Here is a 57,671-nt window from a genome sequence, read left to right as displayed (position 1 = left end):
ACCGCACGCGCGTCTATCGCTACGCGGGTGGTGAAGTCAGCGTAGTCGACGACACGATCGCCAATCCCAATGGCATTGCGTTGTCCCCGGCCGGAGACATGCTGTACGTCGCGGGCGGCGGAGATAACGGCGTGCTGCGCGCCTATCCTTTGACCAACGGTGTACCTGGAAAAGGTACGGATCTGACGAAAACATCAATCCCAGATGGCCTGGCCGTGGATTGCCTCGGTAATCTCTACCTCACCGAACACAACCAGCGCCGCGTGCGGGTGCTGTCGCCTGCCGGTGCCGAACTGGCAAGCATCAAAGTGGACGCCAACATCACCAACGCCGCTTTTGGCGGGCCGGCCATGAAGACCCTCTATCTCACCGGCGCCGGTGCGTTGTGGTCGGTGGAGTTGAACGTGGCGGGTTTGCCGTACTGATGTCCATGATGCGCCTAGACGGGTAGCGCGCGCTGTGCGCACGACCGGAAAGGCGGCCCGTTGCCTGTAGGCTGCATACGTCGGCTCCCGTTCCGCCATAAAAAACCCCGCCGAAGCGGGGTTTTTTTTGTTCGGATCGATGACCCGATCAGAACTTGAACTGCGCCGAGATACCGAACAGATCGGCGCCGCCGTCGTAAGTACCGACCAGGCGCGAGCCGCTGGACGACATCAGATCGATTTCCGGATCGTCAACCAGGTCCAGCTTGACGTAGCTGGCGTTGATTTCCATCTTCTCGCTCACGTGCCAGGTCGCGCCGATCGAGTACCAGTTGCGGTCCTGATCGGGCATGCGCGGCGTGCGGTGAGCGCGTGCAACCGGCGATTCGTCACGCGCGATACCCGCACGCAGGGTGAACTTGTCGTTGAGCTTGAACTCGCCACCCAGCGAATAGAACCAGCTGTCGTGCCAGTTGTAGTCTTCAGCCGCGTCGGCTTGCAACGGGTTATCGAACTCGATGCGGATTTCCTTCAGCGAATCCCAGCCGGTGTGAACGCCTTCGGCCATGATGGCCAGACGGTCCGTGGCCTGGTAAGTGGCGCTGAAAGTGTGCGTGGCGGGCAAGGTGAGGTTGGCGCCGCCGCCGTCGTTGGCGAGATAGACGTTCGGACCCAACACCGCGCGCACCGAACCCGGCACTTCGAAAGTGGCGTCGCCACGCAGTTCGTGGTCGACTTCCGAGCGGTAGGCGTAACCCAACGACAGCTTGTCGATCGGGCGCAGGTTCAAACCGGCGATCCAGCCGAAGCTGTTGTCGGTACCGGAAATGCTGGCCATGCCGTCGTTCTTCTGCGGACCGAACGGTGCAGCGACCGGATTCGGAGTGACGCAAAGCGCGACCGCTACGCGGCAGATGCCGGAACCGAAATCAACGGCGTTGGTCAGGGTGACATCGGCATGCTCATAGATCACGCCCAGGCCCACCGAGAAGCGGTCGGTGATTTCCAGCGAACCCGCCAACGTCAGGTCGATGATCTTCACGTCGGAGTTCACCGCGTGGTAGCGGCCGACCCAATCGCGGTCGTACTCGGTCTTCAAGCCGAACGGCGCGCTGATCATCGCGCCCAAGGTCAGGTATTCGAAGCCATCGCTCAACGGCAGGATGAAGGAAGCCGCTGGTACGGCGGCCAGGTCACCCGCTTCGCCACCGTTGCCGCCGGTCATCGGGCGCTGCAGCGGGGTGCCCGCCGCGGCGGTGCCGCTGCCATTGAACTTGAAGGACAGGTCGATGGCCGTGACGTCGGCCTGCACTGTCTTTTCGGTGAAGGTGGACATGACGGCCGGGTTGTTGGCGACAACCGAGGCATCGCCCATGGCCGATGCGGCGCCAGCCATGGCGCGGCCCTGGGCCTTGACGCTATTTTCCTTCAGCTGGAAAGCGGCGGCGTGGACTTGGCCGCAGGCCAGTGCGCCGGCAATGCCGAGCGCCAATGCCGAAATCTTGGTGAAGCTTTTTGCAAATTCCATGAACAGTTTCTCCGGAGACGGGGGACAAATCGCCTGCGTCGCGCTATGGCCGCAGGTGTTGTGTCCACCCGTTAGCCCGCCGGAAACCCCTCCCGACATACGACGCCGTATGCAGTATACCTACTAACCAAACGCTAACAATCGCGCTTCATCACGCAGCCCCTATTCATGAATATGAATACGAGAATGGGCATATGCGGGATTGACCCGGTACATTGCGTTGATATGTTCGTTTCCCTTCCGTCACGCAAGAAGCCGGCCGTTCGCTGGGCAACACCTGCTCTGTTTGCCACGCTGTGGATCGCTTTTCTCTGGGCAACCACTCGCTCGCACCAAACCCATGGCAGCTTGGTCACCCAATGGGGCGCTTTGTCCGGCGGCATGGCCTCTCCTGAAGCCTGGCTGGCGGCGCTTCGGGATGGCACCGCGCTACGGCTATTCACTGCCCTGTTTCTGCATGCCGACTGGGCGCATCTGTTGGGGAATCTGGTGTTCCTGCTGATCTTCGGCCTGCCCGCCGAACGCACCATGGGTCCATGGCGATTCCTGGTGCTTTTCCTGTTGGGTGGTGCGGTGGCGAATCTGGCCGCGGTGTTGACTATTGGCGCTCCCGACCGGGTGATCATCGGCGCCAGCGGCGCGGTGTCGGCGGTGATCGGCGCGTACTTGGCATTGTTTCCCACTGCCAAGCTGGGCGTGGTGTTGCCGCTTGGCCTGTTCCTGGAATTCGTGAAGGCACCCGCGTCGCTGTTGATCGGCATCTGGGCGCTGCTGCAGGTGCTGTTCGCCTATATCGGGCCGGCGTTCGGCGCGGTCGCCTGGTCGGCGCATATCGCTGGCTTTCTGTTCGGCGTGATATTCGCGCTGTTCGTTCGCGCCGCTATTGCGCGGCGCTTGCGCAAGCGGCAGGGGTATTGAGGGGAAGTCGCCCGCAATGCGGGCTGCGAAGAGAGAAGTCGACCGCTACGCGGCCTGTAAGTGGAAGACGTTTCTTTACCCTTTACAGGCGGGCATTGCCGCCGACTTATCAGCCCGCACAGCGGGCGACTTCCCACCCCCTATAATTCGCCCCATGAAAACCAAGCTCTACAAAATCACCTTCCTCAATCACAGCAAAGTCTATGAGCTGTATGCGCGGCAGGTCGCCGCCAGCGGCTTATGGGGATTTACCGAAGTCAGCGAACTGGTGTTCGACCTGCATGACGGGCTGGTGGTAGATCCTACGGAAGAGCGCCTGCGCGATGAGTTCGGCAGCACCAAGGTGTTGCACCTGCCGATGCAAAGCATCATTCGGATAGAAGAAGTCGAACGAAAAGGCCAGTCGGTGATTCGGGACGTCGCGACCGGGGAAAAAGTGGTCACGCCGTTTCCGCTGCCGGCCAAGCCCCGCTAGCGGATTCCTCTCGCACTGCTCTTGTAGGAGCGGCGTCTCGCCGCTCCTGCCAGTCGGTCTCTAACGGACAGCTCTCGACGCGGTTCCGTCGCCCGCCAAGCCTCGCCAGTGGATTCCTTTTGTCGGAAAGGCCCAAGGTTTCACGACAGCTGAACGGCACCGCGCGTAATCCACCAGCGAGGGGATCCGCTGCTGGAATACCGAGGAATCCGCCATGAAGTCGCTACTCGCTCATGCAACCTGGGCTTTGGTGCTGTGTTGTGTCCCCATATTGTCGCAAGCCCAGAACTTCGCTATTCCATTGAGAAGCTTCGAAGAAGTTCCTTCGATCTCGTCAGGTGCGAGCGGCATGTTCCTCGCGCGCATTGCCGACGGCACCATTGTCTATCGACTTAGCTATGACGGCTTGCAGGGTGAGGTCCGGCAGGCCCATATCCATGTCGGGCAGAAAGGCGTCAATGGCGGGGTCAGCGTATTCCTGTGCCAGACGGCAGCGAATCCCGATCCCACTGGCTTGGCACCCACATGCCCGCCATCTGGTGAAGTCACTGGCCTGTTGCTGCCGGCGAACATCGTTGGTCCCAGTGGGCAAGGCATCACGCCGGGCGAATTTGCCGAACTCGTTGCCGCAATCCGCAACGGCGTTGCCTACGTCAATGTGCATTCGTCGCTGTTTCCTGGCGGCGAGATCCGTGGCCAACTCGATCGCGGCATGCATTTCGGGCATTGAGTCTGCTTTCCGCTGAGCGAATGGCCTCGGCTGGCATGGCACCGGCGCAAAGCTGGTTATGCGGTTTTCCGTTGCCGGCGAAGCCTCGCTAATGATTCCCCATCGCACCGCTTTCGTGGGAGCGGCGTCCCGCCGCGAGCTCTTTCTGCCCGATCGCGACAAAAGCGAAGAGCTCGCGGCGGGACGCCGCTCCTACAAAGGGCCGCTCCTACCAAGGCATATCTCGTAGTCGCTCAGCGCGCCTGCTTGATCGGTGGGGCGCCTACGGTGACCTTCTTCTTCAATTCGGCCAACGCCGCTTCGATGGGTTTGTCTCCGTCCAGCACATCGCCTGCGGCATAACCTTCCGCCCCTTCATCGTCGCCGCGCAAGTGTCCCGGTAGAACCGCCTCGCTGTAATCAATGATCGTGGCAGGTTGATCGACGCCATCCGGATGCAGCACCACATCGGGGACGATGCCGCTGGCCTGGATCGACTTGCCGCTAGGGGTGTAATAGCGTGCCGTGGTCAGCTTGACCGAATCGCCGTTGTCCAGCGGCAGCACGGTCTGCACCGAACCTTTGCCGAAAGTACGGCTACCGACGACGCGTGCGCGCTGGTTGTCGCGCAGCGCGCCTGCCAGTACTTCGGCGGCACTGGCTGAGCCGGCATCCACCAATACCACCAGCGGCGCACCATTCAGGCGATCGCCCGGCGTCGCGTCGAACTTGGAATCACTGATCGAAATCCGGCCTCGCGTGCTGACAATGTTGCCCTTATCCAAGAGATCGTCGGCCACTTGTACTGCCGCCAGCAGCAAGCCGCCGGGATTGCTGCGCAAATCCAGAACCAAACCGCGCAACTTGCCATTGGCCTGAAGCTTATCCAGCTGCGCCTGGAAAGAAGCGGCGGTGTCGGTCTGGAAAGCACTGATGCGCACGTAGCCGTAACCCGGCTCCAGCATGCGGCTGCGCACGCTGGCCACGCGGATCGTTTCGCGGGTCAGGCTGACGTCGAACGGCTTGGGTTTGCCTTCGCGCAAAATGGAAAGCTTGATCTTGGAACCCGGCTCGCCGCGCAAAGGCGCCATGCCATCCTTGCTGCTGATCGGCTTGCCGTCGATGGCGATGATGACATCGCCCGCCTTGATTCCCGCCTTCGCGGCAGGCGTGTCGTCGATCGGCGATACCACCAGCAACGTATTGTCCGGCTGCTGCAGCAACTCAACGCCGATTCCGTCGTAGGCACCGTTGGACTGCTCATCGAAGGCGTCGGCATCTTCCTTGTCGAAGTAGGTGCTGTGCGGATCCAGGTCCAGCAGCAAACCGCGAATAGCCGAGTGCATCAGCTTCTTGTCTTCCACCGGCTCGACGTAGGCTTCCTTGACCGCATTGAATACCGCCACGTAGCGACGGATTTCCTCCAGCGGCACTTTGGTAGGCGCAGTCTCCGCCGCGTCGGGGTCATCGCTGGAAGCGACCGCCGGCTCTTCCTCAGCCTGTTGCGGCTGTGGCTGCGATTGCTGCGCGAACGCGGGTGCGCCGGTCAGGGCGATGAGCAAAGCCAAAATCAAACGCGAACGCATGCGATCACTCCGTGGGGAAATAGCCACTACATCGACTCCGCGGTAGACACGAAGTTTCGCTGGATTATGCGCGAAGGCAGCCAGCGCGGTTGTTCACCGCGGGTTATCCCGGCAAGCCCGTTCAGCGGCGTTGCAGCCATGAACCCGGGTCGACGGGTTGGCCATTGCGGCGCAACTCGAAATACAGCGCGGGACGCCCCTGCCCGCCGGAGCTGCCGACCTTGGACACCGGATCACCTCGCTTGACCCGGTCGCCGGTGTCGCGCAGCAAACTGTCGTTGTGCGCATACAAGCTCATGTACCCGTTGCCGTGATCGACGATCAGGATCAAACCGTAGCCTGTCATCCATTCCGAAAACACCACTGTGCCGTCGGCGACCGCGTTGACCGTGCTGCCGGCTGGCGCTCCGATCAGCACACCGGAACTGGTACGTCCGTCGGGCATCTTGCCACCGTAGCGCGCCAGCAGATCGCCGGCTACCGGCCAGCCCAGGCCACCGACCTTGAGTGGTGGCGCGGATGCTACCGCCGGTGGCGCGGAACTCCGGCCAGTGCGGGACGACGTAGATGAACCCACAGGCGCCTTCTCGCGCGCTTTCGCGGCGGCGGCACGTTTGGCCTCGGCGCGGCGTTCGGCTTCGGCGCGCTTGGCGGCGGCGCGCAGATTGGCCAGCAGGCTTTCCAGCGAACGCGCATCCTGTCCCAATGCTTTTTCGCGCTGACTACGGTCCTGATAACGCTGTTCCAGATCGGCGACCAGGCCCGCACGTTGCTTGCGGTCTTTTTCCAGTTTCGCCACTTGTGACCGCAATTGCCGGTGCGACTCATCCAGCTCGGCACGTCGCGCGGCGATATCGCGTTCCACCGCGTCCAGCGCTTCCAACTCGCCCGCCAAGGTGGATATCCGGGATGCACGGTCGCGTTGCACGTAGCGGTGATAAGCCAGTGCGCGATTCGCCTCGGCCACTCGATCTTGCGATAGCAGCACCTTCAGCGGCGCATCGCTGCCCAGCTGATAGGAAGCGCGCACCAACGCCGTCAGCTGTTGACGTTCTCCACCCAGGCGCTGCCGCATGTCGTCGCGCTTCTGTTGCAGTTGGGCCAAAGCGGCCTCTTCGCGACGCAACGCCATTTCGGTTTCGTTGAGTACCCGCGCGGATTTGCCTACCTGCTCATCCGCTTCGCGCAGCTTGCGCGACGCTTCCCCGCGTTCGCCTTCCAGCTTGCGGCGTTCCCGCGAAATGGATTTCAGTTCGCCGCGCACCCGCTCCAGTTTCTTCTCGGCTTCGCGCTGGTTCTGCGCGGATACTCCAGCCGGCGCCGAGAAAAAACCCAGCGCCAGCACCAGCATCAGCGTATTTGCACCGAGCGGAAATCCGCGCATCAGGCCTCGGCGAACAGGCTGCGACCGGTCATTTCCGCCGGTTGTGGCAGGCCCAGCAGATCGAGCAGGGTTGGTGCCACATCGCGCAATGCGCCACCTTCGCGCATCGCGGCCTGCCGTTGACCCACATAGACCAGCGGCACCGGGCCGACGGTATGCGCGGTATGCGGCTGTCCCGTGACCGGGTCCCGCATCATTTCCAGATTGCCGTGATCGGCGGTGATGACCAGCGCGCCATCGGCGGCACGCACCGCCGCATCGATCAGGCCCAGCGCCACGTCCACCGCCTGCGCGGCCAGGATGCCGGCCTGCAGGTCACCGCTATGGCCCACCATGTCGGGGTTGGCGATATTGCAGACGATCACGTCGAAACGTCCCGAACCGATGGCTTCGACCAGCTTGGCGGTCAGTTCGGGGCAACTCATTTCCGGCTGCAGATCATAGGTGGCCACCTTGGGGCTGGGCACCAGGATGCGCTCTTCGCCGGGGAAAGGATCTTCGCGCCCGCCGCTGAAGAAGAAAGTGACGTGCGCGTATTTTTCGGTTTCGGCGATGCGCAGCTGGGTCAGGCCGCGCTCGGCCAGCAATTCACCCAGCGTATGGCTCAGGTCATCGGGCCCGAAGGCGACCGAGGCCGGCAGCTTGGCGTCGTACTCGGTCAGGCAGACATAGCGGGAAAGCTGCGGCCGGCGGGCCTGGAAACCATCGAACGCCGGCGACACGAATGCCCCGGTGATCTGGCGCGCGCGGTCGGCACGGAAATTCATGAACACCACCGTGTCCCCATCGCGCATCGGCTGTGCGCCGGCGATCACGGTGGGCATCACGAACTCATCGTTCTCACCGCGCTCATAGGCGGCACGCAATGCGGACAAAGCGTCCGGCGCGGTGTACTCGCTGCTGGCTTCGACGATGGCATCCCAGGCCTTGCGCAGGCGGTCCCAGCGCTTGTCGCGATCCATCGCGTAGTAGCGGCCGTCGACGGTGGCGATATGCGCGTTGCCGGACGCTTCGCACAGCGCCTGCAGCGCGCGCAGGCTGGGCTCGGCCGATTTCGGCGGCATGTCGCGGCCATCCAGGAACGCATGTACCGCGACCCGCGGGACGCCACGGCGCTTGGCCAGTTCCAGCATCGCGAAAATGTGGTTTTCGTGGCTATGCACACCGCCCGGGGAGAGCAGGCCAAACAGATGCAGCGTGCGGCCTTCGCCCTTGGCGGCATCGCAAGCGGCCACCAGTTCGGCATTGTCGAAGAAGCTGCCGTCCTCGATGGCGGCATCGATCCGGGTCAGATCCTGATAGACGATCCGGCCGGCGCCCAGATTCATGTGCCCTACTTCCGAATTGCCCATCTGACCGTCCGGCAGGCCCACATGGCGGCCTTCGGTATGGATCAGCGTGTGCGGGCAAGTCGCCCACAGGCGCCGCCAATGCGGCAGCTCGGCTTGAGCCAGCGCATTGTCCTCCGGGTCGTCACGATGGCCCCAGCCATCCAGGATCAACAATACGACGGGCTTGGGACGCGCAGCGGACGGATCAGGCAGGGACACGGCAGATGGGGGCACGGCAGGCTTCCAGTGACTTCAGGCAGGTGACGATTGTAGCCAAGCATGGTGCTATGGCGGCGCAATGGCGGGCATTCGGCGTCCATGACTTGTGGCGACGAGTGAACCCGCGCGAATCCGCATTAAACCTTGCATCCGTTCTATGCATCCAATCCATTACCAGTTTCATCATCCAACACTCCACCACCCAGAGGACGACGACCCATGACACGCTACCGCACCGCCCTGCTGTTGAGCCTGGCGCTGGCCACGGGCCCCGCACTGGCGCAAGAAGGAATTTCCAAGGTCAACGGCAGCGTCACCGCCGAGGCCGGCCAGACCTACGGCGATCTCGAGACCGTCAACGGCAGCATCCGCGTGAACACCGGCGCCACGGCCGAAGAGGTCAGCACCGTGAACGGCGCGATTGAAGTAGACGATAAAGCGCGCCTTCAGTCGTTGGGAACGGTCAACGGCGGCATCAGGCTGGGCTCTGGCGTACAGGTCCAGGGCGGCATCGAAACCGTCAACGGCAGCGTGTTCGTCGACCGCGGCGGCGTCATCGGCAAAGGCGTGTCCACCGTCAACGGCGGCATCGGCCTGGTGGCCACGCAGCTCAGTGGCGATATCGAAACCGTTAACGGCGATATCACCGTCGGCGTCAATTCGCACGTCAAGGGCGGCATCAAGGTCGAAAAGAACAAGTCCATGTTCCCGGTCAAGCTGGGCCGCGACCCGCGCATCATCATCGGCCCGAAGGCCGTGGTCGAAGGCCCGCTGGTATTCGAACGGCCGGTGACGCTGTACGTGCATCGCACGGCAAAGACGGGCCCGATCACCGGCGCTACCGCCAAGATCTACGATACCGATACTGCTCCGACGGAGTAGTGGTGGCGTAGTGGTGGCGTAGTGGCGAAGAGCGAAGTCGCGCCGTTGGCGCTGTAAAGGGCAAACAAAAAACCGGCAAGTTAATTGCGATCTGACGGAAAGAGCTCGCGGCGGGACGCCGCTCCTACTTTGCAGGCGGTGCAGCCGCCGGCTTTTCCCTTCACAGCCTGCGATGCAGGCGACTTCGCCAGCAGCAAACCCGGCTAGAATCGGGATTCCCTTGATTGAGGAATCCCGATGTCCCGCAAGCTTCTATGGGCGTTCGCCGCCGCCGCCGCGTTGACCGCGTGCAAGCGCGAAGCCACCGAAACCCCGGCCGCCGCGCCAGAACCCGCCGCACCCGCGGCCGCCGAACACGCGTTCGCCGCAGAAATCAACGAAGCCGATTTTGCCGAGCGGGTGAAGACCCTGGCGTCGGATGAATTCGAAGGCCGCGCGCCGGGTTCCGTCGGCGAGGAAAAAACGGTCGCCTACCTGGAAGCGCAGATGAAGCTCATCGGTCTGCAGCCCGGCAACAACGGCAGCTATTTCCAGGACGTGCCGATGGTGGAAACCACCGCCGATTCGAACACCGTACTGAAGCTGGACGTCGCCGGCCAACCGCGCGAGCTGAAGTTCGGCACCGACTTCGTCATCGGTACCCGCACCGGCCAGCCGGAAGTGAAGGTGGAGAACAGCGACATGATCTTCGTCGGCTACGGCGTGGATGCGCCGGAGCAGAAGTGGAACGACTACGCTGGCCAGGACTGGAAAGGCAAGACGGTGGTGATGTTCGTCAACGACCCTGGCTTCCACAGTGGCGACGAAAAATTGTTCGACGGCAAGCGCATGACCTATTACGGCCGCTGGACCTATAAGTACGAAGAGGCTGCGCGCAAGGGCGCCGCCGCGGCGCTGATCGTCCACGACACCTCCGGTGCCAGTTACGGTTGGGACGTGGTGAAGAATTCCTGGTCAGGCGCGCAATACGACTTGCCCGCCAAGGACGATCCCGATCCACGCGTGCCGCTGCAAGGCTGGCTGAGTGCCGAGGCCGCCAAGCAGCTGTTCGCCGATGCCGGCATGGATCTGGATGCCGCCTACAAAGCCGCCAACCAGCGCGGCTTCAAGCCGGTGCCGCTGAAGAGCAAATTGTCGGTGGATCTGAAGAGCACCATCACCGAGAAGGCTTCGCGCAACGTCGTGGGCGTATTGCCCGGCAGCACTCGCCCGGATGAAGCGGTGGTCTACATGGCCCACTGGGATCACTTGGGCAAGCACGAAGGCGAGCAAGGCGACAACATCTACAACGGTGCCATCGACAACGCCACCGGCGTGGCGGGCATCCTGGAGATCGCCGAATCTTTCGCTCAGCAGGAACCCAAGCCAGAGCGTTCAGTGGTCTTCATCGCGGTGACGCTGGAAGAATCCGGCCTGCTGGGTTCCAAGTACTACGTCGCCCATCCGACCTTCCCGCTGGAAAAGATCGCCGGCGTGATCAACATCGACGCCATGTCGGTCGCCGGCAAAGCCAAGGATATGACCGTCACCGGTTACGGCAGCTCGGAGCTCGAAGACATACTGAAGCCCATCGCTGCGGCCCAGGGCCGAACCCTGCACGGTGAATCCTCGGTGCAGAGCGGCTTCTATTTCCGTTCGGATCATTTCAATTTCGCCAAGGCCGGCGTGCCCGCGCTGTATGCCGACGGTGGCGAAGACCTGGTGGATGGCGGCACGGAAGGCGGCAAGAAAGCCGCGGACGATTACGCCAAGCACTATCACGGGCCCAGCGATCAGTACTACCCGGAAACCTGGAAACTGGATGGCACCATGCTGGACCTGCAAGCGCTTTACGGCGTGGGCAAGGAACTGGCCGGCAGCGACAAATGGCCGAACTGGTACCAGGGCAATCCGTTCAAAGCGGCACGCGATACGATGATGCAGGCCAAGCCGGCGGCGGCCAAATAAGCCGCCCGAGATAAAAAAACGGCGCCGCAAGGCGCCGTTTTCATTTTGCTCGCCATGTAGGAGCGGCGTCCCGCCGCGAGCTCTTCCTGTCAGACCGCATAGAAGCAGAGAGCTCGCGGCGGGACGCCGCTCCTACATGGCTGGGCGCCTGCCATGCCCCAATCCCATCCTTTCGGCTAGGCTACGCCGCAACTTCCACGGAAATAACCCATGTCCATCGCCTACTGGTGCATCCTAATCGCCGCGCTTCTGCCCTACATCTGGGTCACCATCGCCAAGCAATCCGGCGAACGCTACAACAACCGCGACCCTCGCGGCTGGCAAGCCAAGCAGACCGATCCTCGCTCGCACCGCGCTCATGCCGCGCACCTCAATGGCTTCGAATCCTTCCCGGCATTTGTCGCCGGCGTGCTGATGGCACAGCTGGCGGACGTACCCGGCGGCACCATCAATGCACTTGCCGTCGTCTTTGTCGTGGCCCGTGTATTCCATGGCATTTTCTATATCGGCAACCAGCAAGCGTTGCGCAGCCTGGTCTGGTTCGTCGGTTTCCTAAGTGCGCTGGCACTGATAGTGATGGCGGCGTTGAAAGTCGCTTGAACCCGTTCGTGTAGGAGCGACGTAAGTCGCGATGAAGCGTTACCGGTAAGGCTTCATCGCGACTTACGTCGCTCCTACACGTTGAGTGTCGGCAAAGGATTTACCGAAGGACTCATCCCAGCCAAATAGTTCGAACGTCTTCCTAAGCTCCGCATCCAACGGCGCGGTCACGTCGATGCGATCACCCGTGACCGGATGCGGAAACGCCAACCGCACTGCATGCAGCAGCATCCGGTGTATACCCAGCATTCGGAAATGGCGGTTGTGCCGTCCATCGCCATGGCTGGTGTCGCCAATCATGTGATGCGAGACATGCTTCAGATGGCGGCGGATCTGCCGGAAACGTCCGGTGTCCGGTCGGCAGCGCAACAGCGCATAGCGCGAAGTCTCAAAACCCACCGAAGGCAGTTCCAGCTCGCCTGTCGCCAACCGCTGGAAGCGCGTCAGCGCCGGCTTCTTTTCAGGTTTGCCGGGCCCGCCATCCAGAGGATGATCGACAACGAAGCTCTCTTCTGGCCAACCGCGGCATACGGCCAGGTAGTCCTTTTCCACTTCACCCGACATCAACACGCGGCCGAGGGCGCTGGCCGCTTCGCGGTCGAACGCCAGCAGCAGGCAACCACTGGTGGCGCGGTCCAGACGATGGATCAGGAAGATCGGCTTCCCGAACTGCTCGCGCAATCGGTCGGCAGCGAAGTCCGTCTCGCCACGCGCAAGCTTGCTGTCATGAACCATCAGCCCCGCGGGCTTGTCGACGACCGCGATCCGATCATCCACATACCGCACATCAATACCCGTGGCCGCCGTTTCACTCATGCAGAAATCCTTTCTAGAAATTTGAGACACTCCATGTGCTGGCGTCGATCGATGCCAGCACCGCAATTTTGGAGATGCCATGAGAACTTGTTCACGATCTTGCTGCGCTCGACAGGTGGCCCGCGTGCGGTGCTCGCAATGCTCACGTATCGCACATACGCTGCGCTTGTGCTTGCATCCCCTTGGGCGGCTCCGCTCCGCCACGAGCCGCCTGCCTTCGCTAGCGACAGACCGTGAACGGGTTCCAAGGTCGTTACTCATCATTTTCGCACTAAGTCTGTCACTCGCGCTCGGACTCGGTTTCACACCCGCTTCATCGGCGCGGACCGCGACACCGAAGGGCGTCACCACTGGCCCCAGCATAGAAGGCATCAGCGAGTACAGCTTGCCCAACGGGCTCAAGGTGCTGCTGTTTCCCGATGACACCAAACCCACCGTTACCGTCAACCTGGTGTACGCGGTTGGGTCCGTGCATGAAAACTATGGCGAAACCGGAATGGCGCACCTGTTGGAGCACCTGGTGTTCAAAGGCACGCCGACGCAGAGCGACATCAGCGGCGAGATGAAGAAACGCGGCATCGATTTCAACGCCACCACCTCGCTGGACCGTACCAACTACTTCTCTTCTTTTCCTGCCAACGACGACACGTTGGCTTGGGTCTTGGGCATGGAAGCCGATCGCATGGTCAATTCCAACATCGCCAAGAAGGACCTGGACAGCGAAATGACCGTGGTGCGCAATGAGCTGGAGAGTGGCGAGAACAACCCGGGCGGCGTGTTGTTCCAGCGCATCCGTTCCACCGCATTCCTTTGGCACAACTACGGCAATTCCACCATTGGTGCGCGGTCGGACGTGGAAGGCGTGCCGATCGACCGACTGCAGGCGTTCTACCGCCAGTGGTACCAGCCGGACAACGCCACCTTGATCATCGCAGGCCGCATCGATCCGGCACGTACGTTGGCGATGATCAACACGAGCTTCGGCAAGCTCAGGAAACCCACGCGTGCGCTGCCGCGCTTCTACACTGCCGAACCCGCGCAGGATGGCGAACGCGAGGTTACCGTGCGCCGCGTCGGCGATCTGCGCCTGGTAGCGGCCGCGTACCACATCCCCGCGTTGGCGCACCCGGACAGTGCGCCTTTGAGCGTGCTTGCAGACATCCTTGGCCATACGCCCGGCGGCCGCTTGCACAAGGCATTGGTGGAAACCAAGATCGCGGCAGGCGCCGGCGCAGGCAGCGAGTCCATGCGCGACCCAGGCCTGCTCAGCGTGATCGCGGTCATGCCCAAGGACGGTGATGCGAAGAAAGCGGAAGCGACACTGCTTGAACAAGTGGAGAAGCTGCAGCAACACGCCATCACTCCGCAGGAAGTCGAAGAAGCCAAGCAGCGCATCGCCAATGCGTACGATCTCTACTTCACCGACGTCAACGCGGTGGGCATGGGATTGTCGGAGTACCTGGCCGCCGGTGACTGGCGATTGTTGTTCATCAGCCGCGATGCCGTCGAAAAGGTCACCGCCGAGGACGTCAATCGCGTCGCCGCCACCTATCTCAAATCCAGCAACCGCACACTGGGACGGTTCATCCCGACCGATGCGCCTGATCGAGTGGTCGTTCCGGCAGCATTGGATCCCGCTGCGGTGGTGGCGGGCTACACCGGCCGCGCCGCAGTGTCGGCGGGCGAGAACTTCGACCCTTCACCCCAGAATATTCAGGCCAGGACACAGAGCTTCGTCTTGGGGAACGGATTGAAGGTATCGCTGCTGCCCAAGAAAACCCGCGGCGGCACGGTGGTGGTGAGCGCAGAATTTCGCTTCGGTGACGAAAAAGCTTTGACCGGCCGCGACAAGGCGGCTTCCATGGTGGGCGCCATGCTGATGCGTGGCAGCAGAAACCTGTCGCGCCAACAGATCGATCAGCGCTTCGAAGCGTTGAAGACCCAGGCCAACGTCAGTGGCGGCCTGCAAAGTGCTGGAATTTCTCTGAACAGCCGTAAAGAGCATCTGAGCGAAGCGTTATCGCTGGCGGCCGACGTACTGCGCCATCCCGCTTTTCCAGAAAGCGAATTCGAACAGTTGCGCCTGCAAGCCATTACCGGACTGGAAGCCTCACGCCAGGAGCCCGGCAGCGTCGCCGGCCGCGCACTGGCGCAATATTTCGATCCCTGGCCCGCGGGCCATCCCTTGCATGTACCGAGCCTGGAAGAATCGCTGGCCGAAGTGAAGGGATTGAAGTTGGACGACCTGCGCGCATTCCATCGCGACTTCTACGGCACCGGGGACGGCGAAATCGCCATCGTCGGCGACTTCGATCCGGTGGCCGTCAAGCAACAATTGGAAAGCCTGTTCGCCGGCTGGCAATCGCCGCATGCCTATGCACCGATCGATACGCGCTTTACCGCCGTAGCCGCCAAGCGCGAACGCTTCGCCACACCGGACAAGCCAAACGCGGTGTTACTGGCACGACACAACGTGCCGCTGAGGGTGATCGATGCCGACTATCCGGCCCTGGCCGTGGCCAACCGAATCTTCGGTGGCGGTGCGCTCAAATCGCGGCTGGGAGACCGTATTCGCCAGAAGGAAGGCCTGAGCTACGGCATTGCCAGCGGGGTCCGTGCCGACGACAGCCGCGGGGGCGAGGACAACGCCGGCCACTTCACCATCCAGGCCATCGCCGCGCCACAGAATATGGACAAGGTGGAGGCCGCTGCTAGAGAAGAATTGACCAAATTGATAACCGACGGCATCACCGCGGACGAGTTGCGCGATGCGGTCTCCGGCATCCTGACCGAACGCCAACAAGGCCGTGCGGAAGACAGCAGCGTGGCCGATATGCTGGCCGATCAGCTGTACTACGGGCGCACCATGCAGTTCACCGCGGAGTTGGATGCCAAGTACAAGGCGCTCACGCTGGAACAAGTGAATGCCGCCATCCGGAAACACCTGAAGCCCGATCAATTGAGCGTATTCGTGGCCGGAGACTTCGCCAATGCCGAGAGCGGGGCCAGCAAGCCAGCTGCCGCACAATCCGCTGGCAAATAGGCCGCGGCGCTTCTCGTAGGTCCGGCTTGTTTGAAAGTTCCGCTCTACGAGAAACGAATCACCGGCGCTCATCCGTAGAGCCGAGCTTGCTCGGCTGCTCTTCGATCGGCCTGCATAACGTCCAAAGCAGCGGAGCAAGCTCCGCTCTACGAGAAACGAATCGCCGGCACTCATCCGTAGAGCCGAGCTTGCTCGGCTGCTCTTCGATCGGCGTGCATAACGTCCAACAGCAGCGGAGCAAGCTCCGCTCTACGAGAAGCGGATCACCGGCACTCATCCGTAGAGCCGAGCTTGCTCGGCTGTTCTTCGATTGGCGTGCGTAACGTCCAAAAGCAGCGGAGCAAGCTCCGCTCTACGAGAGCGAATCACCGGCGCTCATCCGTAGAGCCGAGCTTGCTCGGCTGCTCTTCGATCGGCGCGCATAACGGCTAGAAGCAGCGGAGCAAGCTCCGCTCTACGAGAGCGGATCACCGGCGCTCATCCGTAGAGCCGAGCTTGCTCGGCTGCTCTTCGATTGGCGCGCATAACGTCCAAAAAGCAGCGGAGCAAGCTCCGCTCTACGAGAAGCGGATCAACGGCACTCATCCGTAGAGCCGAGCTTGCTCGGCTGCTCTTCGACCGGCGTGCATAACCTCCAAAGCAGCGGAGCAAGCTCCGCTCTACGAGAGCGGATCACCGGCACTTATCCGTAGAGCCGAGCTTGCTCGGCTGCTCTTCGATTCGTGTGCATAACGTCCAGAAGCAGCGGAGCCCCCCCAAGAGGATGTAACAAGCTCCGCTCTACGTGATCATTTCCGCGTCAACGCGTGAAGTATTCGCAGGTCTTCCTCATCCAGAACGTCGCTTTCCATTCCACGGAAACGGCGGTGGAAGGCACGGACCGTGGCAGTACGGTCATCCACCGGGTAGCCCACTAGACGCAGCGCTAGCCAGGGGTCGAAACCGGGCGGCGCCGGCGGCGCATCCTCTGCAGGCCAAAGTCCGAATCCCGCTTCCGCCAAGCGCCTCCACGGGAACAACGGTCCCGGATCTTTCTTGCGTGTAGGCGCGAAATCGGAGTGCGCCACGATCTGCGTGCGTGGGATTCTCAATCGCGTGCACAGGTCGTCCAGCAGCATCAGCAAACTATCGATCTGTTCGACCGGGAATGCGGCCGTGCCATCGTTGTCCAGTTCGATGCCGATCGATACCGAGTTGATGTCGGAGATGGTGCCCCAGTATCCCGCACCCGCATGCCAGGCTCGCTGGTCATCGGCCACCAACTGATAGCGATGCCCATCGCGGCCGATCAGATAATGCGCACTGACCGGGCCGCCACTATTGCGCGAGCGCAAGGTGTCCAGGCTGCGCTGCACGGACTCTTGTTCGGTGGCGTGGATGACGATCAGGATCGGACGGCGCGGCTCATGGTTGCCAGAGGGAACCCAGGTGGCCAGCGGGTTGCGTTCGGGCGCGTGGACACAGGCGGTGAGCAGTGTCAGCAGCAAGATGCATAAGAGCTTCTGGGAACCTGCCCGCATGGTGATTCATCCATATGATTTCTGTAGGAGCACCGTCTCGGCGCGAGCTCTTTGCCTTTATCGCGAAAGAGCTCGCGGCGGGGACGCCGCTCCTACAAACGCAACCCTATGTAGAAACGATCTCCCGCCGCGAGCTCTTTCCCTCATATCTCGATAGAAGCGAAGAGCTCGCGCCGAGACGGCGCTCCTACCGGTTTCTAGCAAACAACCCCGCTACCTTCGTGGCCACGCCGCCAGTAGCGCCCAAAGGCCGCCAATACCGGCGATCCATGCCGCGGCGGGCACGGAAAACACCCGTGGTCCACCGGCTTCCATGCCGTACAGCACCACTGCCACGATCAACAAGCCGACACCCAGGATGGCGGCAACCACGCGGCGTTGCATGCCTTTCATTATCTGCGCCAGCTCGGCCAGATCCTTCGAGCGCATTGCCAACTCGTGCTTGCCTTGCACTTGCTGGGTCAGCCAGGCGTGTACCAGGCGCGGCATATCCGGCGCATGGGTCATGATTTCCGGCAGTCGCTTTCGCAGTTCTTGAGCCGCCCGTTGCGGGCTGTAGCGCTCCACCAGGATGCGTTCCAGCACAGGCCTGGCCACCGCCCAGATGTCCAGTTGCGGGTCCAGTTGGCGCCCAACGCCTTCGATATTGAGCAGCGTCTTTTGCAGCAGGATCAACTGGGGCTGCAAGGTCAGCTCATATTTCTGCGCGGTACGGAAAAGCTTCAGCAGCACTTCCGCCAGCGATATCTCCGACAGAGGCCGGGTGAAATAAGGTTCGCAAACGGAACGCGCGGCAGCTTCCAGTTCATCAATGCGTACGTAAGCCGGCATCCAGCCTGCTTCCACGTGTAGCTCGGCAATGCGCCGATAGTCCTTGTTGAAGATGGCCATGAAGTTCTCGGCCAGGTAGTACTGATCTTCCGACGACAACTGACCGGTGATACCGAAGTCCAGCGCGATGAAGCGCGGATTGGATTTGCGCGCCGGGTCGCTGTCCACCCAGATATTGCCGGCGTGCGCATCGGCGTGAAAGAAATTGTCGCGGAACACCTGGGTGTAGAACACGCGCACACCCTTGGCGGCCAGTGCCGTGCGATCGATGCCGGCGGCGTCCAGCGCAGCGATGTCGTCAGATGGAATGCCGTGCACCCGCTCGATGGTCAATGCGCGTTCGGCGCTATGCGACCAGATGATCTCCGGCACATACAGATCGGGCGAATCCTTCCAGAAGCGCCGCATGACGCTGGCGTTGGCACCTTCGCGCTGCAGATCGAGCTCCGCCGCCAAGGTCGATTCGATCTCGGCCACGATTTCGCGCGGGCGTATCTTGTCCGCGCTGGGGTGCGCACGATCGACCAGTACCGCCACCGATTTGAGCAGCGAGATATCCGCCGCGATCTGCTTTTCGATATCCGGGCGCAGCACCTTGACCACGACCTCGCGTCCGCCCGGCAGGATCGCGCCATGCACTTGCGCGATGGAGGCCGAGGCCAGAGGCGTGGTATCGAACGCTTCGAACGCCTCGCTGACCGGGCGTGCCAGCGCCTGCTCGACGATACAGCGCGCGGTTTCACCGTCGAAGGGTTTGACCCGGTCCTGCAGCAGCGAAAGTTCCATCGCTACGTCCGGAGGAATCAGATCGCGGCGGGTCGAAAGGATCTGGCCGAACTTGACGAAGATCGGTCCCAGGTCCTGCAACGCCAGGCGCAACCGCGCGCCACGGGGCTGCGCGGCGATTTCAGCCGACGCGCGCGGCACGAATGGCCGCCCGAGTTTCAGCCAACGCTCGGCCGGCGTGTCATCCAACAGGTCATCCAGGCGGTATCTCAACAGGACCAGGCCAATCCGGCCGGCACGCAGTACCGCCTTCATGCGGCACCCTTCAACGCGGCGAGGCGCTGGATGCGCGCCGCGAGACGCTCGACGTCATCGCGTACCGCATCGACATCATCGTGGAAAGCATCGAGTTCGGCGGAAGCCACCACATCGCGCGATTCCTCGGTGACATATTCGGCGGCGCTTTCGGCCAGATTGTCGGCAGCCGTCTTTGCCTGCCGCAGCGCGCTCCGCACCGCATTGGCTATCTGTACGCCAAGAATGTCGCCAAACACCGCCGCGAATGGCTGCTGCCAATCGGGATCGAAGCGTTCGGCCAGTGTCTGTAACCGGCGTGCCAGTTCCGCATCACCGGATACCCTCACGCGTCCGATCGGCGCGCCATGTTCCTTGCGGAGGAACGGCAACTGCGCGAACAGCCCGCCCAGTGTGCTGCGTACCGCCAAGTCAGGCTCCTCGGCCGCGCTGACGGGGCCGACCCGCAGCTGCGCCGATTCGACGCTGATCTCCATCGCCAAAGCGGGCGCTTCCAGCGCCAATGCGATGCGCTTGCCCTCCAGCGGTCGCAAGGCCGCTTGGGTATCAGGATCCAGCGACAGCGCGCGGTTCAATGCCGCCTGCAGCGCACGGCCGGCCAGCGGTTTGAGGGCATCGAAAGGGGAAGGGCTCATAAGCCCCGCATTCTACAAGGCAACGGGCATCATCTTGGGCGGGCCGGGCCTCGTTATATCCTGGTGCGGCAACGTCGGGCGTCTAGCAGAGTTAAGTCTGCGTCGTCTCTGCAAGACGCCGGTGACGTTGCCGCTATAGGACTTCTACCTTGCCGGACTACGGGACACTTCGCCCGCGCAGCAGGGAGATAATGGCCAGGACCACGAATACGACGAACAGGATCCAGGCGATATTGCTGGCTGCCCCAGCAATGCCGCTGAAGCCCAGTACGGCCGCGATCAGGGCGATGACGAAAAAGATGACGGCGTAACGCAGCATGGGAACTCCCGGAAGAGGTCGTGCCGGATCGGCGCGAACTCATGGTGGGGAATCCCCGGTCACGACCGGGTGACGAGCTTGTTTGCTTGAAGTGATTCCTTCAACTTGGTGAGCCCGGCGTTAAACGACACACGCGGAACGTAGCCAAAGTCTCGGCGCGCGGGCGCCATGTCATACCAGTGCGAGGTGCTGAGTTGTTCGGCCAGGAACCGGGTCATGGGCGGTTCGCCTTTCAACGGCAACACCGTCCATAGCGCTTCGCACACCACGCCGATGCGGTAAGCGGCCTTGAAGGACAGCGATTTTTCCGCCCGCGGCGCACTCGCCGCATCAAGCAAGGCATTGAGCAGCTCACGCATCGGCAACGGCTCGCCGTTGGAAATGAAGTACGCCTTGCCTGCGCATGCCGCCCCCGGTGCAAGGTGATCGAAAGCATCGAAATGTGCTTGCGCGGCGTTGTCGATATAAGTGGTGTCGACCAGATTGTTGCCATCACCGACGATACGCAAACGCCCGGCTTCCGCGCGTTGGACCAGACGCGGCAATATCTGGTGATCGCCGGGACCCCAGATCAGCCGCGGCCGCAAAGCGATCGTCGCCAGGTTGGCATCGTTGGCCGCCAGCACGGCTTTTTCCGCGATGGCCTTGGTGGTGGCGTACGGCGCCTTGAAATCATCGCCGTAAGGAACGGTGTCGGCGGTGCCGCCTTCCACCGGATGAGTGGCGCGATGGGTGACGCTGGGCGTGGAGGTATAGACCAATTTGCCGATGCCGTGCTGACGGCAGGCAGCCAGAACATTCTCGGTGCCCACCACGTTGGCCTGGTGGTAACTCTTGTAACTACCCCAGGCACCGGCCTTGGCCGCGTTATGGAAAATGGCATCGACACCTTGCGCCGCATGCATGACCGCATGCGCGTCGGCGAGATCGCCCTGCACTTGTCCAATACCCCACTCGCTCAGCAGCGGATAATGGCCACGATTGAAGCTGATGACGTGGTGACCGCGCTCGACCAATCCGCGGCAGAGTGCCTGGCCCAGGAAACCGCCACCACCGGTGACCAGTATTTTCATGTTTTGTTGCCTTTGCTGTTGTCCCCCTCCCTTGCGCGTAGCGCAGGGGAGGGTTGGGGTGGGGTGCTGTTGCTTTTGCCGTAGCTTTTGCTTTTGCCGTCGCTGCTGATCGATGTCAACGCCCGCAGAATGTCTTCAAGCACAGCCTCTGTCTGTACTAGCGCCTCGTTGTTCCAGTAACGCAGTACGCGATAACCCTTCGCTTGCAACATGCCGGTCCGGCGCTCGTCGTACGCGATCTGGGCACAGTGCTGTCCACCGTCGAGCTCGACGATCAACTTCGCCTCTGGGCAAAGAAAGTCCGCAATATAACCGGCAACCGGAACTTGTCGCCGGAACTTGAAGCCTGCCAATTGCTTCAGACGCAGGCGCTGCCATAAATGGCTCTCGGCTTCTGTCGCGCCATTACGCAGCTCACGGGCGTTACGACGTAGCTCATCCATCGCGTGTGATCTCCTATTCGATTTCCAATCGTTTGCCGTGGAGCAAAGGCAAGTGCAGGAGCAAAATCAAGAGCACCCCTTCCCGGCCCTCCCCTGCGCTGTGCGCAAGGGAGGAGAAGAGCAGAGCGCTATGCACCTATTTTCTCTTTCGCCCATACCGCCAATTTCTCGCGGCCGATCTTCGCATTGTGGCGAATGTCCACAGGGAAACCGGGATGACGAAGAAAAGTATCGATACCCGCGGTATGCGGATGGCGCGCCGCATGCGCGCGCAGTTCTGCTTCGATACTGGCTTGCGCACCGGGAGCGCCGGCTTCAAGTTCGTAGCACAGCACGGGCCGCTGCCGACCCGATTCGCCTACACCCACCAACGCGGTACGGCGAACGCCTGGCACAGTGTTGAATACCGGTTCCACCTGCTCGGTATATAGCGGGCCATCCACGGTTTCCACGCGCTGCGTCTTGCGTCCGCAAAACCACAAACGACCTTCGCCATCGAAATAGCCCACGTCGCCCATGCGGTGGACGATGCGTTCGCTGCCATCGGCAAGGCGTTCGCGGATCTTTGCGGCGCGGGTAGCGGCTTCACGGTTGAAATAGCTGTCAGTGGCGGTCGGCCCCGCGACGGTAACCTCGCCGACTTCGCCTTGCGGCAACACAGCATCGCCGGACCAATCAGGAATCGCCGCATCGACGATACGAATGATGCGGACCTGGTTGGGCGGCACCGGCCGGCCCACGCAGGTGCCGGCGCCCTGCTCGGTCGCTTGGCGCGTGCTCTGCAACTCGCGTCCTTCGATCACCGCCACCGGCAGGCATTCGGTGGCGCCGTACGGGGTCCAGAACTGCGCTGTTTCCGGCAACAGCTTGCGCATTTTCGCCACCACTTCGGGCGGCACCGGAGCCCCGGCGGAAGTCACGCGTTGCACGCCGGGCAGCGGCTCGCCGTGGTCGGCCAGTACCCGCATCAAGGCCGGCGAACCGAACAGCTGGGTGACGCCGAACTGGCGGATCGCGGCATGCAGCTTGCGCGGGTCGGCGCTGGCGGGCCGCGTGGGATCCATGTCGGGAATGACCGATGTCAGCCCGAGCGCGGGATCGAACAGGGCGAACGGTGGAAACGTTGGCAGGTCCACGCCGCCCGGCTGCATGCCGAACGCTTCGCGCAGCAGTTCGATCTGCGCGACGAAATGCCGATGGCGGTACACCACGCCCTTCGGCACGCCGGTCGAGCCACTGGTAAAGAGAATGCCGGCGACTTCATCCGGATGCGTGTCGGCCAACTGCGCACGGGCGCCTGCGCCTGCGCCTTCGATCTGCGCCAACGTGGTGCCACCCCAGCCAAACCGGCGGCCTACCGTCACCACGCGCTTGGCGCTGCGCGCCCACCCCAGCAGCAAACGCGCGACGTGAGCCAGCGGAATGCCGATGAAGGCTTCCGGTTGCGCTTCGTCCAGGCACTGCTTCAGCGCGCGCTTGTCGATGCCCGGGTCCACCAATACCGGCACTGCGCCTATCTTGAACAACGCGAACATCACCAGGAAGAACTCCGGCGTGGGCCGCACCATCACCACCGTGCGAACACCGCGGGCGATGCCGTATTGGCTCAATCCAGCGGCGATCGCATCGCTGCGCGCGTCCAGGTCGGCATAGGTCAGCGCGGAGTCGTATCGACCGCTGCCGTTGGGACAATGGATGGCGACTTGCGTCGGGCGTTCGAGGGCGAGCCGCGGCAGGCTGGCGGCAATATTGCAGGGTTCGTTCATCCCGCCATTGTCGCCGCTAGACCCCGCTTGCGTCAGCCAATGAAGTCGGCAGAATGGCGCGCCCGCCCGTTTCTCTCGCGCACCGCCCGAGCTCCATGCATCCCTGCCTATCCTGCGGCGCTTGCTGCGCGCACTTCCGCGTCACTTTGCACTGGTCCGAAACCAGTGCCGAACTAGGCTTCGGTACGCCACCCGAACTTACCGAGCCATTCGGTCCGCACCAGCAAGTGATGCGAGGAACCTGGCAGCGCCAGCCGCGCTGCGTTGGTCTGCAGGGGATCGTTGGCGAAGAAGCGCACTGCGGCATTTATTCGCGGCGGCCGTCCGCCTGCCGGGAACTGTTTGCCGCGTGGGAAAACGGAAAACCAAGCGCCCAATGCGACCGTGCGAGGCAGGCTTATGGGTTGATGCCCTTGCAGCCGGAGGATTGGCTGCATTCTTCTCCGTAGGAGCGGCGTCCCGCCGCGAGCTCTTTCCGCCAGATCGCGATAGAAGCGAAGAGCTCGCGCCGAGACGGCACTCCTACAAAGCAAGACAGCGCTCCACCCTGTCCTTATCTTGGATGCATGTCCAAGAATCGAGGACGTCGTGTCAGCACGCGATGCATTGCTCGAAGTCACTGCGGAATTCAGCCCGCATCCCCTGGAGAAGGCTCAGATTTCTCCAACGCGGTATAGGCCAAACGCTCGGCAGACGGCCGGGGACTCATCCGCGATTGCTGGAGAAGAACCGTTCATGCATGGGATATCCCGTTTTCAACGCACTTTCCTGCGTCTAGCTGCATTCGCAAGTCTGGGGTTTGTCGCCGCTGCTCCCGCCATCTCCGCGCCACGCATTATCGGGGGCACCGACGTACCTGATGGTCGCTACCCTTTCCTCGTGGATATCGAACTTCGTCCGACGGCCAGCGACGACTGGCGCCACAACTGCGGCGGCTCACTGATCGCTCCAGACTTGGTCGTGACGGCGGCGCACTGCCTGCCCGGTTCTCACGGCACGCCAGCGGATGCGCAAATCCGCTTGGTATTCGGACGGACCGACCGTAGCCACCCTCCGGAACAGGTGGCAGAAGGCGACGGCCTGCTGGCCATTGTTTTTCACCCCGAAGCCGGAACGGGTGTTCCCAATCGGGATGCAGGTTTGATCGTGCTTCGCGACCCCATCAACAATATCCAGCCGGCGCGGATCGCCAACCATTCCAGCTTTTATCGCCCGGGCCTTACCGCGACCGTGGCGGGTTGGGGCTACACCGAAGATGGCGTGCTGCCGCAGCGTATGCGTGAGGTGGACGTCGCTTTGCTCCAGCCCGAGGCATGCCGCTCACTAACGTCTTTTTCGCGACCGACATCGGTTGTACCCCCGCTGTGCGCCGGCTTCGGTGGCTCGGGCGGCCCAGGTGTGTCGGGCGGCGATAGCGGCAGCCCGCTATTCCTTCAGATACCTCGTACGAACGACGTGATTCAGTTGGGCTTGGTGAGCGGAGTCAGTCCCGTCCTGCCAGACGGCTATACCAATCTATTGGATCCGCAGATGTGGAAAGGCCTGCTCGATGCGGCAGCACTAGGCAAGCCCACCGATTGACGCCGTTGCAGCCGGAGGATTGGCTGCATTCTTCTCCGTAGGAGCGGCGGGACGCCGCTCCTACGGCCGAGGACGGCGCTCCTACAGCGGATGCGTATCCAGGAAGCGGCGGATCGCCGGGATCAGCACCTCTTGCTTGTCTTCCAGCACGTAATGGCCGGCGTCTTCGAAGGCATGCACTTCGGCGTCGGGCAGCGCCGCGCGGAAGCCGGCCAGGAAGTGATGGTCGAACACGAAATCCTTCAAACCCCAACCGATGAAAGCCGGGCGATCGGTGAACTCCGGCAACCGGCGTCCGGCTTCTTCCACCAGCGACCAAGCTTTGTCGCCCGGCGCGAGCGGAATGTCCTGCATGAAACGCAGGGTGCTGATGCGGTTGTCCCAGGTGTTATAGGGCGACACGTAGGCACTACGTATGTCGGCCGGCATCTTGGTTTCGACACCCAGATACGATGCGCCGGAAGAAAACGCATTGAAGGCGCGAATGATGAAGGCACCGAATTTTGAATCGCGCCCCAAGGAAAGTTGCCAAGGCATCGGCTTCGCCGACGGCAACGGAAAGGCGGCGGTGTTGAGGATCACCAACCGCTTCACCTGTTCGGCATGCGACAACGCCCAGCCGAAGCCGATCATGCCGCCCCAATCGTGCACCGCCAGCGTCACTGGCCCGGTGATTCCCAGATGATCCAGCAGCGTTCGTACGTCGTCGACGCGTGATTGCAACGTGTAGTCGTAGCGGCTGTCGTCCGGCTTGTCCGACAGGCCCATGCCGATGTGGTCAGGCACGATGCAGCGATATTGTTTGTGGGAAGCAGGTTTGTGGGAAGCAGGCTTACCGGAAGCGGGATCGCTCAATCCCGACACCAGATTGCGCCAGTAATAACTCCATGACGGATTGCCGTGCAGCATCACCACGATCTCGCCATCGTGCGGGCCTTCGTCGAGATAGCTCATCGAAAGACCGGGACGGACCTGGAATTTTTTTGGCGTGAAGGGATAGCCGGGAAGATTCATTGCACGCTACCGCGGTAAAGAAAAGGGCCGGCGAACCGGCCCTAGAAGTACTTGTGTCCGAGTTTTACCAGACCACTTCCGCCATCGAGCAATTCAGGCCCGAGCCGATGCCCAGCAGGGCGATGCGGTCGCCTTTCTTCAGGCGGCCCAGTTCCTTGAGCTTGCTCAGCACGATCGGCACGCTGGCCGGACCGATGTTGCCGTGCTCGCCAAAGATGGTCAGCACTTTCTTGGGGTCGATGCCGAAGGCCTTGATGAAAGCGGCCGTGTGCACCTGGCTGACCTGGTGGATGACGAACTGGTCCAGTTCGTCCACTGCCCAGCCCAGCGCCAGCTTGGCAGCGACGAAGGTCTTCTGCGCCAGCTTCAGGCCTTCAATCAGCAGCATGCGGGTGTCGGTGACCATGCGGTCCAGGTTACCGCGGCACAGCGAATTCCACTGGGTGGCCGCCTTGGTCACGCCGCCCTTGTAACGCGGGGCGTCCGGTGTCAGTTCGGTGCGCGACATCACCATGGCGGCGGCGCCACAGCCCAGCGTCAGCGTGGCCAGTTCGTTGCGGAACTGTTCCTCGGTGACGTCCGGGGCGGTCATGCGCTCCATGGTCTTCTTGTAGGCGAGGTTGGCGGTTTCGCCATCCACCACCAGGGCATAGTCGATTTCGCCCCGCTCCAGCATGCGGGCGGCGATGTCCATGCCGTTGATGAAAGCCAGGCAGGCGTTGGCGACGTCGAAGTTCTGGCAGTTCTCGCCCAGGCCCAGGTTGCCGGACACGATGCTTGCCGTGGACGGTTCCAGGTAATCGCGACTCACCGAGGTGTTGACCAGCAGGCCGATCTTTTCCGCCGGTACGCCGGCGTCCGCCAGCGCCTTGCGGGCGGCCAGCGTGGCCACGTCCGAGGCCAGCTGATCGTCATCCCACAAGCGACGGGCATGGATGCCCGCGATATCGCCCAGCACATCGGTCTTTATACCGAGGCGCAGCAGGGTGGGCTTGAGCTGTTCGTTGATATCGTGCGACGTCAGCGTATGCGGCGCATCCACGTGCGCCAGTCCCGCGATGGAGACATTCTGGAAGAGCATCGAAGTTAGCGCCAAGGCTTAGGCGGAGGGGTCGACAAGGTTACCGGCTTCCACTCTTCACCGCATCTTTAGATTTGGCGTGGAATCGGCCTTGCACAGCGATAAACGTGACGCACATCACATTTAATGTCAACGCCCGCCGCAACTGTAAGCCGCAAAACGTTGCTCGCCGTCGGCCGGGTCGCCCAGCGGCTGGATGGTGTCGGCCTGGATGCCCGGCGCCTCATTGCGGGCCAGCGTCTCCAGTTCGTCGCGGACGCGCAGCTGATTGCGCTCGTAGAAAGCGACGCTGTCCTTGACCGATACCGCCACTTCGCCGCGCTTTTCGCAGCCGGCCGGTGCCGCACCCGCCGCGACCACCCGGACCTGCTTGGCGCCAGGCGCCAGCTGCACCCAGGTACAGCCGGACAGGGACAGGACGAGCGCTATGGAGATCGATATGGCAAAACGCATCGGGGCGACCTGAGAGTGATTAGTTGAGGGGGATTCTGCCGCAGTCGTAATGAATCGCGGGCGATGGCCACAAAACTCCCCGCGGGTCGCGGGGGATTGGGGCCGCTCAGTTCTTCGGCTTCGCCACCGCTTTACCGTCGGCATCCAGCACGCTGACCTCGCCCAGGCCCAGCGCGCGGACCGGTTGCTCGATCTTGCTCAGGTCGCCCACCACGACCCAGGTCAACGCACCCGGCTGCAGGGTCTTGGCCGCCGCGGTCACGTCGGCTGGCTGGATGGCTTCGTTGCGCGCCTTGTACTGCAGGATGTAGTCGTCGGGCCGGCCGTAGCGCTGATTGCTGGCGATCTGGCCCAGCACCGCCGTGGCGGTTTCGTACGCCCCTGGCAACTCCAGCGTGTTACTGGCGCGGACCTTGGCAATTTCCGCGGGTGTGGCGGGTGCCTCTCCCTTGGCGAAGCGGGCGATTTCCGCCTGCAGTTCCTTGGCCGAGTCGGCTGTCCGGTCGCTCTGCACCGCGGCGGAGGCAAACCAGGGACGTTGGCCCAACGTATTGGTCGCGTTGCTGTAGGAACCGTAGGCCCAATGCTTGTCTTCGCGCAGATTCATGTTGAGGCGCGAGGTGAACTGTCCGCCCAGCACGCCGTTGGCGAAATCGAAATCTATCGTGCCGGCATCCCGTGTCGACGGCACCAACTGTCCGACATAGATGTTGGACTGAGTAGCGCCCGGCTGATTGATCAGGAAGACCCGCGGCTTGGCCGGCAACGCCACCGGATCCACTTCCGGGACGGCGGGTGCATTGCTCGCCGTGCGCCAATCGCCCAAGCGTGCTTCCAACAGCGGCACGATCTGGTCCAGAGACGTATCGCCCACGATCACGATCCGCGCCTTCTCCGGTTGCAACCAGGTCTGGTGGAAGCTCTTCAGGTCGTCGCGGGTCAACGATGCGATGGATGCTTCGGTGCCGCTGCCGGTGAACGGAATGGCGTAGGGGTGGCCTTGTCCGTAAAGCAGCGGCGGCAGGATGCGCATCGCCGCGGTTTGCGGACGGGCCTTTTCCTGCTTGATGCCGGCGATCCACGTGTCGCGCACGCGCTCGATCTCGCTGGCGTCGAAGGTGGGGCGGCGTAGCACGTCGGCGTACAGATCCAGCGATTCGGTCAATTTGTCCGTCAACGCCGACAAGCTGACGGAGGCGTAATCCAGACCGGCGCCGACATTGATTTCGGCCCCCAGCGCCTCTTTGCGCGCGGCCAGCTCCAGCGCGCTGTAGTCGCCGGCGCCTTCGTCCATCATCTGCATGGCGAAGCTGGCACGGCCCAGTTTGCTTCCCAGGTCGGTGGTGTAACCGCCGGGGAATTCCATGCTCATCTGCACTACCGGCGTTTCATGACGCTCGGCCAGCAGCACCTGCATGCCGTTGGAAAGCGTTGCGCGCTGCACCGCCGGGAACTTCAGATCCGGGAAGCGCTCGGTCTTGGGCACACCCTGGCTGCGGTCCACATCGGTCTTGACCGTCTTGAACTTGGGATCCGGCGCGGGAATCGCGGCCGGCGCTGTTGCGGGCGCCGCCACCACGCGTTCGGGCAATGACGATGCCGGTGTTTCACTGGGCTGCACCACCAGCGTGTGCGAACCAGCGCCCAGCCAACGTTGCGCCGCGGTGCGAATGCTCGCCGGCGTGGCGGCATTCAATTCCTTCAATTCATCCTGATAGCAGTCCGGCTTACCTTGATAGACGGCGCAGGACGCCAGCACATCGGATTTGCCGCCGAAGCCGCCGATGCGCTCGACGCCGCGCACGAAGCTGGCGCGCCACAGGGTACGTGCCTGCTCGACTTCCTCCGCGGTGGGTCCCTCGCGGGTCAGGCGCTGGACTTCCTCATCCAGGATCTTCTCCACCTTGGCCGGATCCACGCCTTCCTTCACCGTCGCGGTGACAAAGAACGTGCCGCTGATTTCACTGCTCCACGCATAGGCGCTGACTTGGTCGGCCAGTTTGTCCTGGTGTACCAAGCGGGCGTCCAGCCGCGAGGATGAGCTGCCGCCGAGCACCTGCGCATACAGGTCCAGCAAGGTCGCATCCGTCGTACCCATTTCGGCCACCGGCCAGGCGCGATAGATGCGCACCTGCGGCACGCGATCCGGCACGATTTCGCGCGTTTCCTGGGTGCGCTTGGGAATACTGGTCTTCATGTCCGCCAAGGTGGCACTGGCGGAAATGTCGCCGAAGTAACGCGTCACCTTCTCCTTCGCGGTCTTCAGATCGATGTCGCCCGCCAGCACCAGCACGGCGTTGTTGGGGCCGTACCAGCTGCGGAACCAGGTCTTCACATCGTCCAGCGTGGCGGCATCCAGGTCGGCCATCGAACCGATGGTCTGCCAGCTGTACGGATGTCCGACCGGATACAGCGCCTCGAAGATCTTGGCGGTGATGCGGCGGCCGTAGGGCTGGTTTTCGCCCTGGCGCTTTTCGTTCTGCACCACGCCGCGTTGCTCATCCAGTGATTTCTGATCGATCGCACCCAGCAAGTGGCCCATGCGGTCCGATTCCATCCATAGCGCCATGTCCAGCGCGGTAGTCGGCACGTTCTGGAAATAGTTGGTGCGGTCTTGGTTGGTGGTGCCGTTCTGATCGGTGACGCCCACCAGTTCGAAGGGCTCGAAGAACTCGCGCTTATGGTTTTCCGAACCCTGGAACATCAAGTGTTCGAACAGATGCGCGAAGCCGGTACGGCCAGGTTGCTCGTTCTTGCTGCCGACGTGATACCAGAGATTCACTGCCACGATCGGCGCTTTGCGGTCGGTATGCACGATGACCCGCAGACCGTTGGGCAACGTGAACTCCTGGAAGGGGATGTCGATTTCCGCGCCCGCCGCGGGTTCGGCCTGCGCCACCTGCGGCAGATAGAACAGACCGCCAAGTGCGGTGGACAAGGCCATGGCGAGCAAGGCCACGCGCGGCCGGCGGAATACAGTCATCAGACACCTCTTCTGCTATGTATTGGACAAGCGACCGCCGATGCTAACCGCCGCATGCCGTCATTACACTAGGCCACAAGGCATGGCGTCTCCAAAGTTCTCTCATATAAGTTCTCTTGCCTATATAAGGAACGGCATATGGATCGTCGGCACTGTCTGGTTACCGGGGCGAATCGCGGCCTGGGCCTGGAGTTCGTCCGCCAGCTGTTGGGGCGGCGTCACCATGTGGTCGCCACCTGCCGCCATCCGGGCAAGGCCACTGCCTTGAATACCTTGGCCGGCGAATATCCCGGACGCTTGCACGTATTGCCGCTGGACGTGGCCGAACCCCGGAGCCACGCGGAGCTGGCGCGCGAACTGGCGCTGGTCGCCGATGGCGAAAAACTCGACCTGCTGGTCAACAATGCCGGTGTGCTGCGCGGCGGCGAACGCTTCGGTCAGGTCCAGCCTGCGGATCTGGAAGCGAGTTTCCGCACCAATGCCATGGGGCCTTTCCTGCTGGTGCAGACGCTGGCCTCGCAGATCGCGGACGGCGGCACCGTGGCCAATATTTCCTCCGAAGTAGGTTCGATTGCGTTACGGCAGGAATTCCGCACACCCAGCTACGCCATCGGTAAAGCTGCTCAGAACATGGCGACTTCGCTATTGGCCCAGGCGCTGGCATCGCGCCGCATCAAGGTGGTCGCCCTGCATCCGGGCTGGGTGCAAACGGACATGGGTGGCGAACACGCCGCGTTGACTGCGCAGGAATCGGTCGCCGGACTGTTGCAGGTAATCGATCGCTTGGATGAAGACAATTCCGGCGAATTCCTGGATTGGCAGGGTCAGACGCTGCCCTGGTGACAGAGCTAATGAGCCGAACCGTGGGGCTCGACTCATCCCCGTAGAGCGGAGCTGCGCCTCGCGATAGCACCGGGTCCATTGCAGTAAGGCCGTCGCAACGGCAGGCGATAGGCGAATAGCCAGCTTTACAAAGCTCTTGTAGAGCGGAGCTTGCTCCGCTGCTCTCGCTTTTCCGCTATCGCCTTTCATGAGGCGTGGACCGAAGAGCAGCGGAGCAAGCTCCGCTCTACGACGAGCGCCCTAGCGGCTATTCGCTATCGCCTGCCGTTGCGACAGCCTTATTGCTACCGAATCGGTGCTATCGCGAGGCGCAGCTCCGCTCTACGACCACCGTGCGGGGCACGTTGCAACCGTTTCCGCCTAAACAGCATCCAAACCCTTGTATGAGGTTTTTGACCGGATATCGGCGCTTGCGGCGTGTCTGAGTCACAAATCCCCCACCCCGCCGTCTTAGTTCCCACAAGGGCGGCAAGAAGAACGGCAACTCGCCGGACAGTCCGAACGGACAGCGGACACTCCAGATGAAATATATTTCTCTTAAAAATTAACTACTTACAGTTGGCACGACTTCTGCGTTACTCCTAGCGAAAGAAAGAAGTCCTGTCGCAACACTGAACGACAACTGAATACAAGAACTAGAAACACAAGTTCTGCTTGATCTGTCTGATTAGGTGTACTACCTTACTACCACACCACCGCTCCACAACATCAAAACATTACTACAGAGGCCCGACATGAACACCAAGACCCTGCTCCCCCTGACCGCCGCCGCCGTGTTCGCCCTGTGCGCCGGCTCGATGGTTATCTCCGCCACTCACGCCGACAACAACCACTACGCTGCCGAAGCTTCCGCCGCTACCCACATCGTCACCCTGCCCGCCGTGTCGGTGAAGCCGGACCCGGCTGACCTGGCCTACTTCCAGACCTACAAGAACGTCAAAGTGGTTGATCTGGCCGCTGTGAACGTCCGCCCCACCACCGAAGACATGGCTCACTACCTGGCCAACCAAGCGGTGCGTATCGTCGATATGCCGGTTGTGACCGTACGTCCTTCGGCGGAAGACATGCAGGAATTCGCTGCACAGGCCGGTGCATTGGCTGGTCGGTTCGCAGCACGCTGAGCGCTTGAGCAACACCTTCATCGCTTCATGCCTTAAAGCGTCACGATTCAACAGCGCTCAGCATCAACGCAACCGCTTCAATGCAAGCCACATCACGTAACCTGCAGTAGATCTTCCCGCCGGATGTCGTCACGGGCGCAAAGCGCCACGTAGAATCCGCGCGATGACACCCGAATTCGATATCGACGTACTGCTGTACCAGCCGGAGATTCCCCCGAACACCGGCAACGCGATCCGCCTTTGCGCTAACACCGGCGCGCGGCTGCACCTCATCGAACCGCTCGGTTTCGATCTGGAAGATAAGCAGCTACGACGCGCCGGTCTGGACTACCACGAATATGCGCGACTGCAGGTGCACGCCTCGCTTGAGGCGGCACTTGCCAGCGTGAAGCCACAGCGCCTGTTCGCCCTTAGTACCCGCGGTACCCAACGCTACGACCAGCCCCGCTACCGATCGGGCGACGCCTTTTTGTTCGGCCCGGAAACCCGCGGCCTGCCGCAGGACGTACTGGACGCGCTGCCCGCCGAACAACGCCTTCGCCTACCCATGCGGCCACAGAACCGCAGCCTCAACCTGTCCAACAGCATCGCCGTGGTGGTGTTCGAGGCATGGCGGCAGATCGATTTCGCCGGCAGCGCCTGAACGTCCCGCATTGTAGGAGCGGCGTCCCGCCGCGAGCTCTTTGGTCAGATCACGATAAAAGCGAAAAGCTCGTGCCGAGACGGCGCTCTTACGGTGAATGCGCATGGCCCGCAAACCGCGCCAATCCATACGGCGCCAACGGAATGTCCGGGGCTTCACCCGCCATCATCTGATCAATCAACCTACCCGTCACCGGCCCTTGCGTCAGGCCGAGGTGACCGTGACCGGTTGCCAGGTAGATTTCCTCATCGGGCAGCTTGTCGATGATCGGCAGCGAATCCGGAGTGCAGGGGCGATTGCCCGCCCACTCCGCTTCCGGTTCGCCGGATAGGCCTGGAAACAGTGCCCGGGCTTCCGGATCCAGACGGCGGATCAGGTGGAAATGCGGGTCGCGCCCCAGCGCGGTCAGTTCCTTGATGCTGGTCATGCGCACGCCCTGTTGCATCGGCGACAGCACCATATAACGCTCCGCCCAGAGCGTCGGACGCCGCACGACGTCGCCTTGATGGCGATACATCAGGTGATAGCCACGTGCCGGGATGACCGGCACTTTCGTTCCAAACGGCGCGAGCAGGCGATTGCTCCAGGCACCGGCGGCCAGCACTACTTTGCCCGCGTGCACGCTGCCGCGATCAGTGATGACCTCGTAGCCACCGCCTTCATTGCGTATCTCCGAAGCGGTGGCGATCAACGCACCCGCGCCTTGCGAAACCAGGTGATCGAACAAGTGGCGGCAAAATGCGCCCGGATCGCGCATCGCCAGCGAATCGCGCTGGAACACCGCTTGTTGGAATCGGTCGCCAATGCCCGGTTCGAGATCGCGCAACTGCGGGCCATCCAATACATCGAACGCCACGCCATGCTGCCGCATCAGTTCGCGTTCCCATGCGCCTTTTTCGAAAGTCGCCGCTTCGCTGTAGACGTGCAGATAACCTGTGTGCGCAATCAGCGAAGTGGCGCCGATGTCTTCGCCGAGCTCCAGCCATGCGCTACGCGAAGCGGTGTTGATGGCGTGCAGCGCGCCGATGATGGGCAGGACTTTGCCACGCCGCCCCTGCTGTAGGAACTCCAGCAGCCACCGTGCGTAAGCCGGCGCGACACCCCAATCAAGCTTCAGCGGCGCCAACGGATTGGCCAGCATGCGCAATGCCTTCCAGACGATGCCTGGTGTGGATTGCGGCATGACATTGCCGACCGATATCGAACCCGCGTTGCCGAACGAGGTTTCCCCCGCCGGCCCCTTGGCGTCGATCAGCACGCACGACAGACCGCGCCTGCGCAGGTAGTAAGCGGCAGAAAGTCCGACGATGCCGCAGCCGATCACCGCCACGTCGGCCACACGCGGCGGATTGTTCTGGGAAGGAGAATTCATTGCACGGGAATATCGTAGGCGGTGTGGGGCGTCGGCTCGGGCTGCAACGTGTAATGCCACCATTCCATCGGATAGTTGCGGAAACCATGGCGCGCCATGGCGTCGATCAGCACGTGGCGGTTCGCACGTTGTGCTTGGGTAATGTTGGAATGGTCCGTGTTGGCGCGGGCATCGAAGAAATCGAACGCGGTGCCCATATCCAGCTCCGCACAATCGTTGCCCACGCAGCGCACAACCGTCAGATCCACGGTAGCGCCGCGGCTATGGCCGGAACTCTCGGCGATGTAGCCACCACCCAGTAGCGTGTTCTTGTCGAGATTGGGGTAGTACGTCGGCTTGGTGCGCTGATCGTCTAGGTCCGCCGCCCAGGCCACGAAATGCTTTACCGAACGCACCGGCCGATAGCAGTCGAAGATCTTCAGCGCCAGCCCTTGCCGGCGCAGATCCTGCTCGACTTTCTGCAGGGCTTCGGCGACCGGGCGCAACAAGTAGCACTTCGGCGCCAGATAACCACGCACCTTTTCGCCCACGAAGTTCTCGCTGCCCGCGTAGCGGATATCCAGATGGATATCCGGCACCAGGGTCGCGATGTCGATCAGTCCGGCTTCCTCCAGCGTAGTCGCCGGGGACACCTGCACCGGTTTGGCGGCTACTGCGCGCACCGGCATCCAGACGATTGCCAACAGCAGACAGGAAAGCAAAGGACGGCACATATCAGCGACAGTCGCCCACGCGAGTGAAGTCAAGATCGGCATAGTCGTAACTGAAATCCGCATCGGGGTCGACATGCGACAGCTTAAGCCGGATCGGCTGCGACGACTCGGCGCTGGCGAAATCCAGCCAAGGTTCCGCGTCCACGCTGACCTCATCCCAATCCACCAACCAGCGTGAGCCGACGCGCATGACGGTACCCGTCAGCATCGGTGACCGGGGAGCATGGAAGCGTATCTTCCCATCCTCGGCACAAAGCGATACTTCACCGAACCAGGGATCCTTGTAGCGTCCAAGCCAACGGCGAAATTCGTCGAGTTTTGCAATCTTGCGCGCTGAAGTATCCGCAACCGATCGCTTTTCCTTTTCGGCCGCCTTTTCGCGAGCGACTGATTCGGCGTAATGCGCTATCGACACGGACTGCCCTGGCGCCGTGTAGTGCTTGGCCAGCACTTGTCCCAACACGACCCGGGCCTCGTCACCTTCGCCATTGGTCAGTATCACGATGCCGACCTTGCGATCCGGCAGCAGGATCACCGAGGAATACATGCCAGCCAGGCTACCGGTGTGCGCGACTTTCCATGTGCCATCCACGTCGGAAAGCCGCCAGCCATAGCCATAAGCTGAGAAGTGGCTGTTGTCCCAGTCACGCATGCGCTGCGTCACCGGCATCGGCATATGCGGTGTCCACACCGCTTTGCGTTGTTCCGCCGATAGCCAGGCAGGTTGGCGATCCTGCGTCAGCCACATGCCCACCCACGTCAGCATGTCGTTGAGGCTGCAGCGGATGCCGCCGGCCGCCATTGAAGTGATGTTGGGAACCACATCGCCGTCCTGGCGTATGACGCGGTTGCCCGCCGGCGTGCGCATGTGCGGCTGCGCGACGTTGCCAACCTCAGTGCGATTCCATTCGCCGACCTGGCACCGGCTCATTCCAAGAGGTTGGAACAGCTCGCGCCTGACCAGCATTTCATACGGCTCGCCCGCTGCCGCCGCGGCCACTTCACCCGCCACCACATACAACAGATTGTCGTAGGCGTAGTGCGAGCGGAAGCTGTGCGTGGGCTTGAGATGCGCCAGCCCGGCAATGATGTCTTTCCGAGTGAAATGATTCGGCTCCGGCCACAACATCAGGTCGCCGGCACCCAACCCCAAGCCACTGTTGTGGATCAGCAGATCTCGCACCTGCATCTGCTGCGTGACCCAATGGTCGTGCATGCGGAACTGCGGCAGGTACTTGGTTACAGGGTCATTCCACTTCAACTTGCCGGCATCGACCAGCCTCGCCAGCACACCGGCTGTCATCGCCTTGCTGTTGGACGCGATCTTGAAAAGAGTGTCGGCGTTGATGGCCTCGCCGCTGCCGGCGACTGTTTCACCGGCGGTACGCGAGTAGGCGATCTTGCCGTCTTCGATGATGCCTACCGCTAGACCAGGCAGTTGATAGCGCGCGTAGGTATCGTCGAACGCCACGTCGGCTCGAACCGAATCCAACGCGGCGGCGGAAAAAGAAATCCCTGCCAGCAGCAGGCAGGGAAGGAGGGAAGTCACGCAACGTCTTGTAATAGGCATACCGGAGTCCATGCGCCTTTCCGCGGGCAATCCGGCATATACCGGATTGCCCGCGCCGATCAGAAGTTCCAGCTCACCACCAGGCTTGCGTAGCGCGGCGATTGCCAAACTGTGCCTTCTCCGAAATAGGGAAGCCGTTCGCCGGGCGTCCTCTCATAACGGGAATGCACGTTGATCTCCGTCTGATCGTTGAGCAAGTTGTACACCGACAAGCGTGCTTTCAAATCGATGCCTTCTACGGGCAGAGTCCAGGTCACGTTTACACCCACGTTGTAGACCCAAGGCATGCGGCCGAACGCGCCGCGCTCTGTATAGACCAGTTCCCGAGTCGCCCAGTTCGAGCAGTTCGCCACGCACAGCCAGCCCGAACCGCCGCCGCTGAATTCACCTGGACCGCCCGCGCTGCGGTTGTCGTTGGGCCAGACCACACCATAGGCGGTGATCGGTCCACCGGACCGCGCAGAAACCGTGGTGCCAAAGCTCCACATTTCATTGAGTTTGTAGCTGCCCCGCAGCTTGATCTGGTGACGGAAGTCGTTGAACAGCACGCCGTAGCGCTCGTTGACCGCCGGATGGTCGTAGTACTGCACCAAGTTGGTGTCCGCATATCCAGTATCCGAGTTCACCGGGCCTTCTATATTGCCTTCGGTCTTGGACCACAAATAGCTGGCATTGAACGCCCATTTATCATCCCATGCGCGATCAAGCTGGAACTCGACCGCCTTGTAGGTGCGCCGCGGCTTCTTGTAACCCATGATCGCGCCGCTGCCGCTCGCCCTGTAACCATCCTTCGACGAATCGAAGCTCACCCAATCATTTGTATCCGGGCACCATAAGGTCGCGCTTTCTCCGGGATTTATGATCGGCCAGTCCCCGGAGTACCAGGGGCAACCTTCCACGTGATTGATGCGCGCGTCTTCCACTGCGCGCGTCACCTTGCGATAAGTGGCATTCACGCCATACGACCACGCCGTATTGATCGCCTGCTGGAAGCCCAGGATGAACTCATCCTGGAAGACCTGCTTCAGGTCGCGGTCGACTGCGGTGCGGACATCATCGGGCGGCGGGGCGTTCCCGTCGGTATTGACCGGGCCAATCTGGGCGCCGAGGTCCGGGGCAAGATAGGTGGCGCCAGTAATCGGGTCGGCCCTCTCGACCCAACCATTGAGCACATAGTAAGTGTGCTCATCGGTAGTCCCGCCGCCGAAATAATCAGTGAGCTTGTTGGTCAGTGGCAGATAGTAGCGGCCTGCGTTGCCAAATATCTTCGTCGTGCCGTCGCCCTTCATATCCCAGCTGAAACCGAGGCGCGGGGAAACCATGTCGCTGAAGTCAGCCTTGGCGAAGGTCGCGCCCGACGCGAGCTTATTGTGGAACTTGTCGAATCGCAGGCCGAGGTTAAGGAGCAAATTGGGAGTGACGCTCCAGTTGTCTTCAAGATAGAACGCCTGCGCCTCGGTCGTGACCGGCGAACCTGTGATGTAGCGGCGCGCGTCGATGATACGGTTGACGCCAGCAGGAACCACGGCGTCGTTGGGGAGCAGGGCGCCAGGTGTTGTCGCTTGCGCTTGATAGCTCACACCGTCGCCTGGATACACCACCGAGCTTTCGGAATCCATCACTTCTTGGTCGAAACCAAATCTCAGCAGGTGATCGCCAAGCGTCCACTCAAAATCGAGGCGTGCGGCTTCGCGCTTGTCGTACCGACTGCTGATACTGGTATTGGTCGGGTGGCAACCTTCTTGCGTGGTGGCCGGGCCAAACGCGGTGGTGTAGTTGCCCGCGCGGGTGACGATGCTGCAGTGAGCGTCCCACGGACTACCGCCGATGGAGCTGCGCTTATTCACGCCATACATCGCCTTGGCGGCAAAATTGTCCGTGAAATGTCCTGTATAGGTGGCCGACCAGTTGTCGCCACCAGAGCCAGCAGTGCTCTCACCGGTTTTATCGCCTCGCTCACCGGTGTCCCAGGTGTAGTCGTAGGTGCTGGTGACCGAATCAGACTTGTCGGAGAAAGCAAGCAGTTCCAGCGAATGGTCGTCGTTGATGCGCCAATCGAGCTTGGCACCCCAGAAGTCATTGTTGCTATTGGTAATGAACGCCTCGGTGGTATCGATGTCCTTCGAATCGCTTTCGCGGTTTTCGTACATGGCGAAGAAGAACAGCTTGTCCTTCACTATAGGGCCGGAAGCCCATACGTTGGTTTTGAATAACGGATTTTCGTCGCGACTGGTGCGATCCCGCTCATCAAGCGTTCCGTCTCTGTGGAAATGATCTTCCTTGGACGATTCCCAGGCCGAGGGTTCCACCGTCACTTCCATGCCGCCGCGAAATTCGTTGCCACCAGAACGAGTTATGGCGTTGATGACACCACCGGTACTGCGACCGAACTCCGCCGAGTAGCCACCGGTCTTGATCTGAAACTCCTCGTAGAAAGCGAACGGGACCGACGAAAAACCTTGCCGGCGATAAGGATCCGTCACGTTCAATCCGTTGATGTAAACGACGTTCTCGGCCACGGACGAGCCGCCGAACGTGAGGCCGCCAAAGGTGGCACCGGAATCCACCACGCCTGGCGCGAGTAGCGCGACAGACGTCAGATTCTGATCCACCGGCAATCTGCCTAGGTCCTCTCGGCTGATATTGGTCGCCGTTTCCGTGGAGCGCACATCGACGCGGTTCACGATGCGCGAACCGACTACTTGGATCGTATCCAGGCTTACCGCGCCCGCACCGGCCAAGTTGACGGTGGTGGTTCCACCCAGCGACACGCTGATGGAGATCGGCTCACCGCCGCTGGGGACCAAGGTGTAGTTGCCCGGCGGCAACTGTGCCACCCGGTAAGTGCCTTCTTTGCCGACGGTCACCGTGCGGCTCAAACCAGTAGCGGTGTTGGTTATCGTGATCTGTTGACCGACTTCTGCGCGTCCCGCCACCGCGCCAGTCACGCTCTGTGCAAACGTCATCGGCGCCATGGAACCCAGGCACGCGCCCAACGCGAGGCACAGTGCCGCTTTACGAATAATCTTGCCCTTCATCCCCGCTCTCTCCTGCTAAGGTTTTGGTTGAGTCCCGCCCGTCTACCGGTTGCTGCTCTTCGATGGCAGCATCGTCCATTCGAACTTGTAGTCCCATTGATCGAAGTAGAGATTGCCGCCTCTCCACTCCGCTTCGCCGCGCTGCGAATCCACGGTTTCCGACCGGAAGTGCCGCTTGGCCGGAACCAGTTCGCGTGAATAGTCGTCGTTGAATGCGATGCGATATGCGTCCAGCCCGCCCAGGTAGAACCACTGCAGCGCGGGGTCTTCGGATTTGAGTTGACCGGTGGTCACATCCATCGGCACCCAGCCGTAAGGCGCCAGGTAGAGCCAACCCCAGTCGTGCATGTTGTCGTAGCCGACGGTTTTATCTGAGTAAGTCCAACCGGACTGCCAGCGCGCGGGAATGCCGTTGAGGCGCAGCAGCGCCATCAGCAACAAGGTTTGTTGCCCGCAGTCGGCGTGGCCCGCGTGCAACGCGTAGTCGCTGATATTGGAAAGCGTCGAGTACTCGCGAGCGCCCGCCCAGGGAATGCGGTCCACCGCGGCAAACAGCTTCTGCGCGATGCGATAAGGATTGGTTTCATCGCCCACGACGTCCGCGGAAAACTTGCGCAGTGCGTCGGAGAAGACGATATGCGGCGGACGCTCGGCGACGTACTCGGCCAGCGCGGGAGTGATTTCCGTGCGGGTGACCTTGTCCGGATCGATATCGAAGTGGCGGCCGTAGACAGTCAGCTCATAGGTGATGGAGAACTCGGTGGGCTGGCCGGTCTTTGCCGGCGTTTCCAAGTAAACGGTGCGTTGCAGCGTGGATTCCGGCGCGATTTGCGGCTGCGCCGGTGTGCTGCCGATGAAACGAATATCTTCCTGCTGGCCCGGAATGGCGCGCGGGTAAGGAATCCAGGCACGAACGGTTTCGCCGGCGGGCACGGCGTCGGCATCCACGGTCAGCGATTGAGTGACCTGCAGCCGCCGCGGCGCAACGCTGGTTGCGCCACTTGCCCGTGCAGCAGCCAGCACTTCGGCATGGTGCGGATGGAGTTGCTCGAACGGGCCTGTAGTGAATGGCCGTACCGGCGGTGCGCGGCGCGCGGCGGCTTGGGGGCTCAACAGAAATAGATTGGACACCGACCGTTTGAAGTAGCGATTTTCGCCATCGATCTGCAGGCGTTCGATCAACCCTTGTGCATCCCAGGCCTGGAACTCTTCCGTTTTCAAATCGGGAATCTGCTCGCGCAAGCGCTGAAGCACGTCGCTTTCACTGAGAGTGAAATCCAGCCGGATGCGTCGCATTCGTTCGCGTTCGAATTCCAGTGCACGGCGCTTATCCGCTGGCAGATTGGGATCGTCCAGCGCGAGACCGATCTGACGATCCGCCTCGCCGAATCGGCCGCCATCCACCTGCATGATTACTTGCTCCAGGTCACCCCGCTGCAGCCCGGTATTTGCATCGCTGCCCGCGAAAGCTGGACCGGCCAGGAGTAACATCGGCGTCAGCAGCACACACAGCGACATCACCGGCCCTGCTCCCCAGCAGGTCCCGCGATAGCGTCTGAATGGCAGGTCCCTGCTGGCTTCCACGTCGAAACACCCCTAGCCGACTGGTCACGTTTGTGTAACACGGCCTGAACTTGTGGTCAATAATTTATTCTTGATTTTTTCGGCTTAAGAAGTAAATATTCCTGGCAACCGGCGGGCGGCCCTCTTCAGAGTGGCCAGATCGGTCGGTTTTTGCCGGCGGGCGCGAGGGGAAAACACATGAGCGACACCATTCGGCCCAACCGGGCCATGGAATCCTGGGGCGGGAATCCCGCTGCGGCTATGTCGGCAACCCAGTCCGAGGCCTGCGGTTGGCGCGTTGCATCACGCCGACTGCGCCGGCTCCTGCCACTGATGCTCCTGCTGGCGGCTGGCGCTCCCGCTCTAACCCAGCATGTACTCGCCAAGCCACCCGCAGCGACCGCCGACCAGGTGCCCGCCGTCATCGGTGTGCGCGATACACAGCTGAGCGCCGACTACTGGATCAAGCGCCAGGACAAACCGAACCGCCTCATCCTGGATCAGGAAGCGATCGCGGCGCAAAACGCTCGCCTGAAAAGCAGCGATCCTTCCGTGCACGATATCGAGGGCCTGCCGGCTGTCTTTACCGCTCCACAGGTACGCGAATGGGTCGGCAAGATCTCCACGGCACCGACCCGAACACTGTTCGACGAACGCGGCGCGGAAGTATCCGCAAGTGCACTGTCCGCCATCGCCGGCAACACTGCGTTGGATGCCGTCGCTGCACAGACGACGGCGCGTCATGGCTTGGTCGTGCACCGGGCCGATCTGCGCACCTTTCCTACCCGCATGCGCGTCTTCAGCACCCAGGGCGATACGGACATCGATCGCTTCCAGGAAAGCGCGCTGTTTCCTGGGACGCCGGTAGTGGTGGTCCATGAAAGCCGCGACGGCGGATGGCTGTTCGTGATCAGTTCGCTGTACGCGGCTTGGATCGAAAAGAAGTACGTGGCCTTGAGCGAACCCGCCACGGTCTTCGCTTATGGCAGCAAATCGCCGTCGCTGATCGTCACCGGCGCCACCGTGCGTACGGTCTACACGCCCGAGCAGCCCGAGGTTTCCGAGCTGCAACTGGACATGGGCGTGCGCGTGCCGCTGCTGGCGGATTGGCCGGCGAATGAAGCGGTAAACGGCCAGCATCCGTACACTTCGTACGTCATCGAGCTTCCTATTCGCCGCGACGATGGTTCATTGGCATTGGTGCCGGCGCTACTGCCCAGAACCGCCGACGTCGCCACGCAATACCTGCCGCTGACACCGGCCAACCTGTTGAAGCAGAGCTTCAAGTTCCTGGGCGAACGCTACGGCTGGGGCCATGCGTACAACACCCGGGATTGCAGTGGTTTCGTATCCGAGATCTATCGCAGTTTTGGCGTGCAGTTGCCGCGCAACACGCGCGACCAGGGCGTCAGTCCGGCGCTCAATCGCATTGCCTTCTCCGAAAGCGACAGCCGCGAGAAGCGCCAGGCCGTACTGAAGACATTGCAGGTTGGCGACCTGATCTACATCCCCGGACACGTGATGATGGTGATCGGCCAGGAGAACGGCGACACCTATCTGATCCACGACACCACCGGCATCACCTATCGCAGTCGCGACGGCGAGCTGGTGCGCGCGCCACTGAACTCGGTCGCGGTAACGCCGTTGCAACCCTTGCTGGCCAATAGCGAACAGACCTTCGTCGACCGCATCTACAGCATCCAGAGAATTCGTCCCTAGGACTTCCATGAAGATTACCGATATCCAGTTGGGCATGCTGCGCGTGCCGCTGAAGACGCCGTTCAAGACCGCGCTGCGCACCGTCGATACCGTGGAGGACATCGTCGTCATCATGCACACCGACAGCGGCCATGTCGGTTATGGCGAAGCACCGGCCACGGCGGTGATCACCGGTGATACGCATGGCTCGATCATCGAGGCGATCAGCAAGGTCATCCGCCCGCGCTTGATCGGCCAGGAAATCGCCAATCTCAATCACATCACCCAGCTGATCCAGACCTCGCTGGAGCGCAACTTCAGCGCCAAGGCAGCGGTCGAGATCGCGGTATACGACCTTTTCGGCCAGCTCTATGGCGCGCCGCTGTACAAGATCCTGGGCGGCGGCGACCCGGTCATCACCACCGACATCACCATCAGCGTGGATTACATCGACAAGATGGTGGCCGATTCCATTTCCGCGGTGGAGCGCGGTTTCGAGTCGCTGAAGATCAAGGTCGGCAAGGACATCGGCCTGGACATCGAACGGGTGAAGGCGATCTATTCGGCGGTGGAAGGGCGAGCGCTGCTGCGGCTGGACGCCAACCAGGGCTGGACCGCCAAGCAGGCGGTGTTCGCGATGAACAGCCTGGAAGAGGCCGGCGTGGTGCTGGAGCTACTGGAACAGCCGGTGAAAGCGCAGGATATCGCCGGCCTGAAGTACGTCACCGACCGCGTGCACACACCGGTGATGGCCGACGAAAGCGTGTTCGGCCCCACCGAAGTCATCGACCTCATCAAGATGCGCGCGGCCGATATCATCAACATCAAGCTGATGAAGACAGGCGGCATTTCCAACGCCATCCGCATCGCCGATATCGCGTCGCTGTACGGCGTGGAATGCATGATCGGCTGCATGATCGAGACCAGCATCAGCGTGGCCGCCGCGGTGCATCTGGCGGTCGCCAAGTCCAATGTGATCACCAAGGTGGACCTGGACGGTCCATCGCTGTGCCGCTTCAATCCGGTCGAAGGCGGAGTGATCTTCAACGAGTCGGAGATCTCCATTACCGACGCACCGGGACTGGGCATCCGTGAAATCCGCGGGCTGGAACCGATCGCCAGTTGAGGTCGGCCCGGCCATGCCGTTGGTGAGATCAAGGTTTGTGAGATAAGGTCCCGACATGCCCCCTTTGGTCAAAATCCGATCCGAACGCGACCAGATGTCGGCCATCGAGCGCCGCATTGCGGACTTCATCCTGGAAAACGCGCACCTGCTGCGCGACTACTCGTCGCAGCAGCTGGCCAGTGCGCTGGGCATCAGCCAATCGAGCGTGGTCAAATTCAGCCAGAAGATCGGTTTCAAGGGCTACCCCGATCTCAAGTACTCGGTCGGCGCAGCGGTCGCGCGTAATGGCGCGACGGAAGAATTCGCACCCACGCCGGCCGCCGCCAAGGACGATTTCGAACATCTGGCCGAAGGCCTGCGACTGAGCAAGATCGCCGCGGAAGAAGAAACCCGGCTACTCAACTCGCGCGCATCGTTGGAACAGGTCGTCGGCCTGTTGGATAACGCCGACAAGGTGTTCGTCTGCGGTCTGGGCGAAGACGGCTTGTATGCGCGCGAATTCGCCCTGCGGCTTTCCCTGCTCGGCATGATGACGGTGCACCATACCGATCCCGTGCTGATGATGGCCAATCTGTCGACCGTCGGCGGCAGCGATACGCTGCTGGTGTTTTCCGAACATGGCGCATTGCCGGCGCTGTCGCAGATCAGCCGCCAGTTCCAGCACTGCCAGGGCAAGGTCATTTCGATCACCCGCCACACCGCCAATCCGCTGCGGGCGCATGCGGATGCGGCGTTGGTGATCTCGGCGCATGACCCCGTCCCCTATCGCGAACAGATCCTTTACCGTTCAGCGCTGCAGCATCTGCTGGACTTGGTGTACGTGCTGCTCTGCCAAACCAGTCACGGCAGGCGCGAGCAACTGGATATCAACCTGGAACGCATGCAGCACATGATTCACTCCTGATCGATCCGCAGGACCTTGTCCGAAGAGAGGAATGCTTTGTCACGCCATCACCTGCTCCATCCGGCTTTCCTCCGCAGCGCGGCTTTTCTGCGCAGGCACTTCCATCTCCTCTTTCTTGCCGCTTCATTGAGCACCATGACCGGCGCCACTTTCGCCGCCGATGTGGTGCCGTCCACATCTCGGCAGTTGGTGGTCGTCACCGTACCCGCCTGGGACAGCGACAACGGCGTGCTGCGGAAGTTTCAGCGCGACGGCATGGATGGACGTTGGACGGAAGTGGACGGGCCGACCGCAGTCACCATCGGACGCGCAGGCGCGGCCTGGGGCCGTGGCATGCATCCGGCACAGCCGTCCGGACCTCAAAAGAAGGAAGGCGACGGACGGGCCCCCGCCGGCGTGTTCGCGATTGGCGAAGCATTTGGTTATGGCGAGCGCGTCGCGACCGGCTTGACCTACGCGCCGATGCAGCCGACGCAGTACTGCATCGACGTGGCGGATTCTCCGCTGTACAACCGGATCGTCGACACGCGTGCCGTCGGCGAAGCCGCAATTGCAGGTTCCACCGAACCAATGCGGCGCGACGTGCATGTGAATGGCGATGCACGTTACAAACTCGGTTTCATCATCCAGCACAACCCGGACCATGTAGCCGGTGGCGGTAGCTGCATCTTTGCGCATCTGTGGAAAGCCGAGGGAGAAGCCACCGCCGGTTGCACCGCCATGGCGGAGCCGGCCATGCGTGGACTGTTGTCCTGGTTGCAGGAAGACAAGCGGCCGGTATTCGTGCTGCTGCCGGAGGCGGAGTACGCACGTTGGCAGGTGGCTTGGCGGCTACCGGCGCTTGAAGGAGCGCAGCCATGAGCGACCCCATGACTTCCACTGTCGCAGCTTCATCCGCACAACCCGAGCTGGTCCGCGTCGTCAGCCGCTGGCAGATCGTCGGCCTGGCCATTAACGATGTGATCGGCAGCGGTATCTACCTGCTGCCCGCAGCCACCGCCGTGCTGCTGGGGCCGGCGAGCTTATGGGCCGTGCTGCTGGCGGGATTGGCGGTGGCGTTGCTGGTGCTGTGCTATGCGCAGGCGGCGAGCTACTTCGACGAACCGGGCGGCAGCTATCTGTACGCACGCGAAGCTTTCGGGCCGTTCGTGGGTTTTGAGATCGGCTGGATGGTCTGGTTGACCCGCATTGCCTCGGCGGCGGCGTTGAGTAATGGCCTGGCAGATGCGGTGGCGCGCTTCTGGCCCGCGGCTGCCGACGGCGTCGCGCGCAATGTCGTGATCGTCGGTTCGCTGGGCGTGTTGACGTTGATCAACGTCATCGGTGTCAAATCCGCTGCGCGCACTGGCGTGGCGCTGGTCATCGGCAAGCTGCTGCCGTTGCTGTTGTTCATCGGCATCGGCGTGTTCTATGTCGACTGGTCGTTCGCGCTTTCCGGGGAACCGCCACCGCTGCGCAACCTGGGTGAGGCCGCCTTGCTGTTGATGTTCGCCTACGCGGGTTTCGAGAACATCCCGGCCGCGGCGGGCGAGTTCAAGAATCCGCGCCGCGATGTGCCGTTCGCACTGCTGACCATGATCGCGACCGTCACGCTGATCTATGCCGCCGTGCAACTGGTGGCGCAAGGTACATTGCCGGGACTGGCGCAGTCGGCGACGCCATTGGCCGACGCGGCTTCGCGCTTCAGTGGCGAAACCCTGGCGCTGATCCTGACGGTTGGCGCGACCATTTCGATCCTGGGCACCAACAGCAACACCATGCTGTTCGGACCACGCGTGCTGTACGCGCTGGCCCAGGATGGTTTCGGACCGCGGCTGCTGGCAAGCATCCATCCGCGCTTCCGCACGCCGGCGGCCGCCATCATCACCCAGGGTACGTTGGCACTGCTCCTGGCGCTGTCGGGTTCGTTCGTGCAGTTGGCGATGTTGTCGGTGGTGGCGCGTCTGTGCGCCTATATCGGCACGACGCTATCGGTGCTGGTGCTGCAAAAGCGGCATGGCCGCCGCGACGGCGCACTACAGCTTCCGGGCGGACCATTGATTCCGATATGCGCGTTGTTGCTGTCGCTGGGTTTGCTGGCTAGCGCTACGATCAATAACTTGATTGCTGGTGCGGCGGCGTTGGTGTTAGGGGCAGTTATTTATCTCTTTCAGCGCAAGACTGTTTGAGGTTTCTGCAGATTTTCTAGCTCGTTGGCGCTGGCGCGGACGGTTCATCGGAGTTGATGATCTACGCGCTTGCAGCGGTGCCGAACGAGCACAAATACTCAAGACAAACATGATCGCCCCAACGCCCTAATCGTCCCACTCCCGCTCCATCTCCCGCAAAGCCTTCGCATACTCGCGATCATGCTCGGCGCGGTCTTTCAACCATTCGCGATAATCCTCGGCTTCGGCCTTGTCGCGTTCCCGCCAATATTCTTCCTCGGCCTTCGTGCTTTCGCGCGCGTATTCGGCATCGCGCTTCCTGGCCTCGCGCTCCCATTCGTCCTGGCGCTTGACGTCCTCTCGCGCCCATTCGGCGAACTTCTTTTCGCGCTCGTAGGGATCGTCCGCGAACGCGGGAGGAACCCACGACAACGACGTGAGCAGGGTTATGGCGACTAAGGGAATTAGCTTCATGGCGATAATCCGGCCGGACTGTGAGCGGATAATCCGTCTGTTCGGCTGAATGAAACCTTGGCGTGAACTCCGCGGTAATCATCACCCTCCTGCCTTTACCTGAGCCGAGTTTCTACGCGGTGTGAATTTCGTGTGAGCAAATCAATCTTGCCGGTTACTCGGCTTGCGAGAACGACAGCTAACCGGCTCGCTTGAACCGGCTGCGCACACGGGCTACGGTATGCATACCAACCTGACGGGCGACGTGGCAACGCGTCGCCCTTTTCCATGTTTCCACCCTAAAACAAGAGATCTTATGAACACTCAACACGCCAGCGGCCTACCTCCTTCACTGATCGTGTCCAGCCGCGACTTCGATCGCCTGGAGGCTTTGTTGGAATCGCCCGCGCTGCGCCAGCAACCCGCCGCCATCGCGTTGATGGACGAACTCAGCCGCGCCGAGGTTCGGCCGCCGGAACAGATTCCGGACACCGTCATCACCATGCACTCCACCGTCGATTTCATCGATGAGATGACCGGCGAGCATCATCACCTTACGTTGGTCTACCCCAACGAAGCGGATGTGGAAAAAGGCCATGTCTCGGTGCTTGCTCCTGTCGGCAGCGCCTTGCTTGGTTTGTCGCTTGGCCAAACCATTCATTGGGAAGCGCCCGGTGGCCGCCATTTGCAACTTCGCGTCACCGGGATTCGCTATCAGCCGGAAGCGAGTGGAGAGCTCGCGCGCTGACCGCGCTGATTATGGGGACGCAGGAGTCCTGCGTTGCGATGCACGTCTTTCGCGTACATCGCCAAGCGCCGTCTGACAGCTTCGCGACAGAAGCGAAGAGCTCGCGCCGGGGACGGCGCTCCTACAAGAGCCAAGGCAGCCGCAGCACCTTCTGCAGGGTCACGTCCTTCTTCCGCCCTTGTAGGAGCGGCGTCCCGCCGCGAGCTCTTCCTCGGACCTGCCGCGGTATAGGTCACGCCTTGTTGCCCTGCAAACACGATGTCATGCTTGAGGAGCAAGATTAGGCGCCAGTTCGCTGGCCCCGGCACCCCGGATTCGCTGCGAATTTGACGCCATCTTTACGATTCAGCCCGGCAACACGCGCCACGGCCGAAGATGCCTTGCGTCGACGTCACCCTACGCCAAGCCATGTAGGGTGGCTCGGACGCGATCAGAAGCGACTTAGGGCTTTCCTCGCTCCACGATTCGTGAATTGCATACATAACCTCTTGCGATCTACCGACTAATCTTTAGCACCGACAACGAAGTAGTAGTACCGACCGCACTTGCGGTTCTCGACCGCGATGCCGATCCAGCCAGCCGGGTGCCTGTGCCCACCAGCCGAGGAGAGTCATAGACGTGGACAGCAACAAAAACTCCTTCACCATCACCCGGCGTGAATTACTCAAGGCGGGCGCCACCTCGGCGGCGGCCTTGGCGGCACCTTCGGCCACGCTAGCACAAGGGACGGACAGCACCCCGCAAGCGCCGGTCATCTCGAAAGTGTCTTTCGAGGTGAACGGAAAAGCTGAAACCCTGGAACTGGATACCCGCACCTCACTGCTCGACGCACTGCGGGAACATCTGCATCTCACCGGCACCAAGAAAGGCTGCGACCACGGCCAGTGCGGCGCCTGCACGGTGATGGTCGATGGGCGAAGGATCAACGCGTGCCTCACCTTGGCGGTCATGCATGAAGGCGCACGCGTCACCACCATCGAAGGCTTGGGTACTCCCGACAAGCTGCACCCGATGCAGGCCGCCTTCATCAAGCACGACGGCTATCAATGCGGCTATTGCACACCAGGGCAGATCTGTTCGGCGGTGGCGGTGCTGGACGAAATAAAAGCCGGCATCCCCAGCCTGGCCAGCACTGAAATCACCGCGAAGCCAAGGATCACCGAGGACGAAATCCGGGAACGCATGAGCGGCAATATCTGCCGCTGTGGCGCTTACTCCAACATCATCGAGGCGATCACCGAAGTAGCCGGGAGGACCGCATGAAGGCCTTTACCTACGAGCGGGCGAGTTCGCCGGCCGAAGCCGCGGCCGCGGCCGCGCGCACGCCTGGCGCCAAGTTCATTGCCGGCGGCACCAATCTGCTGGACCTGATGAAGCTTGAAGTTGAGACGCCCCGTCACCTTATCGACGTCAATGGCCTGAAGCTCGAAAAGATCGAGCCTACGCCTGAAGGAGGACTGCGAATCGGAGCACTGGTGCGCAACACCGATCTGGCCGCCGATGAGCGCGTGCGCCGTGACTACGGACTCGTGTCGCGAGCGTTGGTGGCCGGCGCCTCTGGACAGTTGCGCAACAAGGCGACCACCGCCGGCAACCTGCTTCAACGCACCCGCTGCCCCTACTTCTACGACACCCATCAACCGTGCAACAAGCGCCTGCCTGGCAGCGGGTGCGGCGCGATCGGCGGTTTCAGCCGGCAGCACGCGGTGGTGGGCACGAGCGATGCTTGCATCGCCACTCACCCCAGCGACATGGCCGTCGCCATGCGCGCCCTGGATGCCGTCGTTGACACCGTGCGGCCGGACGGCTCTACGCGGAACATTCCCATCGCCGATTTCTACCGGCTGCCAGGCACCACACCACACCTGGAGAACGTGCTCGACAAGGGCGAGCTGATTACCTCGGTCACGCTACCCAAGCCGTTGGGCGGTACGCAGATATATCGCAAGGTTCGCGATCGTGCCTCTTATGCCTTTGCGTTGGTGTCGATAGGCGCGGTGATCCAACGCGACGGAACCGGACAAGTCGCCGTGGGTGGCGTGGCGCACAAGCCCTGGCGAGTGGAGGAAGCGGAAGCGGAGCTGCCGCGTGGCGCGAAAGCGGTAACGGATCGTTTGTTCGCGGAAGCCAAGCCGTCGCCACAGAACGAGTTCAAGCTGCTGCTGGCGCAGCGCACGCTTAGCGCGGTGTTGCTTGAGGCCAAGGGGTGATGCCATGAAGTTCGATACGCCTGCCACCAACAATCCGATCGACCAGCTGAAGATCATCGGCAAGCCGACCGACCGCATCGACGGACCTTTCAAGACCACGGGCACCGCGGCTTATGCCTATGAGCAACGCGAGGCCATCGCTAATCCCGCGTATGGCTATGTACTGGGTGCGGGCATCGGAAAAGGCCGTATCGCTTCGATGGATACGGACATTGCCAAGCGTGCGTCCGGTGTCCTGGCCATTGTCACCGCGGCGAATGCCGGTCCGCTGGGCAAAGGCAACTTCAATGTCGCGACGCTCCTGGGTGGTCCGGATATCGAGCACTATCACCAGGCCATCGCGTTGGTCGTTGCGGAGAGCTTCGAGCAGGCCCGTGCCGCCGCGTCGTTGATCCGGGTGAAGTACGAGCGGGGCCGTGGCGCTTTCGACCTGGCCAAGGCGAAGGATTCTGCCGCAGTGGCTACCGACCCCAATTCAAAGGACTATCGCGCGGACACCACCGTCGGCGATTTTTCCGGCGCGTTCGCTGCCGCACCGGTCCAGCTGGATGCTACCTATCACACGCCAGACCAGTCGCACGCCATGATGGAGCCGCATGCCTCCATCGCAGCCTGGGAAGGCGAAAAACTGACGTTGTGGACGTCCAACCAGATGATCAACTGGGGCCGCGGCGATGTGGCGAAGACGCTCGGCATCCCTACGGAGAACGTTCGCTTGATTTCGCCCTATATCGGCGGCGGTTTCGGCGGCAAGCTGTTCGTACGCTGCGACGCATTGCTGGCGGCGCTGGGCGCACGCGCTGCCAAGCGGCCAGTCAAGGTCGCGTTGCCTCGGCCGCTGATGGCCAACAACACCACGCACCGTCCCGCCACGATCCAACGCATCCGCATTGGTGCGAATCGCGACGGCAAGATCACCGCCATCGGTCATGAGAGCTGGTCCGGAGACCTGCCCGGCGGCGGACCGGAGAATGCGATTCAACAAACGCGGCTGCTCTATGCCGGCGCAAACCGCATGACGGCTACGCGGCTGGCGGTGCTCGACCTGCCCGAAGGCAACGCCATGCGCGCACCGGGCGAGGCGCCTGGCTTGATGGCGCTGGAAATCGCGATCGACGAAATGGCCGAGAAGTTGGATCTCGACCCTATCGAGTTCCGCATCCTCAACGATACCCAGGTGGATCCCGAACATCCCGAGCGTCCGTTCTCGCAGCGTCAACTCAACGAATGCCTGCGTACCGGTGCCAAGCGTTTCGGCTGGAGCAAGCGCAACCGCGAGCCCGGGAAAGTTCGTGACGGGCGCTGGCTGATCGGCATGGGCGTGGCGGCGGGATTCCGCAACAACCTGGTGATGAAGTCCGCGGCGCGCGTGCGGCTGGATCCACGCGGGATCATCATCGTGGAAACCGATATGACGGATATCGGCACGGGTAGCTACACCATCATCGGGCAGACCGCGGCCGAGATGATGGGTGTGCCTTTGGACCGCGTGGTCGTGCGCCTGGGCGACTCGGATTTTCCCGTCTCCGCCGGATCGGGCGGCCAGTGGGGCGCCAACAGTTCGACTGCGGGTGTCTACGCGGCGTGCATGAAACTGCGACAGGCAATCGCGCAGAAGGTAGGCATTAGCGCGGAAGACGCCACATTCGCCGATGGCCGGATATCGGCCGGCAGCCGCAGCATGCCGCTTGGCGAAGCGGCGGCGGCAGGTGAGATCGTGGCGGAAGACGTCATGGAATACGGTGATTTGACCAAGAAATTCCAGCAATCCACGTTCGCCGCGCATTTCGCTGAAGTTGGTGTCGATATGGCCACCGGCGAATCGCGAGTTCGCCGCATGCTGGCCGTCTGTGCAGCGGGGCGAATCCTCAATCCAAAAGCGGCGCGCAGCCAGGTGATCGGTGCGATGACCATGGGTATAGGTGCGGCCTTGTCGGAAGAACTCGCCGTCGACAAGCGCCTGGGCTTCTTCGTCAATCACGATCTGGCGGGCTACGAGGTGCCCGTGCACGCGGATGTCCCGCATCAGGAAGTGATCTTCCTGGACGAGGCGGATGCCGTTTCTTCGCCAATGAAAGCCAAGGGCGTGGGTGAGCTGGGTCTCTGCGGCGTCAGCGCGGCGATTGCCAATGCGATCTACAACGCCACGGGTGTGCGCGTTCGCGAGTATCCGATCACATTGGACAAGTTGTTAGCGAAATTGCCCGTTATGGCTTGATATTCATGCAAGAGCTCGCGCCGGGACGGCGCTCCGCGCCCAGATGGCGAACAGCCGAGCTCTATCGCGACCCGAAAGAAGAGCTCGCGGCGGGACGCCGCTCCTACAATGATGCCGACCCGCTCTCCGTCTTGCGATTCGTGCGCACAGCGCACGCTACGTATGCACGCCGTTCGCATCTTCTTTCAAATACAAAACGTCGTAATTTTGAAAAGAGGATGAAACACATCGCCCGCTAGCATGTTTGTTCGCCACCGTTGGGTGGCGTTTCTTTATCTGCTGACGGGATTTTGATGAATCGCATTACGTGCAACAAGAACCGGCTATCTGCCTGCATCCCGGGAATCTTAGCGCTCGCTGCAGCGAGCCAAGCCATCGCAAACGAAGCTGCCTCCAGTGCGGACGCTTCGGTCAGTACACTCGACGCGGTTCGGGCAGTGGCGGACTACGGCTACCAGCCGGTCGACGTAAAGAAAGACGCGGCAACAATCGTCGATTCGGTCACCTACAGCGATATCGAAGCGCCGACCGGCGACAACTCCATCGCTTCCATGCTCATCCAGGTCCCTGGCGTCAGCTATGAAGGCGACGGCGACGAGCCGCGCTACATCACTATCCGCGGCATTTCCTCGGACTTGAACGTCACCACGTTGGACGGCCTGACCTTGGCCACTACCGGCGAGAACGGCAGCGGCACGCGCCGGGTGAACCTGCAGCTGGTACCCAGCGACATTTCCGAGCGTGTGGATGTGTTCAAGACCTTCACCGCCGAGCAGGACGCGGCCGCCATTGGCGGTGCCATCGACATCGTCACGCGCTCGGCGTTCACCACGTCAAGTCCGTACTTCATGGTGGATGGCTATGGCATCTATTCCGACTTCGCCGGGCCGGAAGGCGAGAACGCCGGCGGTACGACAAAGTCGCATTGGGGAAAAGGCCTGAAGACCGCCTTCGCCCAGCGCTTCGGGGCTGACGATCAATTCGGCGTGGTGTTCACCGGGCGCTACCAGGACCGCGTGCGCAACTCCAACAAGAACTGGCCGGACACCCGCACCTACTTCAACGCCGCTGGAGCGCCGATCGCCAATCCCGATCCTGCACTGGGCTGGGACGGCAAGAACTCGCTCACCAAGTTCGCCTACGGCGACTACAGCAACGTGATCACCAACAAAGGGGCATCGCTAAAGTTCGAATGGCGGCCACGCGAGGATGTGTCTTCGTTCCTGATGGGTTACGCGTACAACCGGCGCGAGTCTTCGACGATGAACTCCACCGACCTGATCGGCAACCCGCGCGGCGTAACCGAGCGCACCCAGAATACCGGCAGGGTCGAGGTGGACTACATCCAGTCGACGCTGCGTTACAACCAGTGGGACCGCACCGCCAGCGGCGCGATCTCGGGCCTGGACTGGCGTCTGTCGGACCTGTCGGAACTCTCCTTCCGCGCCGGATACACCAAGGAAACCTATAGCGACCTGGAGCCCTACGCGCAGGTGCGCACGACACCGGACGACCAGTACTACACCTACCGGATGGACCAGCTGCCGCAGATGACGTCGTACCTGGGCAACGCTTTCGCCAACCGGTACTCGTTACGCGCGGCCCGCATCACCGACAACCACGCGCAAGAGAACGTGCTGGACGCGCGCGTGGACTACGCCTACAACGTCGCACCGGGTGCGCTGGGATTCGGTCTGAAAACCGGGCTGGAATGGCGCCGTCTGCGGCTGGGCAAGGACATAGAAAGTCTGCGCTACGCCATCGGCGGCGATGTCACCGGCTACATGTACGACCCGGACTACTCGCACTACGGCAGCAATGGCCTGCGCGTGCCATGGCTCAACTACGACCGCTTCTGGAGCAACGGCGTGTCTGGCCTGGCGGTCGACCAGGCCGCCACGCGCCTGAACAGCAGGATCGGCGACTACTACTATCAGGAAGACGTCGCCAACGCCTATCTGTCGCTGCATTACGCGACCGACGCCACCCACTACATCGTGGGCTTGCGCTACGACGACACTTCCTTCGACGGCCGCACGCCACTGACCGTCAATGGCGTGCTCAGCGAGCAGTACGCGCGCCCCAGCGGCGAGTACAAGAGCTGGCTGCCTTCGTTCAACGTGGTCCACGACTTCAACGATTACTGGAAGGCGCGTGCCGGCTTCAGCCGCACGATCGGTAGGCCGACGCCGGGTCACATCGCGCAGGCCGAGAGCGAGACCTGCGGCGAAGAAGGCACCGGCTGCACCATCACCCGCGGCAACCCGGACCTGAAGCCACGCCGCGCGAAGAACTACGACGTTGCGCTGGAGCGGTACTTCGATGGCAGCAACGCGCTGATCGCACTGACAGCGTTCCGCAAGGAAATCGCAGACGACATCTTCACTCTGACCGTCGAGCAGGAAGAAGACGGCGTGGTGAACCGCATCCGGCAGCCGATGAATGCCGATGAGTCGACGGTGCAAGGGTTGGAACTGTCGCTGGTCAATCGTTCCTTCGCTTTTCACCCGAACCTGGGCGCGTCGCTCAACGTCAGCCGGTTGGACGGTGAGATGAGCTACGTTACCGACACCGAGCGCCGCACCATCGAGCAGATGCAGTACCAGCCTGGTTGGATGGCGAACCTGACGCTGACCTATAGCATCCCGCAGATCCGCGGAACGGCGCGGTTGTCGGCCAACTATCAGGACGACTATCTCGCCTCTATCGGTTCCAACCAATGGAACGACAAGTTCTTCCGCCACAAGACCACGGTGGACCTGTCGTTCTGGCATCAGGTCGGTGATCGCTGGACGCTGAAGTACGAGTTCGACAACGTCCTCGATTCCAAGCCGCAATGGTTCTACGGCCGCGACGTGGATGGAACTATCTCGCAGGAAGATGAGTACGGCCAAAGCTTCTACGTGCATGTCATCTACGCGCTCGACTGGCCCCGGCGATGCCGTCCGACGGCGGCGCACCATACGGATAACCACATAATCGATTCACAACGTCGCCGCCTGCTACAAGCGCTGGGCCTTGGTACTGCCGGTGCCATGTTCGGCAACGCACTTATCGGACCGTCCGCATTTGCGCAAACCACGCCACGCAACCTGCTCGCCAACCCGGTTTTCGACACCGATCCTTTTCAGCTGGGCGTGGCGTCGGGCGAACCCGAAGCCGACGGCTTTGTGATCTGGACGCGCTTGGCGCCGAAGCCGCTCGAGCAAGGCGGCGGCATGGTCATGCGCCCGATGCCGGTCACCTGGGAGCTGGCGGAAGACGACGGGTTCCGCAAGGTCGTCAAGCGGGGTAGCACGCTGGCACACCCGGAATTGGCGCATTCGGTGCATGTCGAGATCGAAGGCCTGCCACCCGCGCGTCCGTATTGGTATCGCTTTATCGTTGGCGATGCGATCAGCCCCGTCGGCCGCGGCGCGACCCTGCCGGTGGCTACTGCGCGCGTGGATCGCGTGCGCTTTGCCGTGGCCGGCTGCCAGCACTACGAGGAAGGCCATTTCACCGCTTGGCGCCGGATCGCCGAGGAGCCGCTGGACTTCGTCTTCCACTACGGCGACTACATTTACGAAGGCGCTGACACCGGACCGGGCGAACGCAAGATGAGTGGCCGTCCGTTCACCAATCTGCGTCGCCACATCGGCGGCGAAATCTATTCCTTGGACGACTATCGCCGCCGCCACGCCCAGTACCGCAGCGATCGCGATCTGCAAGCCGCGCACGCCTCGGCACCGTGGTTCGTCAGCTTCGACGACCATGAAATCGACAACAACTGGGCGTCGGAGATCGACCAGGACGGCACGTCGCCCGAGTTGTTCATGCTGCGCCGCGCGGTCGGCATGCAGGCCTACTACGAGCACATGCCGCTGCGCCTGCGTTCGATGCCTCACAACGGCCACATGCAGATGTACCGCCGTGCCAGGTGGGGTGATCTGCTGCAAGCGCATTTCCTCGATTCGCGCCAATACCGCAGCGACCAGGTCAACGGTGATCGCGATGGCCCGCAGAACGCACTCGCAACCGACCCCAAGCGCAGCATGCTCGGTACGCAACAGGAAACTTGGCTATATGGCGGTTTGCAGCCAGATCATCATCGCTGGCACGTCCTTGCCCATCAGGTCGGCCTGGCCAACCTGGCGATGAAGCCGCGCGAAGGTGGCAGCGACCTCAACTATTCGATGGATCAATGGTCCGGGTATCTGGCCAGTCGCCGTCGTCTGCTCGGCCACATCCAACAGGCCGGGATGAAGAACGTGATCAGCGTCTGCGGCGATGCGCACCGCCACTACACCAGCGATCTGCTGCAGGACAACGAAGACTCCGGCGTTGTCTCCAGCGAGTTCCTCGCCGCTTCCATTACCTCGGGGTCGGACGGCGTGGGTGAAGACGATGACTTCACCCGCACGACCCGCAGCCTCAATCCGCACCTGAAGGCGATGACCGACAAACGCGGCTACATTCTATGCGATGTCACCCGCGACCAGTGGCAAGCCGACCTGAAGATCCTCGACCGAGTGATGGTGCCGGACGAGAAGATCAAGACGCACGCCAGTTTCGTCGTCGAGCGCGGGCGGCCCGGATTGCAGCGAGCGTGATGTGTCTCGTAGAGCGGAGCTGCGCTCCGCTACGGCCCCGAAGCAGTAGCAACGACGCCGTCGCAACGGCAGACGATAAGGAATAGCCGTTTGGAAGCGTTCCTCGTAG

Annotated in this window: 43 protein-coding genes and 2 pseudogenes (1 of these 45 running past the window's edge); 23 read left to right on the top strand and 22 right to left on the bottom strand. The window is 62.0% G+C overall.

Features of this window, described 5'->3' with window-relative positions:
* Nucleotides 1-425: the 3' portion of an SMP-30/gluconolactonase/LRE family protein gene (locus tag AADW18_RS11400; RefSeq protein WP_337343504.1), read on the top strand. The gene continues 565 nt to the left of window position 1, outside the view; the window shows 425 of its 990 coding nt (coding positions 566-990); the start codon falls outside the window, past its left edge; it ends in the stop codon at nucleotides 423-425.
* A gap of 148 nt (nucleotides 426-573) precedes the next feature.
* On the opposite strand, the gene AADW18_RS11395 is transcribed toward AADW18_RS11400, so the two are convergent.
* Nucleotides 574-1,953 (bottom strand): outer membrane protein transport protein, encoded by a 1,380-nt coding sequence (locus AADW18_RS11395; protein WP_337343503.1) that lies wholly within the window; start codon nucleotides 1,951-1,953, stop codon nucleotides 574-576.
* 225 nt (nucleotides 1,954-2,178) lie between these two features.
* Here AADW18_RS11395 and AADW18_RS11390 point away from each other — a divergent pair, with 225 nt between their 5' ends.
* The 3 genes from AADW18_RS11390 to AADW18_RS11380 all read left to right on the top strand — a co-directional run bounded on the left by AADW18_RS11390 (nucleotide 2,179) and on the right by AADW18_RS11380 (nucleotide 4,076).
* Nucleotides 2,179-2,871 carry a rhomboid family intramembrane serine protease gene (locus AADW18_RS11390; RefSeq protein ID WP_337343502.1) on the top strand — a complete coding sequence of 231 codons (693 nt, stop codon included), beginning with the start codon at nucleotides 2,179-2,181 and terminating at the stop codon, nucleotides 2,869-2,871.
* Between the two features lie 154 nt (nucleotides 2,872-3,025).
* Nucleotides 3,026-3,346 carry a DUF1820 family protein gene (locus tag AADW18_RS11385; protein ID WP_337343501.1) on the top strand — a complete coding sequence of 107 codons (321 nt, stop codon included), beginning with the start codon at nucleotides 3,026-3,028 and terminating at the stop codon, nucleotides 3,344-3,346.
* Nucleotides 3,347-3,560: 214 nt separating this feature from the next.
* Nucleotides 3,561-4,076: a CHRD domain-containing protein gene (locus AADW18_RS11380; RefSeq protein WP_337343500.1), complete on the top strand. Its 516-nt coding sequence runs from the start codon at nucleotides 3,561-3,563 to the stop codon at nucleotides 4,074-4,076.
* Nucleotides 4,077-4,351: 275 nt separating this feature from the next.
* Here the strand turns inward: AADW18_RS11380 and AADW18_RS11375 are convergent.
* From AADW18_RS11375 to gpmI, 3 genes and pseudogenes are all read right to left on the bottom strand, one after another.
* Nucleotides 4,352-5,641, bottom strand: a pseudogene (locus AADW18_RS11375) (S41 family peptidase); the annotation flags it as partial.
* A gap of 121 nt (nucleotides 5,642-5,762) precedes the next feature.
* Complete coding sequence (locus AADW18_RS11370; protein WP_337343665.1) at nucleotides 5,763-6,992, bottom strand: peptidoglycan DD-metalloendopeptidase family protein; 1,230 nt, start codon at nucleotides 6,990-6,992, stop codon at nucleotides 5,763-5,765.
* Nucleotides 6,993-7,024: 32 nt separating this feature from the next.
* On the bottom strand, nucleotides 7,025-8,569 hold the full coding sequence (gene gpmI, locus AADW18_RS11365; RefSeq protein WP_337343664.1) for a 2,3-bisphosphoglycerate-independent phosphoglycerate mutase: 1,545 nt from the start codon (nucleotides 8,567-8,569) through the stop codon (nucleotides 7,025-7,027).
* A 225-nt stretch (nucleotides 8,570-8,794) separates the two neighbouring features.
* On the opposite strand from gpmI, the gene AADW18_RS11360 reads away from it, so the two are divergent.
* From AADW18_RS11360 to AADW18_RS11350, 3 genes are all read left to right on the top strand, one after another.
* Nucleotides 8,795-9,457, top strand: a complete 663-nt coding sequence (locus AADW18_RS11360) for a hypothetical protein (protein ID WP_337343499.1) — start codon at nucleotides 8,795-8,797, stop codon at nucleotides 9,455-9,457.
* A 237-nt stretch (nucleotides 9,458-9,694) separates the two neighbouring features.
* Complete coding sequence (locus AADW18_RS11355) at nucleotides 9,695-11,404, top strand: M28 family metallopeptidase (RefSeq protein ID WP_337343498.1); 1,710 nt, start codon at nucleotides 9,695-9,697, stop codon at nucleotides 11,402-11,404.
* Nucleotides 11,405-11,614: 210 nt separating this feature from the next.
* Complete coding sequence (locus AADW18_RS11350; RefSeq protein ID WP_337343497.1) at nucleotides 11,615-12,004, top strand: MAPEG family protein; 390 nt, start codon at nucleotides 11,615-11,617, stop codon at nucleotides 12,002-12,004.
* Between the two features lie 63 nt (nucleotides 12,005-12,067).
* On the opposite strand, the pseudogene AADW18_RS11345 reads toward AADW18_RS11350, so the two are convergent.
* A pseudogene (locus tag AADW18_RS11345) lies at nucleotides 12,068-12,778 on the bottom strand (pseudouridine synthase); the annotation flags it as partial.
* A 427-nt stretch (nucleotides 12,779-13,205) separates the two neighbouring features.
* On the opposite strand from AADW18_RS11345, the gene AADW18_RS11340 reads away from it, so the two are divergent.
* Nucleotides 13,206-15,863 (top strand): pitrilysin family protein, encoded by a 2,658-nt coding sequence (locus AADW18_RS11340; RefSeq protein WP_337343496.1) that lies wholly within the window; start codon nucleotides 13,206-13,208, stop codon nucleotides 15,861-15,863.
* A gap of 788 nt (nucleotides 15,864-16,651) precedes the next feature.
* Here AADW18_RS11340 and AADW18_RS11335 read toward each other — a convergent pair.
* From AADW18_RS11335 to oleC, 7 genes are all read right to left on the bottom strand, one after another.
* Nucleotides 16,652-17,383, bottom strand: coding sequence for an N-acetylmuramoyl-L-alanine amidase (locus AADW18_RS11335; RefSeq protein WP_337343495.1), 732 nt, complete (start codon nucleotides 17,381-17,383; stop codon nucleotides 16,652-16,654).
* Between the two features lie 213 nt (nucleotides 17,384-17,596).
* Nucleotides 17,597-19,255 (bottom strand): ubiquinone biosynthesis regulatory protein kinase UbiB, encoded by a 1,659-nt coding sequence (gene ubiB / locus AADW18_RS11330; protein WP_337343494.1) that lies wholly within the window; start codon nucleotides 19,253-19,255, stop codon nucleotides 17,597-17,599.
* Nucleotides 19,252-19,890: an SCP2 sterol-binding domain-containing protein gene (locus tag AADW18_RS11325; protein ID WP_337343493.1), complete on the bottom strand. Its 639-nt coding sequence runs from the start codon at nucleotides 19,888-19,890 to the stop codon at nucleotides 19,252-19,254. Before AADW18_RS11325 ends, ubiB begins: the two co-directional genes overlap by 4 nt.
* Nucleotides 19,891-20,047: 157 nt before the next feature.
* Nucleotides 20,048-20,209, bottom strand: a complete 162-nt coding sequence (locus tag AADW18_RS11320) for a DUF1328 domain-containing protein (protein ID WP_337343492.1) — start codon at nucleotides 20,207-20,209, stop codon at nucleotides 20,048-20,050.
* Nucleotides 20,210-20,268: 59 nt separating this feature from the next.
* Complete coding sequence (gene oleD, locus AADW18_RS11315) at nucleotides 20,269-21,282, bottom strand: 2-alkyl-3-oxoalkanoate reductase (RefSeq protein WP_337343491.1); 1,014 nt, start codon at nucleotides 21,280-21,282, stop codon at nucleotides 20,269-20,271.
* Nucleotides 21,279-21,725 (bottom strand): endonuclease domain-containing protein, encoded by a 447-nt coding sequence (locus tag AADW18_RS11310; RefSeq protein WP_337343490.1) that lies wholly within the window; start codon nucleotides 21,723-21,725, stop codon nucleotides 21,279-21,281. The genes oleD and AADW18_RS11310 overlap by 4 nt, the downstream gene beginning before the upstream one ends.
* Nucleotides 21,726-21,853: 128 nt before the next feature.
* Complete coding sequence (oleC, locus tag AADW18_RS11305) at nucleotides 21,854-23,491, bottom strand: olefin beta-lactone synthetase (protein ID WP_337343489.1); 1,638 nt, start codon at nucleotides 23,489-23,491, stop codon at nucleotides 21,854-21,856.
* Nucleotides 23,492-23,544: 53 nt separating this feature from the next.
* On the opposite strand from oleC, the gene AADW18_RS11300 reads away from it, so the two are divergent.
* Together AADW18_RS11300 and AADW18_RS11295 are read left to right on the top strand one after the other, a co-directional pair.
* Nucleotides 23,545-23,940, top strand: a complete 396-nt coding sequence (locus tag AADW18_RS11300) for a YkgJ family cysteine cluster protein (RefSeq protein WP_337343488.1) — start codon at nucleotides 23,545-23,547, stop codon at nucleotides 23,938-23,940.
* 286 nt (nucleotides 23,941-24,226) lie between these two features.
* The gene (locus tag AADW18_RS11295; protein WP_337343487.1) at nucleotides 24,227-25,072 is read left to right on the top strand and encodes a trypsin-like serine protease; all 846 of its coding nucleotides are present in this window, start codon (nucleotides 24,227-24,229) and stop codon (nucleotides 25,070-25,072) included.
* A gap of 81 nt (nucleotides 25,073-25,153) precedes the next feature.
* Here AADW18_RS11295 and AADW18_RS11290 read toward each other — a convergent pair whose 3' ends face one another.
* From AADW18_RS11290 to AADW18_RS11275, 4 genes are all read right to left on the bottom strand, one after another.
* Entirely contained in the window at nucleotides 25,154-26,086 is a 933-nt protein-coding gene (locus tag AADW18_RS11290) for an alpha/beta fold hydrolase (RefSeq protein ID WP_337343486.1), read from the bottom strand.
* A 64-nt stretch (nucleotides 26,087-26,150) separates the two neighbouring features.
* Nucleotides 26,151-27,167: a 3-oxoacyl-ACP synthase III gene (locus AADW18_RS11285; protein WP_337343485.1), complete on the bottom strand. Its 1,017-nt coding sequence runs from the start codon at nucleotides 27,165-27,167 to the stop codon at nucleotides 26,151-26,153.
* A 129-nt stretch (nucleotides 27,168-27,296) separates the two neighbouring features.
* On the bottom strand, nucleotides 27,297-27,620 hold the full coding sequence (locus AADW18_RS11280) for a DUF4156 domain-containing protein (protein ID WP_337343484.1): 324 nt from the start codon (nucleotides 27,618-27,620) through the stop codon (nucleotides 27,297-27,299).
* 106 nt (nucleotides 27,621-27,726) lie between these two features.
* The gene (locus tag AADW18_RS11275; protein ID WP_337343483.1) at nucleotides 27,727-30,603 is read right to left on the bottom strand and encodes a pitrilysin family protein; all 2,877 of its coding nucleotides are present in this window, start codon (nucleotides 30,601-30,603) and stop codon (nucleotides 27,727-27,729) included.
* Between the two features lie 138 nt (nucleotides 30,604-30,741).
* Between AADW18_RS11275 and AADW18_RS11270 the strand changes: the two genes are divergently transcribed.
* The 3 genes from AADW18_RS11270 (at nucleotide 30,742) to trmL (ending at nucleotide 33,210) form a co-directional block, all read left to right on the top strand.
* The gene (locus AADW18_RS11270) at nucleotides 30,742-31,446 is read left to right on the top strand and encodes an SDR family oxidoreductase (RefSeq protein WP_337343482.1); all 705 of its coding nucleotides are present in this window, start codon (nucleotides 30,742-30,744) and stop codon (nucleotides 31,444-31,446) included.
* A 734-nt stretch (nucleotides 31,447-32,180) separates the two neighbouring features.
* Complete coding sequence (locus AADW18_RS11265) at nucleotides 32,181-32,567, top strand: hypothetical protein (RefSeq protein WP_337343481.1); 387 nt, start codon at nucleotides 32,181-32,183, stop codon at nucleotides 32,565-32,567.
* A 163-nt stretch (nucleotides 32,568-32,730) separates the two neighbouring features.
* A complete protein-coding gene (gene trmL / locus AADW18_RS11260) occupies nucleotides 32,731-33,210 on the top strand; it encodes a tRNA (uridine(34)/cytosine(34)/5-carboxymethylaminomethyluridine(34)-2'-O)-methyltransferase TrmL (RefSeq protein WP_337343480.1) in 480 nt (159 codons plus the stop codon).
* Between the two features lie 88 nt (nucleotides 33,211-33,298).
* Here the strand turns inward: trmL and AADW18_RS11255 are convergent, their stop codons facing one another.
* The 5 genes from AADW18_RS11255 to AADW18_RS11235 all read right to left on the bottom strand — a co-directional run bounded on the left by AADW18_RS11255 (nucleotide 33,299) and on the right by AADW18_RS11235 (nucleotide 41,313).
* The gene (locus AADW18_RS11255; protein WP_337343479.1) at nucleotides 33,299-34,582 is read right to left on the bottom strand and encodes an FAD-binding oxidoreductase; all 1,284 of its coding nucleotides are present in this window, start codon (nucleotides 34,580-34,582) and stop codon (nucleotides 33,299-33,301) included.
* Complete coding sequence (locus AADW18_RS11250) at nucleotides 34,579-35,295, bottom strand: M15 family metallopeptidase (RefSeq protein WP_337343478.1); 717 nt, start codon at nucleotides 35,293-35,295, stop codon at nucleotides 34,579-34,581. Before AADW18_RS11250 ends, AADW18_RS11255 begins: the two co-directional genes overlap by 4 nt.
* Before the next feature lies 1 nt (nucleotide 35,296).
* Entirely contained in the window at nucleotides 35,297-36,844 is a 1,548-nt protein-coding gene (locus tag AADW18_RS11245; RefSeq protein ID WP_337343477.1) for a serine hydrolase, read from the bottom strand.
* 80 nt (nucleotides 36,845-36,924) lie between these two features.
* Nucleotides 36,925-39,903: a TonB-dependent receptor gene (locus AADW18_RS11240; RefSeq protein WP_337343476.1), complete on the bottom strand. Its 2,979-nt coding sequence runs from the start codon at nucleotides 39,901-39,903 to the stop codon at nucleotides 36,925-36,927.
* A 42-nt stretch (nucleotides 39,904-39,945) separates the two neighbouring features.
* Complete coding sequence (locus tag AADW18_RS11235; RefSeq protein ID WP_337343663.1) at nucleotides 39,946-41,313, bottom strand: transglutaminase domain-containing protein; 1,368 nt, start codon at nucleotides 41,311-41,313, stop codon at nucleotides 39,946-39,948.
* Between the two features lie 351 nt (nucleotides 41,314-41,664).
* Here AADW18_RS11235 and AADW18_RS11230 point away from each other — a divergent pair, with 351 nt between their 5' ends.
* The 5 genes from AADW18_RS11230 (at nucleotide 41,665) to AADW18_RS11210 (ending at nucleotide 47,362) form a co-directional block, all read left to right on the top strand.
* Nucleotides 41,665-43,185: an SH3 domain-containing protein gene (locus AADW18_RS11230; RefSeq protein ID WP_337343475.1), complete on the top strand. Its 1,521-nt coding sequence runs from the start codon at nucleotides 41,665-41,667 to the stop codon at nucleotides 43,183-43,185.
* A 7-nt stretch (nucleotides 43,186-43,192) separates the two neighbouring features.
* Nucleotides 43,193-44,290: a dipeptide epimerase gene (locus tag AADW18_RS11225; RefSeq protein ID WP_337343474.1), complete on the top strand. Its 1,098-nt coding sequence runs from the start codon at nucleotides 43,193-43,195 to the stop codon at nucleotides 44,288-44,290.
* Between the two features lie 55 nt (nucleotides 44,291-44,345).
* On the top strand, nucleotides 44,346-45,194 hold the full coding sequence (locus tag AADW18_RS11220) for a MurR/RpiR family transcriptional regulator (protein WP_337343473.1): 849 nt from the start codon (nucleotides 44,346-44,348) through the stop codon (nucleotides 45,192-45,194).
* 135 nt (nucleotides 45,195-45,329) lie between these two features.
* The gene (locus AADW18_RS11215; protein ID WP_337343472.1) at nucleotides 45,330-46,055 is read left to right on the top strand and encodes a hypothetical protein; all 726 of its coding nucleotides are present in this window, start codon (nucleotides 45,330-45,332) and stop codon (nucleotides 46,053-46,055) included.
* Nucleotides 46,052-47,362: an APC family permease gene (locus AADW18_RS11210; protein WP_337343471.1), complete on the top strand. Its 1,311-nt coding sequence runs from the start codon at nucleotides 46,052-46,054 to the stop codon at nucleotides 47,360-47,362. The genes AADW18_RS11215 and AADW18_RS11210 overlap by 4 nt, the downstream gene beginning before the upstream one ends.
* A 126-nt stretch (nucleotides 47,363-47,488) precedes the next feature.
* On the opposite strand, the gene AADW18_RS11205 is transcribed toward AADW18_RS11210, so the two are convergent.
* The gene (locus tag AADW18_RS11205) at nucleotides 47,489-47,815 is read right to left on the bottom strand and encodes an F-BAR domain-containing protein (protein ID WP_337343470.1); all 327 of its coding nucleotides are present in this window, start codon (nucleotides 47,813-47,815) and stop codon (nucleotides 47,489-47,491) included.
* Between the two features lie 295 nt (nucleotides 47,816-48,110).
* Here AADW18_RS11205 and rnk point away from each other — a divergent pair, with 295 nt between their 5' ends.
* The 5 genes from rnk to AADW18_RS11180 all read left to right on the top strand — a co-directional run bounded on the left by rnk (nucleotide 48,111) and on the right by AADW18_RS11180 (nucleotide 57,562).
* A complete protein-coding gene (rnk, locus tag AADW18_RS11200; protein WP_337343469.1) occupies nucleotides 48,111-48,542 on the top strand; it encodes a nucleoside diphosphate kinase regulator in 432 nt (143 codons plus the stop codon).
* 618 nt (nucleotides 48,543-49,160) lie between these two features.
* A complete protein-coding gene (gene paoA / locus AADW18_RS11195) occupies nucleotides 49,161-49,805 on the top strand; it encodes an aldehyde dehydrogenase iron-sulfur subunit PaoA (protein ID WP_337343468.1) in 645 nt (214 codons plus the stop codon).
* Nucleotides 49,802-50,752, top strand: a complete 951-nt coding sequence (locus AADW18_RS11190) for a xanthine dehydrogenase family protein subunit M (protein ID WP_337343467.1) — start codon at nucleotides 49,802-49,804, stop codon at nucleotides 50,750-50,752. Before paoA ends, AADW18_RS11190 begins: the two co-directional genes overlap by 4 nt.
* A 4-nt stretch (nucleotides 50,753-50,756) precedes the next feature.
* The gene (gene paoC / locus AADW18_RS11185; protein WP_337343466.1) at nucleotides 50,757-52,970 is read left to right on the top strand and encodes an aldehyde oxidoreductase molybdenum-binding subunit PaoC; all 2,214 of its coding nucleotides are present in this window, start codon (nucleotides 50,757-50,759) and stop codon (nucleotides 52,968-52,970) included.
* A 293-nt stretch (nucleotides 52,971-53,263) separates the two neighbouring features.
* Nucleotides 53,264-57,562, top strand: a complete 4,299-nt coding sequence (locus AADW18_RS11180; RefSeq protein ID WP_337343465.1) for a TonB-dependent receptor — start codon at nucleotides 53,264-53,266, stop codon at nucleotides 57,560-57,562.
* The last annotated feature ends 109 nt before the right edge of the window (nucleotides 57,563-57,671 follow it).

Origin of the sequence: Pseudoxanthomonas sp. CCNWLY206-1 (genome assembly GCF_039710385.1) — a bacterium.
Classification (GTDB): Bacteria; Pseudomonadota; Gammaproteobacteria; order Xanthomonadales; family Xanthomonadaceae; genus Pseudoxanthomonas_A.
Note: the sequence above shows the minus strand (reverse complement) of the source record. Positions and strands in the feature narration are given on the sequence as shown.

What these genes read in the sequence shown, in the direction of transcription:
- AADW18_RS11395 (WP_337343503.1), bottom strand. Translation starts at nt 1,953, where the DNA reads ATGGAATTTGCAAAAAGCTTCACCAAGATTTCGGCATTGGCGCTCGGC.
- AADW18_RS11390 (WP_337343502.1), top strand. Translation starts at nt 2,179, where the DNA reads ATGTTCGTTTCCCTTCCGTCACGCAAGAAGCCGGCCGTTCGCTGGGCA.
- AADW18_RS11385 (WP_337343501.1), top strand. Translation starts at nt 3,026, where the DNA reads ATGAAAACCAAGCTCTACAAAATCACCTTCCTCAATCACAGCAAAGTC.
- AADW18_RS11380 (WP_337343500.1), top strand. Translation starts at nt 3,561, where the DNA reads ATGAAGTCGCTACTCGCTCATGCAACCTGGGCTTTGGTGCTGTGTTGT.
- AADW18_RS11370 (WP_337343665.1), bottom strand. Translation starts at nt 6,992, where the DNA reads ATGCTGGTGCTGGCGCTGGGTTTTTTCTCGGCGCCGGCTGGAGTATCC.
- AADW18_RS11360 (WP_337343499.1), top strand. Translation starts at nt 8,795, where the DNA reads ATGACACGCTACCGCACCGCCCTGCTGTTGAGCCTGGCGCTGGCCACG.
- AADW18_RS11355 (WP_337343498.1), top strand. Translation starts at nt 9,695, where the DNA reads ATGTCCCGCAAGCTTCTATGGGCGTTCGCCGCCGCCGCCGCGTTGACC.
- AADW18_RS11350 (WP_337343497.1), top strand. Translation starts at nt 11,615, where the DNA reads ATGTCCATCGCCTACTGGTGCATCCTAATCGCCGCGCTTCTGCCCTAC.
- AADW18_RS11335 (WP_337343495.1), bottom strand. Translation starts at nt 17,383, where the DNA reads ATGCGGGCAGGTTCCCAGAAGCTCTTATGCATCTTGCTGCTGACACTG.
- ubiB (WP_337343494.1), bottom strand. Translation starts at nt 19,255, where the DNA reads ATGAAGGCGGTACTGCGTGCCGGCCGGATTGGCCTGGTCCTGTTGAGA.
- AADW18_RS11325 (WP_337343493.1), bottom strand. Translation starts at nt 19,890, where the DNA reads ATGAGCCCTTCCCCTTTCGATGCCCTCAAACCGCTGGCCGGCCGTGCG.
- AADW18_RS11320 (WP_337343492.1), bottom strand. Translation starts at nt 20,209, where the DNA reads ATGCTGCGTTACGCCGTCATCTTTTTCGTCATCGCCCTGATCGCGGCC.
- oleD (WP_337343491.1), bottom strand. Translation starts at nt 21,282, where the DNA reads ATGAAAATACTGGTCACCGGTGGTGGCGGTTTCCTGGGCCAGGCACTC.
- AADW18_RS11310 (WP_337343490.1), bottom strand. Translation starts at nt 21,725, where the DNA reads ATGGATGAGCTACGTCGTAACGCCCGTGAGCTGCGTAATGGCGCGACA.
- oleC (WP_337343489.1), bottom strand. Translation starts at nt 23,491, where the DNA reads ATGAACGAACCCTGCAATATTGCCGCCAGCCTGCCGCGGCTCGCCCTC.
- AADW18_RS11300 (WP_337343488.1), top strand. Translation starts at nt 23,545, where the DNA reads ATGGCGCGCCCGCCCGTTTCTCTCGCGCACCGCCCGAGCTCCATGCAT.
- AADW18_RS11295 (WP_337343487.1), top strand. Translation starts at nt 24,227, where the DNA reads ATGCATGGGATATCCCGTTTTCAACGCACTTTCCTGCGTCTAGCTGCA.
- AADW18_RS11290 (WP_337343486.1), bottom strand. Translation starts at nt 26,086, where the DNA reads ATGAATCTTCCCGGCTATCCCTTCACGCCAAAAAAATTCCAGGTCCGT.
- AADW18_RS11285 (WP_337343485.1), bottom strand. Translation starts at nt 27,167, where the DNA reads ATGCTCTTCCAGAATGTCTCCATCGCGGGACTGGCGCACGTGGATGCG.
- AADW18_RS11280 (WP_337343484.1), bottom strand. Translation starts at nt 27,620, where the DNA reads ATGCGTTTTGCCATATCGATCTCCATAGCGCTCGTCCTGTCCCTGTCC.
- AADW18_RS11275 (WP_337343483.1), bottom strand. Translation starts at nt 30,603, where the DNA reads ATGACTGTATTCCGCCGGCCGCGCGTGGCCTTGCTCGCCATGGCCTTG.
- AADW18_RS11270 (WP_337343482.1), top strand. Translation starts at nt 30,742, where the DNA reads ATGGATCGTCGGCACTGTCTGGTTACCGGGGCGAATCGCGGCCTGGGC.
- AADW18_RS11265 (WP_337343481.1), top strand. Translation starts at nt 32,181, where the DNA reads ATGAACACCAAGACCCTGCTCCCCCTGACCGCCGCCGCCGTGTTCGCC.
- trmL (WP_337343480.1), top strand. Translation starts at nt 32,731, where the DNA reads ATGACACCCGAATTCGATATCGACGTACTGCTGTACCAGCCGGAGATT.
- AADW18_RS11255 (WP_337343479.1), bottom strand. Translation starts at nt 34,582, where the DNA reads ATGAATTCTCCTTCCCAGAACAATCCGCCGCGTGTGGCCGACGTGGCG.
- AADW18_RS11250 (WP_337343478.1), bottom strand. Translation starts at nt 35,295, where the DNA reads ATGTGCCGTCCTTTGCTTTCCTGTCTGCTGTTGGCAATCGTCTGGATG.
- AADW18_RS11240 (WP_337343476.1), bottom strand. Translation starts at nt 39,903, where the DNA reads ATGAAGGGCAAGATTATTCGTAAAGCGGCACTGTGCCTCGCGTTGGGC.
- AADW18_RS11235 (WP_337343663.1), bottom strand. Translation starts at nt 41,313, where the DNA reads ATGCAGGTGGATGGCGGCCGATTCGGCGAGGCGGATCGTCAGATCGGT.
- AADW18_RS11230 (WP_337343475.1), top strand. Translation starts at nt 41,665, where the DNA reads ATGAGCGACACCATTCGGCCCAACCGGGCCATGGAATCCTGGGGCGGG.
- AADW18_RS11225 (WP_337343474.1), top strand. Translation starts at nt 43,193, where the DNA reads ATGAAGATTACCGATATCCAGTTGGGCATGCTGCGCGTGCCGCTGAAG.
- AADW18_RS11220 (WP_337343473.1), top strand. Translation starts at nt 44,346, where the DNA reads ATGCCCCCTTTGGTCAAAATCCGATCCGAACGCGACCAGATGTCGGCC.
- AADW18_RS11215 (WP_337343472.1), top strand. Translation starts at nt 45,330, where the DNA reads ATGACCGGCGCCACTTTCGCCGCCGATGTGGTGCCGTCCACATCTCGG.
- AADW18_RS11210 (WP_337343471.1), top strand. Translation starts at nt 46,052, where the DNA reads ATGAGCGACCCCATGACTTCCACTGTCGCAGCTTCATCCGCACAACCC.
- AADW18_RS11205 (WP_337343470.1), bottom strand. Translation starts at nt 47,815, where the DNA reads ATGAAGCTAATTCCCTTAGTCGCCATAACCCTGCTCACGTCGTTGTCG.
- rnk (WP_337343469.1), top strand. Translation starts at nt 48,111, where the DNA reads ATGAACACTCAACACGCCAGCGGCCTACCTCCTTCACTGATCGTGTCC.
- AADW18_RS11190 (WP_337343467.1), top strand. Translation starts at nt 49,802, where the DNA reads ATGAAGGCCTTTACCTACGAGCGGGCGAGTTCGCCGGCCGAAGCCGCG.
- paoC (WP_337343466.1), top strand. Translation starts at nt 50,757, where the DNA reads ATGAAGTTCGATACGCCTGCCACCAACAATCCGATCGACCAGCTGAAG.
- AADW18_RS11180 (WP_337343465.1), top strand. Translation starts at nt 53,264, where the DNA reads ATGAATCGCATTACGTGCAACAAGAACCGGCTATCTGCCTGCATCCCG.